42 protein-coding genes and 2 pseudogenes are annotated in these 50,578 nt (G+C 75.1%); 13 read left to right on the top strand and 31 right to left on the bottom strand.

From position 1 onward, the window contains the following. Positions 1-210: 210 nt before the first annotated feature. Together ACGFXC_RS36090 and ACGFXC_RS36085 are read right to left on the bottom strand one after the other, a co-directional pair. Entirely contained in the window at positions 211-369 is a 159-nt protein-coding gene (locus ACGFXC_RS36090) for a hypothetical protein (protein WP_393719159.1), read from the bottom strand. A gap of 93 nt (positions 370-462) precedes the next feature. Then, positions 463-2,745 carry a TOMM precursor leader peptide-binding protein gene (locus ACGFXC_RS36085; RefSeq protein WP_393719158.1) on the bottom strand — a complete coding sequence of 761 codons (2,283 nt, stop codon included), beginning with the start codon at positions 2,743-2,745 and terminating at the stop codon, positions 463-465. 360 nt (positions 2,746-3,105) lie between these two features. Between ACGFXC_RS36085 and ACGFXC_RS36080 the strand changes: the two genes are divergently transcribed. Next, positions 3,106-5,829: a BTAD domain-containing putative transcriptional regulator gene (locus ACGFXC_RS36080; RefSeq protein ID WP_393719157.1), complete on the top strand. Its 2,724-nt coding sequence runs from the start codon at positions 3,106-3,108 to the stop codon at positions 5,827-5,829. 50 nt (positions 5,830-5,879) lie between these two features. Here the strand turns inward: ACGFXC_RS36080 and ACGFXC_RS36075 are convergent, their stop codons facing one another. After that, entirely contained in the window at positions 5,880-9,224 is a 3,345-nt protein-coding gene (locus ACGFXC_RS36075) for a PDZ domain-containing protein (protein WP_393719156.1), read from the bottom strand. Positions 9,225-9,756: 532 nt separating this feature from the next. Between ACGFXC_RS36075 and ACGFXC_RS36070 the strand changes: the two genes are divergently transcribed. Further along, positions 9,757-10,242: a DUF2975 domain-containing protein gene (locus tag ACGFXC_RS36070; protein WP_393719155.1), complete on the top strand. Its 486-nt coding sequence runs from the start codon at positions 9,757-9,759 to the stop codon at positions 10,240-10,242. Further along, positions 10,242-10,523: a helix-turn-helix domain-containing protein gene (locus ACGFXC_RS36065; protein ID WP_393719154.1), complete on the top strand. Its 282-nt coding sequence runs from the start codon at positions 10,242-10,244 to the stop codon at positions 10,521-10,523. The genes ACGFXC_RS36070 and ACGFXC_RS36065 overlap by 1 nt, the downstream gene beginning before the upstream one ends. 6 nt (positions 10,524-10,529) lie before the next feature. Here ACGFXC_RS36065 and ACGFXC_RS36060 read toward each other — a convergent pair whose 3' ends face one another. Next, a complete protein-coding gene (locus ACGFXC_RS36060) occupies positions 10,530-11,528 on the bottom strand; it encodes a winged helix-turn-helix domain-containing protein (protein ID WP_393719153.1) in 999 nt (332 codons plus the stop codon). Between the two features lie 327 nt (positions 11,529-11,855). Between ACGFXC_RS36060 and ACGFXC_RS36055 the strand changes: the two genes are divergently transcribed. The 4 genes from ACGFXC_RS36055 (at position 11,856) to ACGFXC_RS36040 (ending at position 16,295) form a co-directional block, all read left to right on the top strand. Beyond that, the gene (locus tag ACGFXC_RS36055; RefSeq protein ID WP_393719152.1) at positions 11,856-12,368 is read left to right on the top strand and encodes an RICIN domain-containing protein; all 513 of its coding nucleotides are present in this window, start codon (positions 11,856-11,858) and stop codon (positions 12,366-12,368) included. Positions 12,369-12,778: 410 nt separating this feature from the next. Continuing rightward, positions 12,779-14,107 (top strand): uracil-xanthine permease family protein, encoded by a 1,329-nt coding sequence (locus tag ACGFXC_RS36050; protein ID WP_393719151.1) that lies wholly within the window; start codon positions 12,779-12,781, stop codon positions 14,105-14,107. After that, positions 14,104-15,588 (top strand): amidohydrolase family protein, encoded by a 1,485-nt coding sequence (locus ACGFXC_RS36045; RefSeq protein ID WP_393719150.1) that lies wholly within the window; start codon positions 14,104-14,106, stop codon positions 15,586-15,588. Before ACGFXC_RS36050 ends, ACGFXC_RS36045 begins: the two co-directional genes overlap by 4 nt. Next, positions 15,585-16,295, top strand: a complete 711-nt coding sequence (locus ACGFXC_RS36040; RefSeq protein ID WP_393719149.1) for a TSUP family transporter — start codon at positions 15,585-15,587, stop codon at positions 16,293-16,295. The genes ACGFXC_RS36045 and ACGFXC_RS36040 overlap by 4 nt, the downstream gene beginning before the upstream one ends. Here ACGFXC_RS36040 and ACGFXC_RS36035 read toward each other — a convergent pair. From ACGFXC_RS36035 to ACGFXC_RS36020, 4 genes and pseudogenes are all read right to left on the bottom strand, one after another. Further along, positions 16,279-17,355 carry a substrate-binding domain-containing protein gene (locus tag ACGFXC_RS36035; RefSeq protein WP_393719148.1) on the bottom strand — a complete coding sequence of 359 codons (1,077 nt, stop codon included), beginning with the start codon at positions 17,353-17,355 and terminating at the stop codon, positions 16,279-16,281. The two genes, ACGFXC_RS36040 and ACGFXC_RS36035, sit on opposite strands and share 17 nt — an antisense overlap. Positions 17,356-17,443: 88 nt before the next feature. After that, a pseudogene (locus ACGFXC_RS36030) lies at positions 17,444-17,983 on the bottom strand (FadR/GntR family transcriptional regulator); the annotation flags it as partial. A gap of 203 nt (positions 17,984-18,186) precedes the next feature. Further along, positions 18,187-19,050, bottom strand: coding sequence for a hypothetical protein (locus ACGFXC_RS36025; protein WP_393719147.1), 864 nt, complete (start codon positions 19,048-19,050; stop codon positions 18,187-18,189). Continuing rightward, a complete protein-coding gene (locus ACGFXC_RS36020) occupies positions 19,047-19,385 on the bottom strand; it encodes a PadR family transcriptional regulator (protein WP_393719146.1) in 339 nt (112 codons plus the stop codon). The genes ACGFXC_RS36025 and ACGFXC_RS36020 overlap by 4 nt, the downstream gene beginning before the upstream one ends. Positions 19,386-19,508: 123 nt before the next feature. On the opposite strand from ACGFXC_RS36020, the gene ACGFXC_RS36015 reads away from it, so the two are divergent. Further along, entirely contained in the window at positions 19,509-20,237 is a 729-nt protein-coding gene (locus tag ACGFXC_RS36015; protein ID WP_393719145.1) for a class I SAM-dependent methyltransferase, read from the top strand. On the opposite strand, the gene ACGFXC_RS36010 is transcribed toward ACGFXC_RS36015, so the two are convergent. Then, complete coding sequence (locus tag ACGFXC_RS36010) at positions 20,184-20,855, bottom strand: helix-turn-helix domain-containing protein (RefSeq protein ID WP_393719144.1); 672 nt, start codon at positions 20,853-20,855, stop codon at positions 20,184-20,186. The genes ACGFXC_RS36015 and ACGFXC_RS36010 overlap by 54 nt on opposite strands. Before the next feature lie 459 nt (positions 20,856-21,314). Here ACGFXC_RS36010 and ACGFXC_RS36005 point away from each other — a divergent pair, with 459 nt between their 5' ends. Further along, on the top strand, positions 21,315-21,539 hold the full coding sequence (locus tag ACGFXC_RS36005) for a hypothetical protein (protein ID WP_393719143.1): 225 nt from the start codon (positions 21,315-21,317) through the stop codon (positions 21,537-21,539). A 32-nt stretch (positions 21,540-21,571) separates the two neighbouring features. On the opposite strand, the gene ACGFXC_RS36000 is transcribed toward ACGFXC_RS36005, so the two are convergent. Beyond that, positions 21,572-22,663, bottom strand: a complete 1,092-nt coding sequence (locus ACGFXC_RS36000; protein ID WP_393719142.1) for a PP2C family protein-serine/threonine phosphatase — start codon at positions 22,661-22,663, stop codon at positions 21,572-21,574. A gap of 65 nt (positions 22,664-22,728) precedes the next feature. Then, positions 22,729-23,130 (bottom strand): VOC family protein, encoded by a 402-nt coding sequence (locus ACGFXC_RS35995; RefSeq protein ID WP_393719141.1) that lies wholly within the window; start codon positions 23,128-23,130, stop codon positions 22,729-22,731. Between the two features lie 114 nt (positions 23,131-23,244). Between ACGFXC_RS35995 and ACGFXC_RS35990 the strand changes: the two genes are divergently transcribed. Next, positions 23,245-24,234, top strand: coding sequence for a helix-turn-helix transcriptional regulator (locus ACGFXC_RS35990; RefSeq protein WP_393719140.1), 990 nt, complete (start codon positions 23,245-23,247; stop codon positions 24,232-24,234). 350 nt (positions 24,235-24,584) lie between these two features. Here the strand turns inward: ACGFXC_RS35990 and ACGFXC_RS35985 are convergent. Both ACGFXC_RS35985 and ACGFXC_RS35980 read right to left on the bottom strand, forming a co-directional pair. Then, positions 24,585-24,758 (bottom strand): annotated as a pseudogene (locus ACGFXC_RS35985) (LysR family transcriptional regulator); the annotation flags it as partial. Between the two features lie 272 nt (positions 24,759-25,030). After that, positions 25,031-26,923 carry a trypsin-like serine peptidase gene (locus ACGFXC_RS35980; protein ID WP_393719139.1) on the bottom strand — a complete coding sequence of 631 codons (1,893 nt, stop codon included), beginning with the start codon at positions 26,921-26,923 and terminating at the stop codon, positions 25,031-25,033. Positions 26,924-27,057: 134 nt separating this feature from the next. On the opposite strand from ACGFXC_RS35980, the gene ACGFXC_RS35975 reads away from it, so the two are divergent. Then, on the top strand, positions 27,058-27,762 hold the full coding sequence (locus ACGFXC_RS35975) for a 2-phosphosulfolactate phosphatase (protein WP_393719138.1): 705 nt from the start codon (positions 27,058-27,060) through the stop codon (positions 27,760-27,762). A gap of 38 nt (positions 27,763-27,800) precedes the next feature. On the opposite strand, the gene ACGFXC_RS35970 is transcribed toward ACGFXC_RS35975, so the two are convergent. The 13 genes from ACGFXC_RS35970 to ACGFXC_RS35910 all read right to left on the bottom strand — a co-directional run bounded on the left by ACGFXC_RS35970 (position 27,801) and on the right by ACGFXC_RS35910 (position 42,566). Next, positions 27,801-28,442: an SRPBCC family protein gene (locus ACGFXC_RS35970; protein WP_393719137.1), complete on the bottom strand. Its 642-nt coding sequence runs from the start codon at positions 28,440-28,442 to the stop codon at positions 27,801-27,803. Between the two features lie 181 nt (positions 28,443-28,623). Then, complete coding sequence (locus tag ACGFXC_RS35965) at positions 28,624-29,433, bottom strand: DeoR/GlpR family DNA-binding transcription regulator (RefSeq protein WP_393719136.1); 810 nt, start codon at positions 29,431-29,433, stop codon at positions 28,624-28,626. A 222-nt stretch (positions 29,434-29,655) separates the two neighbouring features. Further along, positions 29,656-30,762 carry an o-succinylbenzoate synthase gene (menC, locus tag ACGFXC_RS35960; protein WP_393719135.1) on the bottom strand — a complete coding sequence of 369 codons (1,107 nt, stop codon included), beginning with the start codon at positions 30,760-30,762 and terminating at the stop codon, positions 29,656-29,658. After that, entirely contained in the window at positions 30,759-31,556 is a 798-nt protein-coding gene (locus ACGFXC_RS35955) for a GNAT family N-acetyltransferase (RefSeq protein ID WP_393719134.1), read from the bottom strand. Before ACGFXC_RS35955 ends, menC begins: the two co-directional genes overlap by 4 nt. Further along, positions 31,553-32,635: a M20/M25/M40 family metallo-hydrolase gene (locus ACGFXC_RS35950; protein ID WP_393719160.1), complete on the bottom strand. Its 1,083-nt coding sequence runs from the start codon at positions 32,633-32,635 to the stop codon at positions 31,553-31,555. The genes ACGFXC_RS35955 and ACGFXC_RS35950 overlap by 4 nt, the downstream gene beginning before the upstream one ends. A gap of 225 nt (positions 32,636-32,860) precedes the next feature. After that, complete coding sequence (locus ACGFXC_RS35945; RefSeq protein WP_393719133.1) at positions 32,861-33,922, bottom strand: dipeptidase; 1,062 nt, start codon at positions 33,920-33,922, stop codon at positions 32,861-32,863. Between the two features lie 46 nt (positions 33,923-33,968). After that, positions 33,969-34,661: an ABC transporter ATP-binding protein gene (locus ACGFXC_RS35940; protein ID WP_393719132.1), complete on the bottom strand. Its 693-nt coding sequence runs from the start codon at positions 34,659-34,661 to the stop codon at positions 33,969-33,971. Then, complete coding sequence (locus tag ACGFXC_RS35935) at positions 34,661-36,478, bottom strand: dipeptide/oligopeptide/nickel ABC transporter permease/ATP-binding protein (protein ID WP_393719131.1); 1,818 nt, start codon at positions 36,476-36,478, stop codon at positions 34,661-34,663. The genes ACGFXC_RS35940 and ACGFXC_RS35935 overlap by 1 nt, the downstream gene beginning before the upstream one ends. After that, positions 36,478-37,491: an ABC transporter permease gene (locus tag ACGFXC_RS35930; RefSeq protein WP_393719130.1), complete on the bottom strand. Its 1,014-nt coding sequence runs from the start codon at positions 37,489-37,491 to the stop codon at positions 36,478-36,480. Before ACGFXC_RS35930 ends, ACGFXC_RS35935 begins: the two co-directional genes overlap by 1 nt. Continuing rightward, positions 37,488-39,065, bottom strand: coding sequence for an ABC transporter substrate-binding protein (locus ACGFXC_RS35925; protein ID WP_393719129.1), 1,578 nt, complete (start codon positions 39,063-39,065; stop codon positions 37,488-37,490). Before ACGFXC_RS35925 ends, ACGFXC_RS35930 begins: the two co-directional genes overlap by 4 nt. 268 nt (positions 39,066-39,333) lie before the next feature. After that, the gene (locus ACGFXC_RS35920) at positions 39,334-40,239 is read right to left on the bottom strand and encodes a serine hydrolase (RefSeq protein ID WP_393719128.1); all 906 of its coding nucleotides are present in this window, start codon (positions 40,237-40,239) and stop codon (positions 39,334-39,336) included. After that, positions 40,236-41,177 carry a serine hydrolase gene (locus ACGFXC_RS35915; RefSeq protein WP_393719127.1) on the bottom strand — a complete coding sequence of 314 codons (942 nt, stop codon included), beginning with the start codon at positions 41,175-41,177 and terminating at the stop codon, positions 40,236-40,238. The genes ACGFXC_RS35920 and ACGFXC_RS35915 overlap by 4 nt, the downstream gene beginning before the upstream one ends. A gap of 24 nt (positions 41,178-41,201) precedes the next feature. Further along, a complete protein-coding gene (locus ACGFXC_RS35910; protein ID WP_393719126.1) occupies positions 41,202-42,566 on the bottom strand; it encodes a serine hydrolase domain-containing protein in 1,365 nt (454 codons plus the stop codon). Between the two features lie 175 nt (positions 42,567-42,741). Between ACGFXC_RS35910 and ACGFXC_RS35905 the strand changes: the two genes are divergently transcribed. Further along, complete coding sequence (locus ACGFXC_RS35905; protein ID WP_393719125.1) at positions 42,742-43,329, top strand: isochorismatase family protein; 588 nt, start codon at positions 42,742-42,744, stop codon at positions 43,327-43,329. 81 nt (positions 43,330-43,410) lie between these two features. Here the strand turns inward: ACGFXC_RS35905 and ACGFXC_RS35900 are convergent, their stop codons facing one another. Together ACGFXC_RS35900 and ACGFXC_RS35895 are read right to left on the bottom strand one after the other, a co-directional pair. Next, positions 43,411-45,081, bottom strand: coding sequence for a PucR family transcriptional regulator (locus ACGFXC_RS35900; RefSeq protein ID WP_393719124.1), 1,671 nt, complete (start codon positions 45,079-45,081; stop codon positions 43,411-43,413). Positions 45,082-45,145: 64 nt separating this feature from the next. Continuing rightward, positions 45,146-45,889, bottom strand: coding sequence for an aspartate/glutamate racemase family protein (locus tag ACGFXC_RS35895; protein WP_393719123.1), 744 nt, complete (start codon positions 45,887-45,889; stop codon positions 45,146-45,148). 270 nt (positions 45,890-46,159) lie between these two features. Between ACGFXC_RS35895 and ACGFXC_RS35890 the strand changes: the two genes are divergently transcribed. Then, complete coding sequence (locus ACGFXC_RS35890) at positions 46,160-47,506, top strand: pyridoxal phosphate-dependent decarboxylase family protein (RefSeq protein WP_393719122.1); 1,347 nt, start codon at positions 46,160-46,162, stop codon at positions 47,504-47,506. A gap of 34 nt (positions 47,507-47,540) precedes the next feature. Here ACGFXC_RS35890 and ACGFXC_RS35885 read toward each other — a convergent pair whose 3' ends face one another. The 3 genes from ACGFXC_RS35885 to ACGFXC_RS35875 all read right to left on the bottom strand — a co-directional run bounded on the left by ACGFXC_RS35885 (position 47,541) and on the right by ACGFXC_RS35875 (position 50,372). Then, the gene (locus ACGFXC_RS35885; RefSeq protein WP_393719121.1) at positions 47,541-49,043 is read right to left on the bottom strand and encodes a carotenoid oxygenase family protein; all 1,503 of its coding nucleotides are present in this window, start codon (positions 49,041-49,043) and stop codon (positions 47,541-47,543) included. A gap of 85 nt (positions 49,044-49,128) precedes the next feature. Then, positions 49,129-49,482 (bottom strand): hypothetical protein, encoded by a 354-nt coding sequence (locus tag ACGFXC_RS35880; RefSeq protein WP_393719120.1) that lies wholly within the window; start codon positions 49,480-49,482, stop codon positions 49,129-49,131. A 56-nt stretch (positions 49,483-49,538) separates the two neighbouring features. Further along, on the bottom strand, positions 49,539-50,372 hold the full coding sequence (locus ACGFXC_RS35875; protein WP_393719119.1) for a DUF1206 domain-containing protein: 834 nt from the start codon (positions 50,370-50,372) through the stop codon (positions 49,539-49,541). Between the last annotated feature and the right edge of the window lie 206 nt (positions 50,373-50,578).

Raw genomic sequence — 50,578 nt, 5'->3', positions numbered from 1 at the left:
GGTTTCTTGGGGGGGGGGGGGTGGGGGGGGGGGGGGGGGGGGGGGGGGGGGGGGGGGGGGGGGGGGGGGGGGCGGGGGGGGGGGGGGGGGGGGGGGGTCGGGGGGGGGGGGGGGGGGGGGGGGGGGGGGGGGGGGGGGGGGCCCCCCCCCCCACGGATCACACCGTTTCCAGGGTCACTGCCGCCGTCGTCCGGCGGCCGACGCGGAGGGTCAGGCGTCCTCGCCGACCGGGGTGCCGCTGGTGGAGCAGCAGCCGACGTTGCTGCTGCACGTGGCGGCCAGCATGGTCGGGTCGTTCTCCATGCGGACCTGCTCCAGCTGGAAGGTCTCGAGGGTCAGGTCGTCGTAGCTGCTGTTCTTGCCGGGCATGTGGTTCTCCTTCGAGGGATGTGCGGTGGAACGTCCGGGCGGCGGGGCCGCCCGGCACTCCCCGGCCGGTGGCCGGGGACATCTGGGGGCTGCTCAGGCCGGGCGCGGGGGCGCGCCGAGGAGCAGGACGCGGCCGGCGAGGACGACGGGGCCTCCGGCCGGGGTGCGGGGCAGGCCGGCCGGGGCCAGTTCCAGCAGGAGGGCGTCCCGGCCGGGGCCGAGGAGGGCGAGGAAGTCGTCCGGGCCGCTCTCGCCGGCCGGGGCCACGGGCGGCTCGGGGGTGGCGGGGTCTGCGGGGGTTCCCGTACCCGCGAGGTCCAGGAGGGCGGTGAGGTCGGTGAGGTTCAGGGCTTCGCCGGGCGGTGCGGGCCAGCCGGGCGGGCAGAGCACGTGGTGCGGACCGCCGGGCCCCCGGGCCGCGTCGGGGTGGGCCACCAGGCCGGCCAGCTCGCGCAGTGCCGTGGCGGCCGCCTCTCCCCGGGTGGGGGCGCCGCCCGCCAGTTGGAGCGGAAGTCCCCCGTCCGCGGGCTCATAGCGCCCGATGACGACCTCGAGGCCGCCTTCCGCCTCCGGCGCGAGGGCCGTCAGGGCCAGGCGCCCGGTTCGCAGCAGGGACAGGGCCGGCGGCAGGTGGGGCGCGTCCAGTGCGGCCGGGTCCACGGGGCCCGGCGTACAGCGGCCGTCCAGCCAGTCGCGGAGCCGCTCCTCCAGCAGCGCGGCGGTCAGGGCGGCCCCGACGACGTCGCGGACCGTGGCCCCGACGCCGACGCCCCCGTCCGTGAGCGCCCGTTCCAGGGGCACCCAGACCAGCGCGTCGTCGCGCAGCCGCAGGGCCGGGGTCCAGTCCCGGGCGGCCGCCGGGGCCGCCCCGGGGAGGGGCGCCGCCCACCGGGCCCCTTCGGCGTCCAGTTGCGCCGCCGTGGCGTGCCGGACCGGCAGGAGCGCCGGTGCGTGGGCCGCGGCGTGCCGCAGTGCGCGCTCCGCCGCCCGGGCGCGGGCCGCGTGCGAGGTCGTGACGCCGAACCCGTGGGCCGCGCCTCCGACCGCGGCCGCGGTGCGGATGCGCGCCGACCGTACGGGGGTCTGCCGGAGGTCGTCGTCGTCGAAGGCGCGCAGGATCGTGGTGGTCCGCCCGGACACCGAGCGGTACCGCGTCAGGCGGTCCTCGGGTGAGGCCGGGAGGTCGAGCAGGCCCTCGCGGAACTCCTTGAGGCGGCTTACGGGGCCGTCGTCCGGCGTCGGATGCCCGCCGCAGGAGGGGCAGTCCGCACGCCGGGGCACCGGTTCGCGCCAGGTCTCCAGGGTGTCCGCGTCCTGGAGGACCACCGCGCCGAGGAGGTCCGCTTCCACCGCGCCGCAGAGGTGTTTGAAGAGTTCCGTCGCGAGGTCGTTCGCGGTGACGGCCAGCAGCAGCGGGCTCACTGCCCCTCCCCCGGGACCCGCCCGGTGGCGGGTGCGGTCCGCCGTCATCGTGCCGTCGCGCAGGACGCGGGCGGCGAGGGCCTCGTCGGCGTGCTCGGCGAGCTGGAGTCCCAGACAGGCGGGGCAGGCGGTGGCGTCCTGACGGGGGGCGTCCGGCCGGGCGGCAGCGGTGAGCGGGCCCTTGACGACGAGGTCGCCGTGGACCCGGGCGGAGAGGAAGGCGGCGCCGGTGCGGCGGGCCAGGCCGGCCAACGGGCCGAGCAGTGCGCCGGGCACGCCGTCGGGGGTGGCGATGACCGCCGTCGGCCGCCAGGCCGTGAGCGCCTCCTGCCAGCCGTCCGTCCAGCTCGCCGGGAGCAGGTCGAGCCGGGCGGGCAGGCCGGCGGGCACGGGGCCGCCGGGCTCGGTGACGGACGCCGGGCCGCCGGGCTCGGTGGCGGGCGGCGTGCCGCCGAGCAGCGCCAGGTGTCCGACGCCATTGCGCGCCAGGGTCCGTACGGCGCTCCACGCTCCGCTTTCGGGGCCGTGGCCGCCCAGTACGGCCACCCGGGCGTCGCGGACCCGGCGCAGGGCGGTGCGGGGGGTGCGGGTGTGGTGGGCGAGGTAGGCGAGTTGCTCGGCGAATCGTTCCTGCTCGTCAGCTCCGAGCAGGTGGTCCGGTTCGTCGTCGAGGATCCTGACGAACTCCTTGTCGGCGAGGTGGCGCACCAGCCCCGACAGGACGCCCGCCCGCTCCTGCGGCAGCCCCTCGCAGAGCTCCCGCAGGGTCGTCCCTCCGGCCAGGTCCCCGGCGAGCCGGCTCAGCCAGGCGTAGGCCGACGCCCCCTTGATGTAGAAGTCCCCCGCACCGCTCCGCAGGAATACACCGTCCTCCGATTCCAGGAAAACAGAATCCTGCCTCAGAAATACCCGTGTATCCGGTCCCAGCTTCTCCCGGCTGTTTTCCGATGCCACGCAACCCTCCCCCACGTCCCGAATGGCCGTCACTCCGAGGAGGCTAACAAGTTACTCGCGAGTCCATTCCAGGGATGATCATCAGAGAGCCCGGGGCGTTTCTGTGGTAAAAACTAGAGGTTTACACATGCCCGGATCCCTACCGGATCGGGATATCCAAGAGGTGGGCGCGAGCGCGGTTCCGCGGGGTTTGAAGAGCGTGATTCCAAATTGCGTTAGCGGATATCATCCGGATTATGCTGCGGATATTAGCGCAGCATGAGCCGGGCGTTAGCGAGCGATAGCAGGACGCCCGGCTCCCGGCCGCCGCCGGCCGGGACGGCCGCGGCGCGCGAACGGATCGACAGAGGGGTTGTCCGCATGGAGTTCCGGGTTCTCGGTGAGGTCGCCGTGGCGACGAGGGACGGGGAGGACCTCCCGCTCGGCCCCGCCAAACGGCGCAGCGTGCTGGCCGTGCTCCTGGTGCACGCCAACCGCACCGTCACGGTCGACCGGCTCGCGCAAGCCCTGTGGGACAACGAACCGCCGCGGCACGCCAGTACGGTGCTGCACGGGCACATCTCCCAGTTGCGCGGGCTGTTCGCCACGCACCGGGCACAGGCCCACGGCGTCGAACTCGCCACCCGGGGACCGGCGTACCTGCTGCGCGTGCCCCCGGAGCGGCTCGACGCCCACCGCTTCGACGAGCTGCTCCAGCTCGCCCGGGCCCGGCGGGAGCCCGCGGAGACTGCGGCCCTGCTGGGCGACGCGCTCGCCCTGTGGCGCGGCAGCGCGCTGGAGGGGACGGTGGCGACGCGCGCGCTCAGCAGCGCCGCGCACGCCCTGGAGGAACTGCGGCTGACCGCCGTCCAGGAACTGGCGCAGGCCCGTGAGCGGCTCGGCGACCACGACGCCGCCGTATCCGTGCTGCGGACGGCGGCGACGGCGCACCCGCTGCGCGAGCAGCTGACGGCGGCCCTGATGCACGCCCTGGCCCGGGCCGGCCGGGCGGCGGAGGCGCGCGAGCTGTTCCTGCGTACGCGGACCCTGCTCGCGCAGCGGTCGGGAGCCGAGCCCGGCCCGGCCCTCGCCCATGCCTACGCCGCCCTGGCCGGCGACGGCCCGGCCGCCGCCCGGCTTCCCGGCGCCGCGCTCGCCCGCCCGGCGCCGGCCGGCTCCGCCCCGCGTCCGGCCGCCCCCGTCCCCCTCTCCGTCGCCGTCGCGGACCTGCTCCCGCGCCGGACCAGGGGGTTCGCCGGGCGGGCGGGCGAGCTGGCGGCGCTGGACCGGGCCACGGCCGGCCTCCCCGGTCCGCTCGCGATGATCACCGGCGGTGCCGGGATGGGGAAGACGGCGCTGGCCGTGCACTGGGCGCACCTGCGCCAGGGCGACTTCCCCGACGGGCGGCTCTTCGTGGACCTCTGCGGCTACAGCTCCGCCCCGGCCCGCGACACCACCTCCGTCCTGCGCGAGTTCCTGCTCGCCCTCGGCGTCCCGGCCGACGGCATACCGGAGACCCCGGACGCCATGGCCGCCCACTACCGCGCGCTGACCGCCGGGCGCCGCCTGCTGGTCGTCCTCGACAACGCGCGCGGTTCCGGGCAGGTCCGCCCGCTCCTGCCGGGCGGGGAACACTGCGTCACGCTCGTCACCAGCCGCGACCGGCTCGACGGCCTGGTCGTCTCGGACGCCGCCCGCCCGCTGCCGCTGGCCGCGCTGTCCGCCGACGAGTCGCTCGCCCTGCTCGCGGCGGTGCTGGGCGAGGAACCCGTCGGGGCCGAAGCCGCCTCGGCGGCGCGCCTCGTACGGCTCTGCGAGGGTCTGCCCCTGGCCCTGCGGGTCGCCGCGGCCCGCATCGCCACCCGCCCGCACAGCGGTCTGGGCCGCCTCGCCGACGAACTGGCGGACGAGCAGCGCAGACTGGAGCTGCTCGACCTGGAGGACACGGGGGTCGCCGCGGCGCTGGGGCTGACCGTCCAGCACCTGCCGGAACCGGCCCGGCGGATGTTCGGCTCCCTCGGTCTGCACACCGGGGCCACCCTCGACACCGGGGTGGCCGCCGCGCTCGCCGGGTGCTCGCCCCGGCAGGCGGCCGCGGCCCTGGACCGGCTGGCCGCCGCCCACCTGCTCGCCCCGACCGGGCCGCAGTCGTACGCGGTGCACGACCTCGTACGGCTCTTCGCCCGCACCGATGCCCCGGTGCGCGATCCGCGGGCGCCGGCCAGGCTCCTGGACCACTGGCTGCACACCCTGCTCGCCGCGGCGGAGGCGGCGGAACCCGGCAGCGAGCCATGCTGCGCGCTGCCCGCCGGGACCGGCGGTCCCGCCGCGGTGCGCCGCTTCACCGACCGCGCGGACGCGCTGGCCTGGTACGCGGCCGAACGGGACACCCTGCGCGGGGCGGTGGCCACCGCGGTCGGGGCGGGGCTGCACGCCCACGCCTGGCGGCTGGTCCTCCTCCAGTGGCCGCTCATCCTGTGGCAGTCCCACGACGGCTGGACGCCGCTGCTCGAACTGGGGCTGCGCGCGGCGGAGGAGGACGGCGAGCCCGGCGCCCAGTCCCGGGCCCGGGCGCTGCTCGGATGGATCCTGATGGAGGAGGGCAGGCCGGACGAGGCTCTGGCCCATCTGGAGCGCGCCCCGGCGCTCGCGGCGCTCGCGGGGGACACGGCCGGGGAGGCCGTCGCCCGGATCAACCTGGCCGCCGCCCTGGGCGGGCACGGCCGGCACGACCAGGCCCGGGAGCAGCTCGGACAGGCCCTGGTCCTCGCGGAACGGGGCGGCCCCGCCGAGACGGTCACCCTGGCCCACCTGCACCTCGCCCGGCACTTCGTCAGCACCGGCGCCTATCCCGAGGCCGCCGAGCACGCTTCCTGCGGCCTGGCCCTGGCCGCGCCCCCCGTCTCGGCTTCCCGGCGCGTGGTGCTGCGGACGCTGAGCGGCGAGGCGCTGGCCGGCATGGGGCGTACCGAGGACGCCGTGCGCCAGCTGACCGGCGCGGTCCGGGAGGCTGCGGCGCACGCCTACACCGAGGGGGAATCGGCGGCCCGGGCGGCGCTGACGGCCCTGGACGCCGCCGAGGGCCTGGTGAGCGCGAGCCACTGACCGGGAGCCGCGCGGGGCGGCGGCGGTCACCGGCGGGGCCCGCCCGCCCGTCAGCCCCGCCCGTCAGCCCCCGGCGCGGCCGCCGGGAGTCCGGGGGCGCGCAGCGGGGGCGTGCGGTCCATCGCCGCCAGCGCCACGGCGATCGCCGCGTCCAGTTGCGGATCGGTCCCGGCCGCACGGTCGTGCGGGGCGATGACCACCGCGACGTCGGGTTCGACCCCCCGGTTCTCCAGCTCCCAGCCGCCGTGGGCGAACCAGAAGGCGCCCCGGGGATGGACCAGGCGCGTGCCGTCGACCAGCCCGTGGGCGACCTCCATGCCCCGCACCCCGCCCCAGGTCCGCGCTCCCACCACGGGGCCCAGGCCCCGCGCGCGCACCGCGGCGACGACGTTGTCTCCGTCGGAGCCGGACAGTTCGTCGGCGAGGAAGACCAGGGGGCCGCGGGCGGCCAGCGGCGGGTAGGACTCCGGCGTGCTGCCGCGCCGCAGTTGCCAGCCCACCGGGCGGCGCGCGACGCGTTCGAGGACCATCGCGGAGAGGTGGCCGCCGCTGTTCCCGCGGAAGTCGACGAGCAGCCCGTCCGCCCCCGCCTCGGCCCTGAGGTCACGGTGCAGCTGGGCCCAGCCGGTCGCCATCATGTCGGGTACGTGGAGGTAGCCGAGCCGGCCCGCCCCGCCTTCCCGCACCCGGGCCCGGCGGGCGCGGACGAGGTCGTGGTAGCGCAGGGCCGTTTCGGAACCCAGGGGTACGACGGTGATCCGGCGCTCCGGTCCCCCCGCGGCCGGCCGCAGCGTCAGTCCGACCGGACGGCCGGCGCTCCCCCACAGCAGGGGCGCGGGTCCGGCGTCCGGGTCCACGGGACGCCCGTCCACGGCCAGCAGGGCGTCCCCGGCGCGCACCCCCGTCCCCGGGGCGGCCAGCGGTGACCGGGCGGCCGGGGCCGAGCTCTCGCCCGGCACGATGCGCGCGATCCGCCAGGTCCCCTCCGGATCGCGTACGAGGTCGGCGCCGAGCAGGCCGGGGCGGGCGGCCCCGGCCGCCCCGGCCGCCCCGGCGCGCGGCCAGACGTAGGCGTGCGAGCAGCCCAGGTCCCCGTGCACCTCCCAGAGCAGGTCCGCGAACTCGGTGGCGTCGCCGACGCGTTCGAGCAGCGGCCGGTAGCGGGCCCACGGGCCGCCGCCGTCGAGTGCGGGCAGGCCGGCGCACCAGACGTTGTCCCGCATCAGCCGTTCGTCCTCGGCGAAGGCCTGCGCCCATTCGGCCGCCGGGTCGACGCTGACCGTCACCCGCCCGAGCCGCAGCGGCCGCTCGCCGCGAGCGGGACCGGAGCCGCCGTCGGCGTCGTGGCCGAGGGCGCGGACGGCCAGGCCGGCGCCGTCCCGGAGCAGTACGTGGCCGCCCGCGCCGGTCACCTCGTACGCGTCGACTCCCTCGCGGACGGTGGTGAGGGACCGGGCCTCCAGGTCCCAGCGTTCGAGGCGGGGGCGGGGCGGCGGGGACGCCGCGCCCGTCCAGCGGTCTCCGAGGGTGCCGACGGCCGGTGTACGGATCCACAGGAGGGCTCCGCGCGCGGCGGCCAGCCGGCCGTACTCGCCGGCCGGCACCGGGAAGGCGACGATCCGGTCCCCCAGCCCCACGGGGTCGACCACGGTCGGTGCGGGGACGGCGTCCCCGCGCGGCGCGGGGGGCGGGACGGTGTCCAGCAGGGGGGAGGCGGTGTCGGCGCTCAGGGTCAGCAGATGGGGGCGCTTCGCGGAGACGAACGCCAGGTCCAGGACGTGCGTTTCGTACTCCGGGTCGAACACCCGGTCCGACACGAACGCCAGGTGGGCGCCGTCCGGGGTGAAGGCGGGCGACTCGTCGCGGTAGCGCCCGTCGGTGGCGTCCAGGACGGGCCCGCCGCCGACCGGGGCGAGCCTGATCCGGCGCAGGCCCTCGGGGCCGGGGTGGGACCAGGCGAGCCAGATCCCGTCCGGGGAGAAGGCCAGGCCGGAGACCTCTTCGTGCGCGCTGCGGTCCAGTTCGGCCACGCCGCCCGTGGCGGCGTCCACGACGAGGACGCGGCCGTCGTGGGCGGCGACGGCCAGGTACCTGCCCCCCGGACACGCCCGCCATTCCATCACCCGTCCCAGGAGCCCGGCCGCCAGGACCCGTGGCGGGCCGGGGGGCGCGGTCGGGCGCGGATCCAGCACTTCCAGGGCGTCGGGGCCCGCGACGTCCGACACCCAGGCCACCCGCCCCGTCGTTCCGAGCGGCCGCGGCATCCGGCACCGTATGCCGGGGCGCCGGGAGAGCGGGACGGACGCGGCGCCCCCGGCCCCGTCCCCGTCCGTGCCGTCGCCGTCGCCGTCGGGCTCGGCATCGGCATCGGCATCCGCCGGCAGGAGGTGGACGGTGCCGCGCACCTCCAGCAGGGCGCCCGCGCTCCCGTGGAGCGCCGCGAAGTCGCCGGCCCACTCCGAGGCCGGCACCCGGTGCCCGGCCCGCCCAGGGCGCGGCCCGGTCAGGCGTACGTCGACCCGGACCGGTGCGGTGCCGCACGCGGTGTCCGCCAGCAGCCACAGGTCGCCGCCGCTCTGGTAGACGACCCGGGTCCCGTCGGTGGCGGCGTTGCGCGCCGCGAATCCCGGGTGGGCCCCGTCGGGGGTGTGCGGGCGCGGGTCGGATCCGTCGGGCCGGCTCGACCACAGCCGGGCACGGCCTCCGGCGTCGCTCAGGTACCCGATGCGGCCCTCCGTCCCGGACGGCGCGGTGAGCCACATCGGGCATTCGAGGTCGGCATCCCGGTCGGTGTGCCCCTCGGGCACGACCGGCTCGAACCGGGGGCCCGCGCCGTCCACCGCGCCGTCCGCCCCGGGGCGGGCCAGCCACAACCGCCCGACGGCACCGCCCCGGTAGCGCTTCCAGTGGGCGGCCTGCGGGAACATCGTGACGCTGCGCAGCAGCACCTCCCCCGCCGGCCCGACGGCCAGGTCCCCGACCGGCCCGTACGGCAGCCGGCGCGGGGCGCCGCCGTCCGGGGAGACGGCCCAGGCCCACGTGGCGAGCGGGGAGTGGGTGTGCTGGGCGGTCAAGACCAGCACCTCGCCGTACGGGGTCCAGCCCGCGACCCGGGTGCGGGAGTGGCCGAAGTGGGTGAGCCTGCGCGGCGCTCCGCCGTCGAGGGGGGCGGCGTACGCCTCCGGTACGCCGTCGCGGTGCGAGGTCCAGGCCAGGAGGCTGCCGTCCGGCGAGACGCGGGGGTGGGCGGCGCGGGCCCCGTCGGAGGTGAGCCGTCTGCCGGGGCCGCCGGATGCGGGGGCTCCCCACACCTCGCCGTCGGCGGCGAAGACCAGCAGGTCGCCGTGGAGGTGGGGGTGGGCGGCGTAGGGCCGGGCGGACGGAAGGGACGTCACGGGAACTCCTGGAAAGTACGGTACGGGCCGTTCGGCCGGCCGCGGTCCCGTAACCGGCCGGGAACCCGTCCGCCCTCGCGCACGTTCCCCCGGCTCCCCGTCCTCCGGTGTTTTCCCGGGAATGCGCGGACCTCGTTCCGGGAGCTTCCCAACGGCCCTCGGCCGGTCAGAGCGACCGAATGCCGAATGCCCGAATGGGCGACGGCAGGAATGCCAATGCCAGGAATCTAGCAGCGCGCGGACGGATCCGATTCTCGGAAATCACCCAAGGTACGGAGGGGATACCGCGCGAAGATGAGACGATCACACACAGTTTCGCCGCCCCTCTTGCCATCCGGCGCCCCGCCCCCAGAACTTCCCGGCCCGTTCCCGCTTTCGCCCCGCCCGGAGGAGCCCCCGGCCCCGCTCCCCGGCGACCGCGGCTCGCCGCCCGCCCGCCGCCGCGGGCCGCCGCAGGCCACCGCGGCAGCCCCCTTGCCTCACCTATCGAGATTCGATAGATTCCCATCGTAACTCGATGGAGGGATGGGTCATGGGGAAGCTGGCAGTGCGTGCGTTGCGCGCCGTGCTCGGGGTGGTGTTCGTGGGCACCGTGTTCATTCAGGTATCGGTGCTGTGGGCGTTCGCCACCGATCCGGAGGACGGGTCGCTCCCGCTGACGCCGCTGCGCGTGATCGCGGTCCTCGGCATGGTGTCGGTCCAGACCGCCCTGGTCTGCGTATGGCGGCTGGTGACGATGGTGCGGCGCGGAACCGTGTTCTCCCACACCGCCTTCCGCTACGTGGACATCGTGATCGGCGCGATCACCTCGATCGCCCTCATGTGGTTCGCGGTCACGGCCATCAACGCCCCGGGGCAGCGGGAGGACCCGGGCGTCACCCTCATCATGGGCGGGATCGGCGTGGCCATCCTCGGGGTCGCGCTGATCGTGCTCGTGCTGCGGATGCTGCTCGCCCAGGCCGTCGCGCGCGATGTCGAAGCCTCGCGGATGCGGGCCGAGTTGGACGAGGTCATCTGATGCCGATCGCCGTCGACATCGACGTGATGCTGGCCCGGCGGAAGATGTCCGTGGGCGAGCTCGCGGACCGGGTGGGGATCACGCCCGCCAACCTGGCCGTGCTCAAGAACGGCCGCGCCAAGGCGGTGCGCTTCGCGACGCTCGCCGCGCTCTGCGAGGTCCTCGCGTGCCAGCCGGGCGACCTGCTGCGCTGGGAGCCCGAGGACCCCGCGGAAGCCGAGCGGGCCGGGGAAGCGGCGGCGGCCGAAGCCGCAGGAGCCTCCGGGGGTGCGGGCCCGTGACGGCCTTCAGCCGCCGAGCAGGGCGCGGCCCAGCGGTGTGAGGGCGTGGCGCACGGCGGGGCCGTCCCGACAGGTCGTCAGGAGGCCCGCGGCGCGCAGGACCGAGGCGTGGTGGCTGGCCGTGGCCGGTGAAGTGCCCGTACGGCGGGCCAGTTCGGTCGTACCGGCCGGGCTCCGGGCGGCTCGCAGGGTACGGGCCCGGGTCGTGCCGAGCAGAGCGGTGAGGCCCTCGCCCGTACCCGGCGGCCCCGGGGCCACCACGGACGCGCAGGCGGCCAGGGACCGGGCCATGGGGTAGCGCAGGACCGGCGGGCGGGCGGCGTCGGCGTTGTCGACCAGGACCAGCGGTCGCGGGCAGAAGAAGGTCGGGACGAGCAGGATGCCCCGGCCGGCCAGTTCGAGGTCCGCGTCCAGGTCGCAGGGGACCGTCAGGACGCTCGGCGACCAGGAGATCTGCGGATGCAGGGTGCCCAGGAGGCCCTCGACTCCGGAGTCGACCGCCGCCAGGGCCCTCTGGACGCGCTCGGCGTTCGCCGTCGCCAGGAGCTGGGGCCAGTACGGGGCGATGGCCAGGGCGTGGTACTCGTGCAGCCGGCGCCGCACGAGCTCGCGCCAGGTGCGGTCCCCGTGGTGCAGGGCGTGGATCCAGCGGGGGGCGGCGGGCCGCAGGATCCGGGTGGCGGACCAGTCCGTCGCCCACTGGACGGCCGGCAGGGACCAGGTGTGGTCCAGGCTGTCGGCGAGGCTCGCGGTGGCCGCGTGCGCGAACACCTCCGGTACGTACTCCCCGTGTCCCGCCGGGGCCAGTTCCAACAGCAGCCGCATCTCGGGCCGCAGGCCCCGGCGGGTGCGCTCGCGCCAGCCGCCGAGGGCGACGGGAGCGGGCCGTCCCGGCTCTCCGGTCTGGAGGAGGGGCAGGCTCAGGACCGTCTCGGCGAGGGGGTCGGGGGCGCCGGCGACGCGGACGCGGGTGAGGTCTTCGGCGGTGAAGTGGATGCGTAACACCGACGTGTCTCCAAGGGATCGGCGTGCGGGAGCGGCACACGGGGCCGGCCGCACGGCCTTCCGGTCCGCACCGACCTCCATGATCACGGTAGCGGCGGGTCCGCCGGGCGCCGGGCGGGTTGCGCGGATGTGGCCTGAACCCCGGGGGGAGACCGCGGAATGTCCGGATTCGATGCAGCTCGAAGAGCTTTGAGGCGGAGGCCGGGGGCCCGCGAAGCTGGCTCGCGAACGGGGGAGAGACCGTCCGCGCCGCCTCCGCGGGGCGTCGGACGGCCTTCCGGCCCAGGCGGCCGTTCCCCCACCACGGACCAGGGAGAAGACCGCACCATGAAGCTTCGTACCTCGCTCGCCGTCCGCACCGCCCTCGCCGTGGGCGCGGCGCTCGCGGCCACCGCCCTGCTCACCACACCGGCCCAGGCCGGGGTCAGCGGTCAGTACCAGTTCCGGAACGCGGCCACCGGCAAGTGTCTGGACGTACGCGCCGGTTCCAAGGACGACGGCACGCCCCTCCAGCAGTTCAGCTGCAACGGCAAGGGCAACCAGACGTTCATCGTGGAGTTCCGGGTCGACGATCCGACCTCGATGCTCTCCGCGCAGCATTCGTACAAGTGCATGCAGGCCGTCGGCGCCACGCCCGGATCTCAGGTGGTGCAGCGCGCCTGCGACAACCTGTCCAGCATGCGCTGGGAGTTCGTCGAGCTGGGCGGCGGCTCGGTGACGATCAAGAACATGGCCAGTGGGCTGTGCCTGGACGACGGCGGCCAGCCGTCGGGCAGCCGTCGCGAGGTCCGCCAGACCGTCTGCACGGGCGCCGCGACCCAGGTCTGGGGCCGCTCCTGACGGACCGTGGGCGGTGCGGGCGCCGTCGTGTCACGGCGCGCCCGCACCGCCCGCGGCCACCCCCGTCAGGCGGCCGCGCGCGGAACGCCGATCTCCGCTTTCGTCCGCCGCCCGGCCCCGCAGTCTTGAAATCGATCACCCGCGAGGGTGGTCACACCCCTTGACGGCACTCCGACGACCCTCACATACTGGCGGCCAAATCGATTTGGCCCCTTCGTTTTGGCTCTCCGTCCAGGGCCGGACCGTGGCTGAACCCCAGCGTGTCGAACGCCGATCGGAGCTCGAACGTGTCACGTCCCCGCCCCGCATTCCCCGGTACGCAGTCCCCTCCCCCTTCCGCGACGGAGCCGGGCGACCCGGCCGACCCGGCCGACCCCGGTGACGGCCCCGCCCGGCGGACCGTGCACCCCGTGGACGAGTCCCGCCCCCTGGCCCGGATCCTCCTCTTCGGCGTCCAGCACGTGCTCGTGATGGCCGCCACCCCCATCTCGGCGATCTTCCTCATGAGCGCCACCCTGCGCCTCGGCCCGGCCCTGACCGTCAACCTGCTGTCCGCCGCCTTCGTGCTCTCCGGGGTCGGCTCCCTGATCCAGTCGCTCGGACCCTGGAAGTTCGGCCCCCGCCTGCCCTTCGTGATGCTCCCGGGCGGCGCACCGCTCATCCTCTTCCTCGCCATCGCCGACCAGCACGGCCTGCGCACGGCCAGCGGCGCGGTCATCCTCACCGCCGTCTTCTCCTTCGTCGTGCTCCCCGTCTTCTCGCGGCTGCTGACCCTCTTCCCGGCCCTCGTCATCGGCACGATGATCGTGATCGTCGGCGTCAACCTGGTGAAGGTCGGCGCCGTGCTCGTCACCGGGCGGCCCGGCGAACCCGGCTTCGCCGATCCCGTGAACCTCGGGCTCGGCCTGGCCACCATCGGCTTCACCGTCGTCTTCTACCTGCTGTCCGCCGGCATCCTGCGCCAGCTCGCCGTGATGCTGGGGCTGCTCGCCGGCACCGCCCTCGCCGCCGCCGTGGGCGCCGTCGACTTCGGGGGCGCGGGCGGCGGCGGCCTCTTCACGGTGCCGCAGCCGCTGCCCTTCGGCTCACCGCGGTTCGACCTCGTCGCCGCGCTGCCCCTGATGCTCTACAGCCTCGCCTCCATGGCCGAGGCCACCGGCCAGACCGTCATCAATGCCGAAGCCGTCGGCAAGGACATCGACCGGCGCACGGCCGTGCCCAAGACCATCCGCGGCGACGCCCTCACCTCCGTCGTCGGCGGGTGCTTCGGCCTGCCGCTGATGGTGACGAGCGGCGAGAACATCGGGATCGTCCGGGTCACCGGCGTACGCAGCCGCTACGTCACCGCCGCCGCGGGCGTCGTGCTCATCGTCATCGGCTTCCTCGCGCCCGTCACCCACGCCATCAGCGTCATCCCGTCCGCCGTCATCGGCGGCACCGCCATGGTCGTCTTCGCCGTCATCACCGTGCTCGGCGTGCAGATGCTCGGCCGCTGCGACCTCGACCGGCACACCAACACCTTCGTGTGCGCCGTCGCCCTCGCGCTCGGCCTGCTGCCCATCCTCGTCCCCGGCGTGTACGCGGGGTTCCCCCCGAACCTGCGCATCCTCCTCGAAAGCGGCGTCGCCGTCGGCGCGTTCACGGCCGCCGTACTCAACCTCCTCTTCCACCACATCAGGCCCGGCATCGCCGCGCGCCTGACCGCCGCCCGGACCGAAAGCGACGACAGCAACCGATGAACCAGCCGAATCAGACGCACCAGATCGACCGGCTCAGCCGTGACCGGCTCGACGGGCCCGGCCCGTTGCTCCTCGTACCGGACGCCGTCCTGCTCCCCGAAGGCCCTGCCGCGGGCGTGGCGGTCGTGGTCCGCGACGGCAGCTTCCTCGCCGTCGGCGACGCGGCCCGGATCCTGCGCACCCACGCCCACCTCGACCCCGTACGGCTCCCCGGGCACCTGCTGATGCCCGGCTTCGTCGACGCCCACCACCACCTCGCCCAGACCTTCGGATCGGCGCTCGCCTACGGAGAGCCGTCGGAGATCTTCCGCCGGGTCTGGGTTCCGCTGGAAGGCTCCCTGGACGAGGAATCGGCGTACACGGCAGCCAAGCTGGCGGCGCTCGAAGCGCTGCGCGGCGGCTTCACCACCGTCACCGACGCGGGCAACCGCACCGGCGTGGACGTCGACGTCGTGGCCTCGGCGGCCCGCGACGCCGGCATCCGCTGCGTACTGGGCCTGATCTGCGACGACGCCGAGCCCGACGGGACCGCCTCCGCGGGCCCCCGGGGCGGGGCCGCGGCCCGCGCCGCGGAGCACCTGGCCCGCTACGACGGCGACCCGCTCGTCCACGCCTCCCTGGCCGTGTCCGTGCCCGAGGCCGCCACCACGGCCACGCTGCGGACGACGGCCCGGCTCGCCGCCGAGGCGGGGGCGACCGTACAGATCCACGTCAACGAACACCTGGCCGGCGTCGAACGTTCCCTCGTCCGGCACGGCCTGCGCCCCCTGGAGCACCTGCACGAGATCGGCGCCCTCGGCCCCCAGTTGCTCGCCGCGCACGCCACGCTGCTGACCCCCCGCGAGCTGACCCTGCTCGCCGACACCGGCACCGCCGTCAGCTACAACCCGGTGGCGAGCGCCTGGAAGGGCAACGCCGTCGCCCCGGCCACCACCCTGGCCGAACGCGGCATCCGCTTCGGCCTGGGCACCGACGGCACGCGCGGCGACGGCTTCCGGCTCACCGACGCTGCCGAGTTCGCCCAGCGGATCGCCTACGGTCTGGCCACCGGCGACTCCTCCTGCGGAGCGGGCTGGACCTGGCTCGAACACGCCACGCGGGGCGGCGCCGACGCGGTGGGGCTGGGCGCCCGTACCGGCACCGTCGCCGAGGGCCTGGCGGCCGACTTCCTCCTCGTCGACGTCACCAACCCCGAACTCGCGCTGTCCTGGGACCTGCCCTGGGAGCTCGTGCGGCGCGGGAACCGCGACCAGATCGGCGCGGTGTTCGTCGCGGGCCGCCTGCGCATGTGGCGGGGAGCGCCCACCGGCTGGGACGGCCCCGCGCTCGTCAGCCGGGCCGTCGGGCTGGCCCGCGCCGCGGTGGAACGGGCTCCGATCGTCCGGGCGCACCCCACGTCGACCGCCGCCCGTGCGCGAAGTACCGCGGGGAGCAGCGCGGGGGCCACCGTACGGGGTGGCGCGCGGGGCGGCGCGCGATGAGCTCCGCCGCCCTCGCCGTCCTCGTCCTGACGGTCGCCGTGGCCGCCTTCGTCCAGGGCAGCAGCGGCCTCGGCTTCGCCCTGATCGTGGCGCCCGTCGCCGGGATCCTCGACCCGGGCCTGCTCCCGGTGTTCGTCCTCGCGTCGATGATCCCGCTGAACCTGTACGTCGCCTGGCGCGAGCGGGCCGCCCTCGACCTGCGGGGCGCGGGCTGGATCACCGGTGCCAGACTCGCGGCCACCCCCGGTGGGCTCGCCCTGCTCTGGCTGATCCCGGACCGCAGCATCGGCCTGTTCGTCGGCGTCGCCACCGTCCTGGCGGCGGTGGTGAGCCTCGCCGCACCCGCCTTCACCCCCGGGCGGCTGGCCTACGTCGGCGCGGGGGCGGTGACCGGGCTGACGGAGACCGCGACCGGTGTCGGCGGGCCTCCGCTCGCCCTCGTGTACCAGCACCGGCCGCCCGCCGAACTCCGCGCGACCGTCGCGGTCTGCTTCCTCATCGGCGAAGTGGCCTCGCTCGTCCTGCTGTTCGCGACCGGGAAGGGACAGGCGGGGGACCTCGGACTCGCCCTCCTGCTGCTGCCCGCGATCGGCGCCGGAGCATGGCTGAGCCGTCTGGTCCACCACCGGCTCGACGCCCGCAGGACGCGGCTGTTCGTCCTGGTCTTCGCCCTGGTCTCCGGCCTCGTCCTCATGCTGGGGGTGTGACGGGGGCCGTCGGCGGCGGGCCCGCCCGCAGCGAAGAGGCCCGCACCACCAGCCGCGGCGCGGGCGGCGCGACCACCGGCACGGTGGCCCCCGCCCCGCCCCGCAGGCGCCCCAGCAGCAGCTCCACCGCGTCGGCCGCCACCCGGTCCAGGTGCAGGTCGACGGCGGTCAGCAGCGGATCGCAGGTCCGGGCGCGCAGGCCGTCGTACCGGGTGACGACCATGACGTCGCCCGGTACGGAGCGGCCGCTCTCCCGGATCGCCCGGACGGCCCCCACCGCGAACACGTCCACCAGCGCGCACACCGCGTCGGTACCGGGGTGCTCCGCCAGCAGCGCCGCGCACCGCTCGTATCCGGCCTGCTCCCCGCCCGTTTCGGGCGCGGTCGCCACCACGGGCGGCCACCCGTACCGGGCGGCCAGCCGCTCGTACGCCGTGCGCGCGTCGACGGAGGAGTGCCGCTCGCCGGACCCGATGAGCAGTGCGGGCCGCCGCGCGCCCTGCTCGCGCAGGTGGCCGAGCAGCATCTCGGCCACCAGCCCGCCCCGCAGGTCCACGTACGGGGCCTCCTCCGCCGCCGACACGGGCCGCCCGAGCGCCACGTACGGCAGTTGGCGCTCCCTCAGCAGCGCCACCGCCGGGTCGCCGACGTCCGGCTCGACGACGATGGCCCCGTCGATGTCGACGGAGTGCAGCCCGGACCCGGAGCGCACGGGCGGCACCAGGACGAGCGCGTAGTCGTGCAGCAGGGCGGTCTCGGCGGCCGCGGCGGCGATCTCCATGTAGAACCCGAGCCGCGAGGTGCCGCCCGCGACGGCGAACGGCATCGACGAGGCCAGCGCGATGGCCTTGGCCTCACCCCGGCGCAGGCGCTGCGCCCGCAGGTTGGGCCGGTACCCCAGCTCGGCGGCGACCTGCTTGATCCGCTCCCGGGTGCGCGGGTCGACCTTGCCGAGCCCGTTGAGCGCGTGCGAGACCGTCGTGCGCGACACTCCGGCGGCGCTCGCCACGTCGGCGATCGTCGGAGGCTTGGGCACAGGACCGGACGGCGACGGCGTCATCGACGCGCACACTCCCCACGTCTCGACAGCGGCTGACCCCGCCATCTTCCCCGACGCGCCCGCGCCGCGCCGCCCCTCCCCCGGGATCCGCCGTGCGGCGGGGTTCACAGGCGGCGGCGTTCACGAGCGCGGCGTGGCCGGCGTCGCCGTGCCCGGGATCGTCGGTGCGCAGGCCGAGCCGGTCGACGAGGTCGATCAGCGCCTGGCGCAGGGCGGGCGCGAACTCGGTGAACGGCGCGGTGAGGACGGGGTTGTGGGCCGCGGCCACGACGGCCGCGTGCAGGGCGATGTCCGCGTCGACGAACGCCTCCGTGCTGCCGGCGCCGGCTCGCCGGCGGTGGCCGAGGGCGGCGCCGATGAGGGCGAGGTCCTCGTCCGTGCGCCGCTGGGCGGCGAGTTGCGCCGCCTCCACCTCGATCAGCATCCGGACCTCGTAGACGTCGGTGATGGCCGCCCGGCACAGGCGCGCGGACCAGTCCTCCGCGGGCTCGGTGGCGATGACGAACACGCCCGCGCCCTGCCGGGCCCGCACCAGCCCGGCTCCCGCGAGGGCGCGCAGGGCCTCCCGCGCGGTGGAGCGGCCGATGCCGAGCGTCCGGGCGAGGGCGGTCTCGGCGGGCAGCCTGGTCCTCGCCGCCGTCAACCGCGCCGCGAGGGGTCCCGTGGGCTAGGTCGTCTCTTTCGGATCTTGCCTGACCCGCGCCGCCCGGCACCGCACCTCGCCGCGTTGTCGAGGCACCCGAGTACGTCCAGTACGCGGGAGCCTCTCCGCCTTGCGATGCACGGCACCGGACGACGCGGGCTTGACCGGCAAGATCCGAAAGAGACGACCTAGGCCGGCTCACGGCCGGTGCGGCGGCGGACGCCCACCACCGCCGCCGCGGCCGGCAGGAGGGCGAGCGCGGCGGTGAGGACGGGCGGGGGCGCGCCGCCGGGGGCGGCGGCGAAGAACAGTACGGGCAGGCCCGCCAGGAGGACGGCCGGTGCGGTGCGCAACCGCGCGAACGCCCGCCGCCCGGCCAGGACCGCCCCCAAGGTCAGGGGGACGGCGAACTTCACCCCCGGGGGCAGGTAGGACGGCGGCAGCGCCACCACCGCGCCGGCCACCACCCCCGCCCACACCAGGACCGCGACCGTCCCGGTCCGCGTACGGGTCCGGGGTGCCGGGCGCAGGTCGGGCGGGCACAGCAGGGCCGCCAGCGCCAGGGCCAGCAGCGGTCCGTCGAACAGGAGGACGGAGCCGGTCGCACCGCCGCCCGGCCGCGAAGCGTCGACCGCCACGGTCGCGAGGACGCCGGCCGCCGCGGTCCAGGTGCCCACGGACCAGCGCCCCGCCAGGGCGAGGAACGCGCCCAGCACCGTGACGAGCTGGGCCGCCGGCAGCTGGCGGAACGGGTCGCCGGTCGCGGCGTCGCCGCCGGGCTGGACCGCCCACCCCCGCATCCGCGCCCAGCTCACGGCGACCGCCGCGACCGTGACGACGGCGAACGGCGCCACCGCCGCCGCGAGTTTCCCGGCGCGCCCGGCGGAGCCCAGCCCGAGGCGCAGGCGCAGGGCGTGCCCGACGACACCGCCGGCCTCAAGGATCCGGTCCCGCGGGCCCGCTTCCCTGGTCGCCTCCCGGTAGGTGTGGGCGATCTCTTCACCGAACTCCCGCCGGAAGGCGGCGGGGTACAGCCTGATCAGCGCGCTCACGCGGTCGCCCCCCGGCCGCCGAGGGCCAGTCGGCGGGTGGCCTCCTGCGCGGTGCGCGCGATCCGGGCCGCCTCGGCGGCCAGCACCTCCCGTCCGCGCGGCGCGAGCGCGTAGCTGCGCCGCAGGCGGCCGTCGACGACCTCTTCTTCGTGGACGGCGATGAGCTGCTCCTCCAGGAGCCGTTCCAGGGCGCCGTAGAGCGTGCCCGTCCGCATCTTCGTACGGCCTTCCGAGATCTTGCCGACCTCCTGGGCGATCGCGTACCCGTGCCGGGGCGCGTCGGCGAGTGCGGTGAGGATGAGCAGGGTCGGTTCGCGCAGGGGTTTATCGGTCACACCCCGCACGATAGCCCGGCCAGCGGCATGTGTTGATGACCGAGGTATGGGTGCTTCCGGGGCGGTCCCGGGACGAGCGGTTCGTACAAGACCTGCGGCCGTAAGGCGCCGGACACTGCCGCCATGACTCCTCACCCCGAAACCTCCGCAACCCCCGAAACGCCTGTGCCCCCTGCGCCGTCCGGCGCGGCCCCCGGATCCCGGCCGTTCACGCCCGCCGCGGGCCGCTTCGCCCCCACCGGGCTCTACGACCCGGTGGCCGCCCTGCTGCGGGAGCGGCTCTGGCGCGGCGTGTTCGCCATGCACGTGGCTCCGCGGCCCGGCGAGGTGATCGTCGACGTCGGCTGCGGCACCGGCTCCCAGTCACTGCTCCTGCACCGCATCGAACCCGCCGCCCGCGTCATCGGCGTCGACCCGGACCCCCGCGTCCTGGCCGTCGCCCGCCGCAAGGCCCGGGCCGCGGGCGCGTCCGTCGAGTGGCGCCGGGGCATGGGGGACGAAGTGGCGGACCTGCTCGGTGCGGGCAGCGCGGACACCGCCGTCTCCAGCCTCGTCCTGCACCAGTGCCCGCTCGCGATGAAGCGGGCGGTGCTGGCCGACCTGCACACCCTGCTGCGGCCCGGCGGCCGCCTGGTCCTGGCCGACTACGGGCTCCAGCGCACCCGTCTGATGCGGGCCGCGTTCCGCGTCGTCCAGCTCGCGGACGGCCGGAGCGACACCCAGCCCAACGCCGACGGCATCCTGCCCTCCCTCATCACCGCAGCCGGATTCGACGGGGTCCGCAAAGCCGAGGTCGTGTCAACCGTGACCGGGTCCATCTCGGTGTACGTCGCCCGCCGCGCCGGCGGCTGAGGCGAGCAGCACCCGCAGCACGGCCGCCGGGGTCATGCCGGTCATCTCCCGCATGCGGCGGCTGAGGTGGGCCTGATCGGCGAAGCCCCCGGCGGCGGCCGCCTCGGCCGGGCTCCGCCCCTCGCCCAGGGCCCGGGCGCTGCGCCGCAGCTTCAGCCAGATGCGCCGGCGCACCAGCGGCACGCCCAGCTGCTGCCGCGCCAGGGCCCGCAGCCGCTGGGGCGACAGACCGACGCGGGCCGCGACCAGCTCCATCGGGACCGGCTCCCCCGGCTCCCCCTCCAGCCCGTCCAGCAGGACCGCCGCGGCCAGCAGGCGCGGGTCCAGCAGGGCCGAGGGCAGCGCCGCGGCGGGCCCGGGGCCGGTCGCGGCGAGCCCGTACAGCTCGGGCACCGCCACGATCCCCGCACCGCAGCCGCCGTGTGCGCGCAGCCGGTCGGCGAAGGCCGAATCCGGCTCCACGAAAAGGGTGAGCAGATCCTCCGCGGGCACCATCCGGTGGGCGGTCATGGGCGGGACGAGCAACGCGGGCGCCCGGACGACCCGGCCGTCCGCCCCGGCGAGCGCCGCCTCGCCCCGGGGTGCCAGGACGAGCTGGAATGCGGCGTGCCGGTGCACGGAACCTCCGGGCGCCGCTCCCCGGTACCACGCGTACCCGACCCCGACCCCGAAGCCCGCCCCCGGCTCCCGCCCCACGGCCCCTGCCCGCCCCGCGCCCGTCCCCATGGGCCCAGGCTGTCACAACCGCAGCTTCCCGGAAGTCCCCCGACCGGCCTACGCCCACGGCCCCCGGCCGAGCGGCGCGCGCCCGCGCGTGTCACGGTGACAGGGCGACGAGAGGTCCACCCACGCGGGGCCCGGCCGGCCGGCGAAGCCCCGGCCCGGCCCCGCGACGGACCGATTCCGCGCCCCGTCCCCGGACCGGAGACCGGCGCCGCTCCCCGCCCCCACCCGGCGGTGCGCGGACAGGTGGCCGTGGTCCGGGCCGTGCGCCCGCACCACCACCACCGCGGCCGGCCCGCGCGAACGCGAGGACGCCCGGGACCACCCCGATCACTTCCACAGCTGGAGAACACCGTGCTCGAACGCGAGCGGCTCACCGTCCGGACCCAGGCCGCCTTCCTCCCCCCGCCCGACGCTCCGGACGGGCCGCTCCGCCCGGCGGGACCGCTCGGGGACGCCGGCCGCGCGCACCCCGCCCACGGCACGCACGCCCTGCGCTACCTCGCCGCGGGCGACTACTGGTTCGACGGCGGCCACGGAGACCGGCACGACGCGGTACCCGGCCGCCCGCGCACCTGACCGCCCCGAACCGCCCCGCACCGCCCCTCGCCTCAGGGCGCGCGCAGGCGTACGGCGAGTGCGGCGATGTCGTCGTCGAGGCGTCCTCTGCTGTGGCGCAGGAGGTCGCGGTGCAGCGCCGTGAGCAGTTCGCGGGGCGGCGTCGGCGGCTGCCGGCGCATCCAGGCCGCCAGCGGGAAGAACTCGCCGTCGCGCGCGCGGGCCTCGGCGATCCCGTCCGTGTAGAGGAGCAGGAGGTCGTCGGGGCCGAAGGCGAAGGTGTCGACGGTGTAGTGATCGCCGATCAGCTCCGCGAGGCTGAGCAGGGGCGAGGGCGTGGCGGATTCGAGGACCCGCAGTTCCCTCGCGTGCAGCAGCAGTGGCGGCGGGTGTCCGCAGTTCAGGACGTCGATGTGGCGTCCCCCGTGCGGGATTTCGGCGAGGAGGGCCGTGGCGAAGCGCTCCAGCGGTCCGTCGGGGGCGAAGGCGGCGTTGTAACGGGTGCTGCTGGCATCAAGCCTGCGCGCGACCTCGACCATGTCGGTCTCGGCGTACGCGGCCTCCCGGAAGGCGTTGACGATCGCGGCCGCCGCCCCCACGGCCGGCAGGCCCTTGCCCCGTACGTCGCCGATGAGGAGCCTGATCCCGAAGGGCGTGTCCACCACCTCGTAGAAGTCCCCGCCGATGCGGGCCTCCGCCGCGGCCGCGAGGTACAGCGACTCGATCTCGAAGTTCCCGAGGCGGCGCGGCATGGGGCTCAGCACCACCTGCTGCGCCGCGTCGGCGACGAGCCGGACCTGGATGAGGGTGCGCTCCCGCTGGAGCCGGGCGTGGCTGCCGTACGCGGCGGCGACGGTGACCGCGATGATCCCCGCGGCCGTCCACCACGTGCCCAGATCCGGGAAGACGAGGCTGAGGCCGATCATCAGGAGGAGGCACACCGTCCCGAGCAGGACGGTGGGGAGGACCGGCCACATGGCGGCCGCCAGGGCCGGCGCCGCGGGCAGGAGGCGGCTGAAGGCCATCTCCGGCGGAGTGGCATAGGCGAGGCCGGCGATCACGGCGGTCAGGATGACCGGCGACAGCCGCACAAGCCTTCCGGGGCCGTAGCGCCGGCGGAGCCGCGGCCGTCCAGACTCGATCACACTGCCCAGAGTATCCGGACAAGAGGGGCATAGCGCCCTGACGAGCGGAGTCGGCCGCCCGCCCCTCAGGCCCGGGCGAATTTCGCGGCGGCGGCCGCGGTGACCGGGGTGAAGAAGTTCACGAGGTTGCCGTCGGGGTCGCGGAAGAGCAGCGACCGGTTGCCCCAGGGCATCGTGGTGGGCTCGGTGACGAAGTCCGACACGAGGCCGCGCAGGTTGCCGTGCACCCGGTCCACGTCGTCGACGAGGAACTCGATGATCACGCTGTGGTTGTCCGCGGGCCGGGCCGAGCCGGGCGCGAACAGGGGCACGGTGCGCGTGCTCGCGATGGCGAGCGTCGCGCCGGGGGTCCGCAGTTCTGCGAAGTCCTCGGTCGCCCAGGCCGCGGAGGCCCCCGTGGCCTGCTCGTAGAAGGCGACGAGGCGGGCGACGTCGCCGGTGATGATGCGGATCGAGACGAGGTTCATGGTGTTCTCCCAGGGGACGGAGGGGGGCCGCGGGCGGCCGCTCGGGTACGCACTCCGCAGGCTAGGAGGAATACTGGACAGAATCGGTCCACTAAAGAGAACGGGTTCACCACCATGTCCCGGCCCACCGGACGCGTCCTGATCCTCCTGGAGCTGCTGCAGTCCGGCGGTCTGCGCACGATGGCCGAGCTCGCCGAACGGCTCGGCGTCGACGGGCGCACCGTGCGCCGGTACGTCGACCAGCTGATCGAGCTCGACGTGCCGGTGGAGGCGGTGCGGGGCCGCCACGGCGGCTACCGGCTCGCCGCCGGCTACCGCCTGCCCCCGCTCATGCTCAGCGACGACGAGGCGCTCGCCGTGCTGCTCGCCCTGGCCGCCGGCCGTCGCGGGGGGCCGGTGACGACGGCGGACACGGCGGGCGAGACGGCGGCGGCCAAGATCCGCAGGGTGCTGCCCGGGCGGCTGGCCCGCAGGCTGGACGCGGTCCTGGAGTCCCTCTCCTCCACGGCCGCGCCCGGCCCTTCCCCCCGCCCCGACGCCGAGGTCCTGCTCACCCTCGCCGACGCGGTGCGCCACCGGCGGCCGCTCTCGATCAGGTACACCGGCCGCGACGGCCGGCCGGGCGAACGCCCGCTGCACGCGTACGGGATCGTCGCCCACGGGGACCGGTGGTACGTCACGGGCACGGACCCCCGGACCGGGGAGGACCGCACCTTCCGGCTCGACCGCGTCACGGCCGCCAGGGCCCTGCCCGGCTCGTTCGAGGTACCGGCCGGAGTCGATGCCGCCGAGCGTGTGGTCTCGGGCTTCGCCACGGCCGGATACCGGCACGCGGTGACCTTGCGGATCCACGGGACGCCCGATCAGGTCCGGACCCGCCTGCCGGCTTCCGTGGCGGGCCTGGCGGAGACCGGGCCCACGGCGCCGGCGGATCCGGGGGAGGAACGCTGGCTGCGGGCCGAGATCCGGGCGGAGTCCCTCGACTGGCTGCCGCCGGTACTCGCCTCGCTCGACCGGCCGTTCGTCATCGAGCGCCCGGATGAACTGCGCGACCTCGTCGCGGCCCTCGCCGCCCGTCTCGCGGCCTGTGCCCGGCAGGTCTGACGGGCCACCCGGGCGCGCGCCCCGCTCCGGTTCCGGTTCCGGTTCCGCGCCGCGCAGGGCCGCCGGCAGCTGGCGCACCGAGGGGACCGACGGGCCGGGGCGCACGGCCAGGGAGGTGGTACGGCGTCCAGCTCCCCGGCGCGCACGGCCGCCAGGCGTTCGGAGGCGGGCAGCCGGCGCAGTCTCACCTGGAGGCGCGGCGCCCGGTCGGCCAGCTGGGCCAGGACCCGGTGGAGCCGGTCGCCGGGACCGTGCACGATGCCCAGGCGCAGCATCCCGTCCTCGCCCGTCCCGATGTCGGCGGCCGCCGGGACGTTGCGCGCCTCGGGCAGCATCCGCTCCCCCGCGAAGGAGAGCCGTACGCGCCCGGTGGTGCGCTCGAAGAGTTCGACGCCCCAGGCCCGTTCGAGCCGGGCCATCTGCCGGCTGACGGCCGAGGGGACGATGCCCAGCCGTTCGGCGGCCCCTCCGAAGCCGCCCTCTTCCGCCGCGGCCACGAAGTACCGCAGCTGCCTGAGTTCCACGCGGCCCCCTTCCGGATTCGTTCCTCACGATCGCCGATCTCCGGCTTCTCCAACCGCCTGTGGTTCACCGCTTCTTCCCGGGATCGGCCGGGAGGGCGGACGACACAGGCCCCCGGGCGCCACCGGCGCCCGGCCGCACTGCCACGCGCGGTCGACCGGCTGTTCCACGTCGTGGCCGGGAGCACGTGGTTCAGGCTGGACGGGCACACCACGACCGTGAGCACAACGACGTCCACTTCCTGGTGGAGAAGGCGGGGCCCGGCCCCTCCTGATCAGGGCGCCGGGGGTGCGACCAGGGTGCGTTCGCGGCCGAAGCGGGTGCCGGTGGCCTGGTAGAGACCGGTTTCCCCGTCGCGCCAGCGGACGAGCAGGTCGTCCGGGTACCCGTTGCCGTCGAGGCTGCCGGCGGTCATGACCGTCGCGGCGGTCCACGGGCCGTGGCGGGGTGCCATCCGGGTCTCCCGGCCGAGTCCGGCGGGTGAGGTGTCGCGGTACTGGGTGACCTCGCCGTCGCTCCAGCGCACGAGGGTGTCCCACGCGTCGTCGCCGGTGAAGTCGCCGGTGGTGACGAGGGACGCGTTCTTCCAGAGGGCGTTGGGGGCCCGGAGCCTGTGCTCGGTACCGAAGCCCGTGGCGCCGACCCCGGTGTGGTCGGTGACCTCTCCGTCGTGCCAGCGGACCAGGAGGTCGGTGACGTGGCCGGTGGTGCCGAAGCTGCCGCCCGCCACCTGCTCCGCCTTCCGCCAGACCGAGTGGCGCGGTGCCAGGGTGATCTCCCGGCCGAGGCCCGTCCGGCGGGTGACGTCGGGGTACAGGGACACTTCCCCGTCGCCCCACACGACCAGGAGGTCGGATCCGTCGCCGCCCGCGAAGTCGCCGCCGGTGACGGTCTTCGCGTGCGTCCAGGTGGTGTTCCTCGGTCTCAGCCGGTGCTCGGCGGTGAAGCCGCCCCTTCCGTCGCCGCTGTAGAGGGTGGTCTCGCCGTCGCCCCAGACGGTGATCACGTCCCCCTTGCCGTCACCGGTGTAGTCGCCGGAGGCGAGGAGCCTGGCGTGCCGCCAGGTCCGGGCGGAGCCCAGGGAGAAGGACCGGGAGGGCGGCCGGTAGGGATCGGCCCGGTGGCCGTGCCGGTTGTTCTTCGCGTCCTGGTACAGGGCGAAGAAGGCGTCCTGGTGCACGGGGCTGTAGGTGATCCGGCCGTAGAGGGGTTTGCTCCCCGGGGTGTCCGGGCCGCCTCCGTTGTAGCCGCCGACGTTCCCGACGATCACGCCCCTGCCGGTCTTCTCGTCGATCCGTGAGAACCAGGGGCCGCCGGACACGCCGGCCCACATGCCGGCGCAGTCGACGCGCATCTGCTGGTAGCCGGGCAGGCGGCCGGTGCGCACCGTGCACCGTACGGCCCGGTCCTCGGGGTCGTTGCCCGTCGCGGGATAGCCGACGACGGTCACGGTCTGGGCGAAGGACCCCGTGCGAGCGAGCGCGTTCGCGCCCGTCACGTCCTGGAGCCGCCGGCCGCCGTTGGTGACGACGCGGCCGAAGGCGAAGTCCAGGTCCGAGGCGGCCTCCTTGGTGTTGGGGGTGTACGCGTCGTACGCGAACCACTCCCCTACCGGCCAGATCCCGTACGGCTGCCGCCCCGCGGAGGCGCCCGTCCGGTACTTCGGGACGAAGGCGGCCCGCCTGCCCGTGGCGCAGTGACCGGCGGTGAGGATCAGGCTGCCGCCCGGGCTGTCGACCACGCTCGCCGAGCACATGTGCCGGCGCAGGTCGCCGCCCTGGACGAACAGGATCCCCACCGTCACCAGCCCGCCGAAGTGCCGTGCGCGCGGGCCCGGTTGCGGTCCCGGAACCAGGGTCCGGGGCAGGTCTTCCGGGGTCCGGCCGTCGGTCCGGCCGTCGGTCCGGCCGGGGCCGCCACGGGCCATCGGGGTCGCCGCCGCCATGGCCTCCGACGTCCAGAACGCCTCCGCCCGGGCCACGGCGAGGTCGTCCGCGGCGGCGGATGCCGGGGTGGGCGGCGGCGACCCGGCGGGGGCCGCGGCCGGCGGGTCCGCGGTGGCGCTCGCGGTGGCGACGGACGGGAGCAGAACCAGGATCAGGACCAGGAGGGTGCGCAGGACCTGACGGGGCGGAGGAGGACTCCCCCGGTGCTCGTGGCCGTGCATGCGTGGCTCCTCGCCTGGACCTCTGCCGTCGACGTCCACCACAAAAGCCGCAAATCTTCCGCAATGCAACGAACGAAACCCGTCAGTCGAGGGCTGTCCTCGTACGTGCGGCGGACATGCGTGATCATGACCGGATGGACGCTCGTTTCCTCGGCATCGCCGAGCTGGCCCAACCCCCGTCCGTCGCGGTCGTGGTGGACGTCATGCGCGCCTACACGGTGGCCGCCTGGGCCTTCGCCCGGGGGGCGGAGAAGATCGTACTGGCCGAGTCGCTGGAGGAGGCCCTGGCGCTCAAGGCGCGCCATCCGGACTGGGTGGCGCTCAAGGACGGTGCGCGGGCGCCCGGGTTCGACGCGGTCAATTCACCGGGTCTGCTGCGGTCCGCCTGCCTGAGCGGGCGGACGGTGGTGCAGAAGACGACCGCCGGGACGGTCGGCGCCCTCGCGGTCAAGGAGGCGTCACTGGTGCTGTGCGCCGGCTTCGTGGTGGCTGAGGCCACGGCCCTGCTCCTGCGGGCGCGCGGGTGTGACGAGGTCACGTTCGTCGTCACCGGCGAGGACGGGCGGGCCGAAGAGGACCTGGCGTGCGCCCAGTACATCGCCCGGCGGACCGGCGAACCCGCGACGGACGCGGCCGGGTTCCTCCGCCGCGCCGGCGCGTCGCGTGCCGCCGCCGAACTGGCGCAGGGCCTGCGCGACGGAGCCCACCCCGACGACGTCGCGCTCTGCCTCGAACTCGACCGCTTCCCCTTCGCCATGGTGGCGGCCCAGGAGGACTCGCTGATGGTCCTGCGCCGCGTCGACCCGCCCGCGCCGCCCGGACCCGCCCCTTCGGCCTGACCGGACCCCCAGGGCCGACGCCGGGCCCCGCGCGGCCGTCAGCGCGGGCCGTGCGGGGCGCGGGCTTCGGCCGTGGTCTTCAGATCGCCCAGCCAGGCGTCGAGGCCCTGACGGAGGATCGCGGTCGCGGTGGGGACGTCGGCGTCGACCTGGGGCCCCGTGTGGGTCTCCTCGGTGCTCACCCGGACGCCGTCGCGGGTCTCGGTGAAGTTCCACACGTGGACGCCGTCGATGCGCAGCCCCTCCCCGGTCGCGGGGCCCGTCCAGCGGATGCAGGAGTACCGGGCGAGCCGGTCCACGGTCGAGGTGATCTCCAGACTGGTGGCCGGAGTCGGGTTGGGGGGCACGGGGGTCGCCCACCGGAAGACCGAACCCGGCCGGAGCGGGCCCTCGTCCAGACGCTTCGCGGCGGTCACGGGCCCTTGCCAGGAGGGCCAGCCCTCGACGTCGCTCTGGAGCTTCCAGACCGTGCGCAGCGGCGCGTGGATGAGGATCTCGGCCCGGTGGCGGACGCGGGCGTCGGGGTCGACACCGGCTCCGCGGCAGGTGAGGGGGCGGGCGGTGCGGTCCCCCGGGGAGGCGGCCGCCCCGGCCGGGGCCGTGGCGGTGCCGAGCAGGCCGACGGCCAGCGGGAGGCTCAACAGGGCGACGCGGAATGCGGTGCGGCGGTTGCCGGACATGGGGTTCCCCTTCGACGTGCGACGGGCGGACGGCCCGGGTGTTTCAGGCCGGATCGACCGTTAGAGGCTATAACCCAGAGTCAGTGATAATCAATAGGTCGCGTAATACCTTCTAACGTCCGACCGGTGGTGGTCCGCGGGCTCGGGGACGGGCGCCCGCAGCAGCCGGGCGGCGGGGGCCTCAGGCCGCCGGGACCTCGGCCAGGATCAGCCGGCCCACCGCGTCGCCCAGGACGGCACGCGCCTGGGCGTCCAGTTCGCTGTCGGAGACGAAGTAGTCGATGTCCGGCAGGGCGATGAACTGGCTGAGGCCGACCACGCCCCACTTCGTGTGGTCGGCGACGACGGCCACCTGCGCGGCGGAGGCGATCAGCGCGCGGTTGGTCTGCGCCTCCGCCAGGTTCGGGGTGGTCGCGCCCGCGCGTTCGGTGACGCCGTGCGCGCCGATGACGAGCAGGTCCACCCGGAGGGAGCGGATGGCCTGGTCCGCCAACGGGCCGACCAGGGAGGCCGACTTGGTCGGGCTGCCGCCCGTCAGCAGCACGGAGTGCCCCGCGGAGCCGTTCTCCGCGCCGGCCTTGCGCAGGAGTTCGGCGACGGGCAGGGAGTTGGTCACCACCGTGAGGCCCGCGACGTCCAGCAGCCGGGTCGCCACGGCGTAGGCCGTGGTTCCGCCCGAGATCGCGACGACGCTGCCCGGCTTCACGAGCGCGGCCGCGGCTTCCGCCACCGCCGCCTTGGCCCGTGATTCGAGGACGGCCTTGGTCTCGAAGGACGGTTCGTCGCCCGTCGTGCCGGTGGCCCTGATGGCACCGCCGTGCACCTTGGCGAGGGATCCGCCCCTGGCGAGCACGTCCAGATCACGGCGTACGGTCATGTCGGAGACGCCCAGGCGTTCCACGAGCTCGGCCACCCGCACGGCTCCGTCGCGGCGGACGATGTCGAGGATCAGGGCCCTGCGCTGGGGGGCCAGGCGTGCTGCTTCCGTCATGCTTCTCGTCCCCGCTCCTGCGCCCGTCGGCCGTGCGCGCGGTCGGGGACGCACGGTCCGGGACACACGGCACCTCTCACAAACGAACAGTCTACTGTTCGATCATCCGACGCGGTGGGCCCCTGCCGCACCCCTGCCGCAAGGGAGAAGGCCATCGGGTGCGGCTCGCGGTCGAGCCGCACCCGGGAGACCGAACAAGAACCAACGAAAGTCCGCAAGCTGCTAGCGGGTGATCCATTCGTTGGAGACGGTGACCTCGTCCAGGACGTCCTTGAGCGGTTCGACGCCGAGGCCGGGGCCCGTCGGGACGTCGAGGTGTCCGTCGGCGTCGAGGACGAAGGGCTCGGTCAGGTCGGTGGCGAAGTAGCGGCCCGAGCCGGAGGTGTCGCCGGGGAGGGTGAAGCCGGGCAGGGCGGCGAGGGCGACGTTCGCGGCGCGGCCGATGCCGGTTTCGAGCATGCCGCCGCACCAGACGGGGATGCCGTGGGCGCGGGCGAGGTCGTGGATGCGCCGGGCTTCGAGGTAGCCGCCGACGCGGGCCGGCTTGACGTTGATGATCGAGCAGGCGCCCAGGGAGATCGCGGCGGCCGCGTCGGCGGCGGACTCGATCGACTCGTCCAGGCAGACGGGCGTGCGCAGCCGCTTGGCGAGCTGGGCGTGCTGGACCATGTCGTCGTTGGCCAGGGGCTGTTCGATCAGGAGGAGGCCGAAGGCGTCCAGCTCGGCGAGGTGCTGGGCGTCGACGAGGGTGTACGCGGCATTGGCGTCGACCTGGAGGAGGAGGTCGTCGCCGAAGCGTTCGCGGACGGCGCGGACGGGGGCCACGTCCCAGCCGGGCTCGATCTTGAGCTTGATCCGGACGTAGCCCTCCTCCACGTAGCCTTCGACGGCGTCGAGGAGTTCGGGCAGGGAGTCCATGATCCCGACGGAGACTCCGCAGGGGACCCGGTCGCGGGAGGCGCCGAGGTGGGCGGCGAAGGACTGGCCCGTAGAGCGCAGCTGGGCGTCGAGGACGGCCGTCTCCAGCGCGGACTTGGCCATCTGGTGGCCGGTGAAGGGGTGCAGGACCCGGCCGACGGTTTCGGCGTCGACCCCGTCCTCGGGGAGCGCGGGGATCAGGAACCGGCGCAGGACGTCCTGGGCGCCGTCGACGTACTCCGAGCAGTAGCGCGGCTCGGACATGGCCGCGCACTCGGCCCAGCCCTCGCCGTCCTCGGTGACGACCCGGACCAGCAGCACGTCGCGGGCCGTCTCGGTGCCGAAGGAGGTGCGGAAGGGCGCGACGAGCGGCATCCGGACGCGGCGGAGTTCGATTCCGGAGATCTTCACGACTGGTGGCTCCTGAGGGGTGCGGGGGCGGCGGGCAGGGGGGTGCGGGTGAGGACGTAGGAGGTCCGGTTGTGGAAGCCGGTGACCCGGGCGCCCTCGGCGAGGAGGCCGCCGAGGGTGTCGCGCACGGCGACGCGCCAGGCCCGGGCCGCCGCCGGGTCCTTCCGCCGGAGCGCTTCGATGTCCTCGGGGACGTCGATGAGCACGGTGTCCGAGTCGGCCGGGCCGCCGCGGGGGTGGCCGTCGACGTCCCGTAGCCCGTGGGCGGCTCCCGCGGCAAGGGCGCCGGGCGGTGGTGCGCCGCCCGCGCTGAGGTCCCAGGCGGCCAGGACGCGGTCGGTGTCGTCGCCGCCGTTGATGGCGTCGTGCATCGGGCCGTAGAAGGACGGGAGGTACTCCTCGGGGCGTGCGCCGAGCTTGCTGAGGTTGAAGTGGGCGTTGCGCCGGACGAGGGGGTCGTAGGTCCAGGTGATGCGGGAAAGGCCCCGGTCCAGGGCCCATTGGCGCTGGTGCAGTTTGAGGGCGAGGCCGATGCCGCGGCCCATGGCCGTACCGGTGATGTGGGAGTGCAGGGTGGTGCCCACGGGTGCGGCGAGGAACGCGAGGGACGCGCCGACGAGGCGGCCGTTCTCGTAGGCTCCGGCCACGTAGTTCCCGCCGTGGGACAGGGCGCGCATCATCTCCACCGGGACGGGGGCGCTGCCGGTGCCGGTGTGCCAGATGTCCGCGTAGAGGCGGTGGATGTCTTCGAAGTCCTCGATGGCGTGGAGTTCGCGCAGTTCGAGTGCGGTCATTGGACGGCTCCGACGAGGTGGGCCAGGAGCGCGGCGCGCTCCGGCATCGTGGCGGTGACGACGTGTTCGTGGTCGGCGTGGGCCCCGTCGCCGACGGCGCCGAGGCCGTCGAGGGTGGGGCAGCCCACGCCCGCGGTGTAGTTGCCGTCCGACGCGCCCCCGACGGAGGCCTGCCGCAGGGGGGCGAGGCCGAGGCCGGCGGCCCGTGCGGCGGCGACGTCGAACAGGTGGGCGGAGGCGGTGTGGTCCAGGGGCGGACGGTTGGGTCCGCCGCCGATGTCCAGGCGGGCGCCGGGCAGCCGGGGGCGCAGGCCGCGCAGGAGTCGGTCGACGACGGCCTGCGCGTCGGGGGTGGGGACCCGGACGTCGATGTTGAGGGTGGCGAGGGCCGGGACGGTGTTGTTGGCCGTGCCGGCGGCCATCAGGGTGGGGGTGAGGGTGGTCCCCGGGCCGGTGCGCGTGGTGGCGGCCGCGGCGACGTCCTCGATGGCGAGGACCTGGTGGGCGAGTTCGACGGCGGCGTTGATCCCCTTCTCGGGATCGAGGCCGGAGTGGGCGGCGCGGCCGTGGACGGTGATGTCGTAGATCGACACGCCCTTGCGGCCGGTCTTGAGCGCGCCGCCCGGGGCGGAGGGTTCGGTGACCAGGGTCGCGGCGCAGCGCCGGGCGAGGTCTTCGATGAGGGGCCGGGAGGTGCCGGAGCCGACTTCCTCGTCGCCGGTGATCAGGACGCAGACGCCGTCGAGGGACGGCAGCGAGGCCAGGGCGTGGAAGGTCTGGACGAGGCCGGCCTTCATGTCGAAGACGCCCGGTCCGCGGGCGATCCCGTCCCGCACGCAGAAGGGGTGGGTGGCCAGGGTGCCGATGGGCCAGACGGTGTCGTGGTGGCCGAGCAGCAGGACGCGGGGGGTGCCGAACGTCCACAGCAGGTGGCTGACGCCGCCGGTGACGAGGAGTTCGGCGGGGGCCCCGAGCAGGCGTCGGCCCTGGTCGGCGACGACGCGGGCGCTGCGTGCGACCGCCTCGTGGTCGGCCGAGTAGGACTCGCAGGTCACGAGTTCTTCCAGGTCGGCGAGCATGGCGTCGAGGTGCGTCGCGCCTCCTGCTCGTGGGAGGGGGGTTCCGGGGTCTGCCGGCACGGGTTCGTCCTTCGGGGGTGGGTGGGTTGGTGGCCACGGTAGGCAGGGGCGCGCGGGCGTGGTTCGTCGCCGGGTCACCGGTCCGGGGGCCCGGTTCGTGGCGGGGACCCAAGTCGGGTGGACGGTGGTGCGCGGCACCGGCCGTGGGCCGGTGCCCGGCTCCGGTCAGCCCATGTGGTCGGTCATCAGGCGGCGCAGGTTCGTCCCGAGGACTCCGAGGACGTCCGCTTCGGGCATGCCCCGGCGGACGAGGGCGTCGGTGAGCAGCGGCATCCCGGCGGGCCCTTCGAGGCCGGGGAAGGTGAACTGGGGGTCCTCGTCGTCGAGGCTCTCGCAGCAGGGCGGCGTGACGTCGTGGATGATCTCGCGGACGAAGTCGGATCCGAGGCCGACGTGGCCGGGCCCGGTGAGGGACACGACGTGTTCGATGTGGTCGACGATGCGGTCCACGTCGACCTTGGCCTGGTCGTCGGTGAGGAAGTCGGGCACGAAGTTCACGCAGACGACGCCGCCGGTCGCCGCGACGCCGCGGATCTGGTCGTCGGTGAGGTTGCGGTGGTGGTCGCGCAGGGCGCGGGCGCAGGAGTGGGTGGCGATCAGCGGACGGGTGGCGATCTCCAGGACGTGGGCGACTCCGGTGGCGGAGAGGTGGGAGATGTCGAAGAGCATGCCGAGGCGCTCCATTTCCTGGAGGGCCCGGACGCCGGGGGCGGTGAGGCGGCTTCCGGTGGCGTCCTCGCGGCTGCCGTCGGCGAGGGGGGTGCGGCCCCAGTGGGCGATGGAGGCGATCCGTACGCCGAGCCGGTGGAGGGTGGGCAGGAGTTCGACGGAGGTGTCGATGCCGGGTGCGCTCTCCAGGGCGAGGACGAGGGCGATCCGGCCGGTGGCGAGGGCGGCGTCGATGTCGGAGCCGCTGAGGCACAGGGCGACCGCGTCGGCGTTGGCCTCGGCGAGGACGTGCGCGCATTCGATCATGCGGAGGGTCTGGCGGAGGGAGCCTTCGGGACGGTACTGGTCGTCGATGAAGACGGGCAGGACCTGGATGTCGATGCCGCCTTCGCGCAGTTGGGGGAGCCAGCGCTCGCGGAAGAAGCTCCCCCAGCGCTGCGGGGGGCGTGCGCAGACGGCCATGAGGAGGTCGTTGTGCGCATCGGCGACGACGGCGCGCCGGTGCAGGTCGCGGGAGTAGCGCGGGGCGGAGCGGTCGTGGGGGTCTCGGGGTGCCACGGTGCGGCCTTTCGTTCGGAGTGCGGAGCTCACGGGGGGGGTGCGGTCAGTTCCGGACCAGGCGCGGGACCGCGTCGAGGAGGGTGCGGGTGTAGGGCGCCCGGGGCCGGGTGATCACGTCGTCGACGGGGCCGGTTTCCACGAGGCGGCCGTGGCGCATGACGGCGACGGCGTCGCAGACGTACCGGACCACGGCGAGGTTGTGGGAGATGAAGAGCATGGTCAGGCCGAGTTCGGCGCGCAGGTCGCGGATGAGGTTGAGGACGGCTCCCTGGACGGACACGTCCAGGGCCGAGGTGATCTCGTCGGCGATGAGCACGTCGGGCCGGGCGGCCAGCGCGCGGGCGATGGCGACGCGCTGGCGCTGGCCGCCGGAGAGCTCGCGCGGACGGCGGCCGGCGCAGGAGGCGGGCAGGGAGACGAGGTCCAGGAGGCGTTCGGTCTCGGCGCCGCGCCGGGCCCGCGGCACGCGCAGGCCTTCCGCGATGGCGTCGCCGACGGTCATGCGCGGGTTGAGGGAGGAGTACGGGTCCTGGAAGACCATCTGGACGCGGCCGCGGTCGACGCCGGTGACGGTGCCGCGGTGGGGCACGAGACCGGCGACGGCGCGGGCCAGGGTGGACTTCCCCGATCCGGATTCGCCGACCAGGCCGGTGACCGTTCCCTCGGGGACGGTCAGGCTGAGGCGGTCGACGGCGGTGACGTCCCCGAAGCGGACGGTGAGCTCGTTGATGATCATCAGGCCTCCCAGCAGGCGACCGCGTGCCCGTCGGCGCGGTCGGCGAGTTCGGGTCGGGTGGCGCAGCGCGCACTGACCTGCGCGCAGCGGTCGGCGAAGGCGCAGCCGGGGCCGACGTCGGCGGGTGCGGGCTGGCGGCCGGGGATGGTGGTCAGGGGGCGGCCGCGGTCGGTGTCCATGTCGGGCAGGGATCCGATCAGTGCCCGGGTGTAGGGGTGCCGGGCCCGGTGGAGGGCGTCGGCCGGGAGTTCTTCGACGACCCGGCCCGCGTACATGACCACGACGCGGTCGCACAGTTCGCTGACCACGGCGATGTCGTGGGAGATGAAGAGGGCGCCGGCCCGGGTGTCGTCGACGGCCTCGCGCAGGACGCGCAGGACTTCGCGCTGGACGGTCACGTCGAGGGCGGTGGTGGGTTCGTCGGCGATGATCAGGCGGGGGGTGCCCATGAGGCCCATGGCGATGACGGCGCGCTGGCGCATCCCGCCGGACAGTTCGTGGGGGTACTGGCGCACCACGTGCGCGGGGTCCTTGATGTGGACGGCCGCCAGGCGTTCGACGGCGCGCCGCTCGGCTCGGGCGCGGGTCGCGCCGTCGTGGAGGGTGGCGACCTCGGCGAGCTGGCCGCCGACCTTGAGGGCGGGGTTGAGGGAGGAAGTGGGGTCCTGGAAGACCATCGCGAGGCTGGAGCCGAGCGTCCTGCGGCGTTCGGCCGGGCCCAGGGTGTCGGGGTCGGTGCCGCAGAGCAGGGTGCGGGCGGCGGTGACGGTCCCCGGGTGGGGGACGATCCGTCCGACCGCGGCGGCGGTCATGCTCTTGCCGCTGCCGGACTCGCCGACCAGCCCGACGATCTCTCCCTGTCCCACGGTCAGCGACAGTCCGCGGACGGGGGTGATGCCGCCGGGGAAGGTGACCGTGAGGTCGCGGACCTCCAGGACCGCTCCGGGCACCGGCGGACCGGCCGCCGGGGGGACGGCGGCGACGGCCGGACCGCGGGCGGGGGCGGGGGCGGTGCGGGCCGCGGCCTTGGCGGCGGCGTCTCCGAGGAGGGTGAAGCCCAGCCCCGCCAGGGTGACGGCGAGGGCGGGGGCGATGACCACCGAGGGGGTGACGTAGACGTGGCCGAACGCCTCGTTCAGCAGGCGGCCCCAGTCGTAGTCGGGGGCCTGGACGCCCATCCCGAGGAACGACATCGCCGACAGGCCGAGGAGGGCGGCGCCCGTCGACTGGGCGACGTTGAGGATGAGGGGTTCGGCGATGTTGGGCAGGACGTGCCGGGTCAGGATGCGGTGGCGGGGCACCTTGAGCATGCGGGCGGCGGCGATGTAGTCGGAGCCGGTGACGGTCGTGGCCAGGTTGCCGGTGAGGCGGGCGAAGGACGGGGCGAGCGCCACGCCGATGCCCAGGACGGCGCCCCTGGCGCCGAGTCCGGCGACGACGGCGGTGAACATCGCCAGCAGCAGCGCGGGGAAGGCCACCAGCAGGTCGACCACCGCGATGACCGCCCGCCCGGCCCGGTAGGGAAGGACCGCGGGGAGCGTGCCGAGGAGGATTCCGGCGAGGGTTCCGATCAGCGTGGCGATCAGGGCGAGGCCCAGGGTCAGCCGCGTCGCGGCCAGGGTGCGGGCGAGGAGGTCGCGGCCGAGTGCGTCGGTGCCCAGCCAGTGCGCGGCGGAGGCCCCTTGGCTGATGTCGGCGGGCTCGATGCGGGCCGCGGCCGCGCCCCACAGCGGCGGGCCGGCGATCGCCAGGGCCACGACGAGGAGGACGAGGGCGGAGCCGGTGAGTGCGGCGGGGGTCTTCCACGGGCGGCGCATCAGACCTCCCGGCGGGCGCCGGCCGGGGCGGACGTGGGGTCGAGGACGGCGAGGAGGAGGTCCACGAGGAAGTTGACGAGGAGGACGAGCGCCCCGTAGACGAGGATCATTGCCTGGGCGACCGGATAGTCCTTCTGCGTCACGGCCTCGACGGTGCGCAGGCCCAGGCCCGGCCAGGCGAAGACGCTCTCGACCAGGACGCTGCCGGTGATCAGGCCGCTCAGCAGGAGGCCGCCCATGGTGAGCGTGGCGGTGAGCGTGTTGGGCAGCAGGTGCACGGCGTACAGGCGCCGGGACGGCAGCCGTTTGGCGTGGGCCAGGCGCATGTAGTCGGTGTCCAGTTCACGGAGGGTTTCCACGCGGGCCAGCCGGGCGATCATCGCGGCCGGGGCGATGGCGAGGGCGGTGACGGGCAGCACGTAGGAGGCGGGTCCGGTGAGCCCGGCCGGGGGCAGCAGGTCCAGGCCGAGGCCGAAGACGAGCAGCAGGGCCAGGCCGTAGAGGTACTCGGGGATGGCGACGGCGGCGCCGGTGGCCGTGGTGAAGGCGGTTTCCGTCCGGGGGGCGCGCCCGTTGTGGGTGCGTACGGCGCCCCAGAGGCCGAGCGGAATCGCGACGGCGAGGGCGAGCAGGGTGGCCAGGACGGCGAGTGCGAGGGTGTGGGGCAGGCCCTGGCCGATGATGTCGGCGACGGGCTGGCTGGAGAAGAACGAGGTGCCCAGGTCGCCGGTGAACAGGTGCTGGACGTAGTGCGCGAACTGGGTGGGGAGGGGGTCGTCGAGGCCGAGGTCCGCCCGGCGGGCGTCGATGAGTTCCCGGGGGGCGGTCGGGCCGAGCATCTGCCGCAGCGGGTCGCCGGGGATCAGGTGGATCATCGCGAAGGACGCGACGACGAGGACGGCCAGGGACAGCAGCAGCCGCAGGAACTGCCGGGCCAGCAGGGCCGGATGCAGTCTGCGGGCCCGCCGCGCCGGGGTGGGTCCGGGGTCGGGCGCCGTGGTGGCGGCGGTCACTTGGTGGCTCCCGTCATGCGGATCGACGTCGCGTCGAAGAGGCCGTTGGTGATGCGGAACGTGGCGTCGTGGGCGGCGACGGTGAGGGTCTTGTCGACGACCGGGACCAGGTCGGCGCTGTCGAACAGGGCGCTCTCCGACCCGGCCCACTGCGCGCAGCCCGCGCTGCCGGGCAGGGCGCTCGCGGCCGCGGTGAGTTCCTCGTACCGGATGTTGGTGAGGTGGGCGAAGTTCTCGCCGCCGGGCGTGACGGGGCCGGACAGCATCCCGGTGAGCTGGGTGGGCAGGGCGACCCCGAGCGGCGCCCAGTCGACGTCCCAGTCCTGGGTGTCCAGTTCGATCTCGGCGTACGCGGCGTCGGAGACGGCCCGCAGCTTCACCTCGGCTCCGGCTCTGGTCCAGGCGTCGGCGAGGTACTCGGCGGCGGCCGCCATGGTCTCGCCGGAGGAGGCGGAGTAGATCATGCGCAGGGTGAGCTTCCCGCCGTCCTTGGTACGGACGCCGCCGCCCGCGCGGTGCCAGCCCGCCGCGTCGAGGGCGGCCGCGGCCGCACCGGGGTCGAAGGCGGGCAGGTGGCCGGTGACGGTGTCGCCCGGGCAGGGCCGGGGCGCGGTGACCAGGCCGGTGGGCGCGGCGCCGGTGCCGCCGGTGGCGATCGCGCCGAGCGCTTCCAGGTCGACGGCGCGCAGCAGGGCCTTGCGTACGGCCGGGTCCTGGCCGGGGTGGCCGGCGCCCTGGTGGAAGAAGAACTCCTGGGTGCCGTTGGGCTGGACGGTGGTGCTCACGCCGGGGAGTCGGCTGACGCGGGCCCGGTCGGGTCCGCCGAGCTGGGCGCCGTTGAGCTGGTGGGAGGCGAGCATGTTGGCGACGGTGGCCTCGCTGCCGAGGACCTTCAGGACGACGCGGCCCGGCATGGCCGGATCGGCGGTGGTGGCCCCGCCCGGGCCCCAGGCGTAGTCCTCCCGCCGGGTGAAGGTGTAGCTCTGTCCGGCTTTCGCCCCGGTGAGCCGGAACGGCCCCGAGCCGGAGGTTCCGTCCGCCAGGAGCGTGCGGTCCGTCAGGCCCTTGCCGCAGACCACGAACAGGTAGCGGGTGGATTCCAGGATGAAGGCGAAGGGGCTGGGGGTGGACAGGGTCACCGTGCCGGCGGCGTCGTCGGCCCGCGCGCTCAGCCCCTCGGGCACCAGGACGCCGTAGGCGGGCGATCTGGTGGCCGGATCGGTGAGGTGGGCGACGTTGCGCGCGACCGTGGACGCGGTGACGGGGCTCCCGTCGGAGCAGGTGACCCCCCGGCGGAGGGTGAAGGTCACCTGGGTGGGGGTGACCTTCCAGCTGTCGGCGAGACCGGAGACGATCCGGCCGTCGGCGCCGGTGTTGACGAGGGTGTCGTAGGCGAGGGACAACGCCGTGTAGGTGGTCGTCTTCTGCACCTGCGCCGGGTCGAGCAGGCCCGGATCGCTCTTGATGGCGAAACTGAAGGCGTCGCCGCCGGACGATCCGGCGGGCGTGGCGCCGCAGCCGGCCACCAGCAGCGACGCCGCGATACACGCGGCGGCCGCTTGCGCTCTTTTCATGGGGGGCTCCTTGGGGCGGGAGAGTTGCCCCACAGTCGCGGCTGGTGGCCGGAAATGATTCGGCCGGGAGGACAAAGACCGCTCACCTGGTTCGGACCGGGGTCCCAATGGGGGGCCGGACCGCCGTGCCGGACCGCGCATGAGGGCACCCCGGACCGCGGGAGCGGTCCGGGGTGCGGACGTACGTGTGTCGGGGCGGTGCCGGCGGTCGGGGTGCTGCCGGGGCCGGGGTGGTGCCGGGGCCGGGCTGGTTCAGGGGTTGGCTGGTTCAGGGGCGGGAGCGCAGGTGGTCGACGGCGATCCGGGCCGCCCGGCCGATCGCGCGGTCCACGCGCGGCTGTCGGGTGGCCGCGGACGACGTCCGCAGGAACACGCCCACGGCGTACCGGGTGCCGTCCGCGAACTCGACGACACCGGCCTCGTTGCGGACGGCGAACTCGGTGCCGGTCTTCCCCGCGACCGCCCCGCCGTCAGGGAAGCCGGAGGCCAGGCGGTGCTGCCACACCTGGCGGCGCATGATGTCCCGCACCTCCGCGCACGCCGGCGCGGGGCCCGCCGCGTCGTGCCAGATCGCGGCCAGCAGCGCGGTGACCCGGCGCGGGGTGCTGGACGGGCTGCGGGCCGGGTCGTTGGCGCCGAGGGCGAGCAGCCGCTCCTGTGGGATGCCGGCCAGCTGGTCGTCGAGGGACCGGGCCGGGTCGAGGCCGAGCTCGCGCCGGATGTCGTCGTCCAGCCCGGCGCAGGAGGACACCCCGAAGTCCTCGAAGCCGAGGCCGTCCAGCGTCCGGCGGACCCGGTCGAGGCCCACGACGTCCAGGAGGAGGTCGGTGGCCGCGTTGTCGCTGATCGTCATCATCATGAAGGCCAGGTCGCGGGCGCTCATCTCGACGTCGTGGAGGCAGCCGTCGGTACCGGACCCGCCGGCCCGGTGGGCGGCGGTGACGGTGTGCCGTGCGGCCGGGTCCAGTTCGCCCGCCGCGCTCTGGCGCGCGTACTCCAGGGCGATGGGGATCTTGAACACGGAGGCGAGGACGACCCGCTCGTCCGGCGCGAAGCCGAACTCCGCGTCGGTGTCGAGGTCGCGGACGTGGACGAAGCCCTCCGACCCGGCCTGCGCGAAGGTGTGGGCGAGGGCGGTGGCGACCTGGGCGGGATGTGCCGTGCGCGCGCTCATGGGCAGGCTCCTTCCTGGGGTGTGGCCGCGCCGGGGAGGCGGCGCAGGTGGTCCACGGCGGCCCGCGCGGCGGCGCCGATCGCGGTGTCGGCGGCCGGATCGCGGCCGCCGAGGGCGCGGGTGCGCAGGAACACGGCGACGGCGTAGCGTCCGCCGTCGGGGTACTCGACGACGGCGGCCTCGTTGAGGATTCCCCACAGGGAACCGTTCTTGGCGGCGACCTTGACGTCGTCGTCGAAGCCCGCGGCCAGCCGGTGCGTGGACAGCTGCCGGCTCATGAGGGCGCGTACCTCCGCGCAGGCCCGCGCGGGACCCGCTTCGTCCCGCCAGATCGCGGTGAGCAGGGAGGTGATCTCCCGGGGCGTGCTGGAGGCGGTGCGGGTGGGGTCGAGCATCGTGAGGGCGCGCAGGCGCGGTTCCGCGATCCCGTCGAGCTGGGCGTCGATGTCGCCTTCCGGGTCGATGCCGAGTTCGTGCCAGACGGGGTCCCAGAGGTCGCGGTAGCGGCCGACGGGCATGCGCGGGCAGCCGAGTTCGGTGACGAGCGCGCGGACCCGGTCGGTGCCGAGGAGCTCCATGAGTTTGTCGGTGGCGGCGTTGTCGCTCATGGAGAGCATGAAGAACGCCAGGTCGCGGGTGCTCAGGGTGACGTCGTGGAGGCAGCTGTCGGTGCCGATGCCGCCGCCCTCGCGGTTGTCTTCGGTGATCGTGTGCCGGGCGGCCGGATCCAGTTCGCCGGCGGCCACGGCCCGGGCGTAGGCGAGGGCGACGGGGATCTTCCTGAGGGAGGCGACGATGACGGGGGCGTCCGCGCGAAAGCCCGCCTCGGCGCCGGTGCCGAGGTCGCGGGCGTGCGCGAACCCTTCGGCGCCGGCGGCGTCGAAGATCGCTTGCAGGGTGGTGGCGGCCTCGGCGGCCGCCGGGTGGAGCGGGGTCATGAGGGGGTCCGATCTGCCGGGGGGTCAGGCGCGCTTGGGGGTGGCACGGCCGCCGTAGTGCAGGTAGCGGGTGCCGTCGGGGCGGTCCTCGAAGACGACCGCGTCCCGGGCGGCGCCGTCGTCGGCTTCGACGTCCTGCGGGGTGTCGCCGCCGCCCGCGGTGGCGCGGGCGAGGAAGGTGCGGCGGTCGACGGCGGTGAGGTCGAGCTCGCGCGGCCGGGCCAGCCCCGCGAGGATGCCGGTGGGCTCGGTGCGCATCCGCAGTCCGCCTTCGCGCCGGGTGACCCGGATGCGGCTGCCGGCCCGTTCGTAGACGCCGGTCAGAAGGCCGGTGTCCACCTCGGCCGGCCGGACGGGCGCGGACAACGGGGGCGGCACGCGAAGGCCGTGCAGGCTGCCGAGGAGTTCGCCGATCAGGCGCTGCTGGAACGCGGCCGCGTGGCCGCCGTTGACGAGCAGGGTGACGACCGTGCCCAGGTCGGGCAGCATCCACAGCATGGCGTGCTGGCCGATGGTGTCCCCGCCGTGCGAGGCGACCCGGTGGCCGTCCCAGGTGTCCAGGGCCCAACCGATGCCCCACTGGCTGCCGCCCTCGTACGGGTTGGGCAGGTCCGCCTGTGCCACCAGCATCGCGGCGGGGTCGGCGAGCAGCGCGCCGGGGGTGAGGTGGGCGCGGGCGAAGGCGACGACGTCGGCGGCCCGGGCGCAGATCAGGCCCGCCGGGCCGACCGAGCGGGGCAGGCCCCAGGCGGGTGCCGGTGTTCCGTCGTCTTCGTGGCCCATGGCCGCGCCGAACCGCAGGACGTCCTCGGGCAGGGTCGCGGTGTGGGTGAGGCCGAGCGGTCGGCAGATCTGCTCGCGCAGGGCCTGGTCCCAGACCTTCCCGGTGAGCCGCTCGACGATCCGCCCCGCGATCACGAACCCGGAGTTGCAGTAGGAGTGGGAGTCGCCGACGGGAAAGGTCTGCTCCAGACCGGCGCACGCGTCCACGTAGCGGGCGAGGCAGTCGTCGCCGCGGCCGGTGTCGAGGAACAGGTCTCCGTCGATGCCGGACGTGTGCGTCAGCAGGTGCCGTACGGTGATCGTCCGGCCCGCCCGCTCGTCCCCGACCCGAAAGCCGGGCAGGAGGTCGGCGACCGGCGTGTCCAGGTGGAGCAGGCCCTGTTCGGCCAGCAGCATCAGCTGGGTGGCGGTCCACACCTTGGTGACCGATCCGATCTGGAACAGCGAGTCGGTGCGCACCGGCGCCCCGGTCGACGTGTTCAGCACCCCCGTCGCCGCTTCGTGGAGGGCGCCGTCGTACCAGAACGCCAGGCTCGCGCCCGGCACCCGCAGCCGGGCCGCGAGGACGGCGAGACGGTTCGCCCAGTGGTCGATGTCGGGCTTCACGCGGACCCTCCGGCTGGTGTGGTGGTGGACAGGCCGGAAGCGTAGGCACGGCCGCGCGTCCGCTGTTCGTCCGCGCGGACGAACCGGCGGGGCCCGGCTAGGCCGCGCGCACGACTCGGCGGGCGTGCGGCGTTCCTAGGGTGGGCCCGAGTCCGAAGAGCCCGAGGAGACGACGATGCCGCTGATCGACCGTGATGACTGCGCCCTGGTAGTCATCGACGTCCAGACCGACTTCTACCCGGCCCGGCGCCTGGACGTGGACCGGCAGCGCTTCCACGAGATGGTGCTGCGGACCGCGTGGATCACCGCCGTCGCCGACCGGCTGGACGTCCCCGTCGTGGTGACCGAGGAGGATCCCGGGCACAACGGGCACACCGAACCGGAGATCGTCGGCGTGTTGCCGAAGACCGCGGTGACCCTGCCCAAGAACGCCTTCGCCGTGTGGGACAACCCCGCCATCGCGGCGGCGATCGAGGCGACGGAGCGGACCACCATGGTCCTCGTCGGCATCGAGACCGACATCTGCGTCGCCCACTCCGCGCTCCGGCTGCACCAGGCCGGCAAGCGCGTCGTGGTCGTCGAGGACGCCGTCTACTCCCCCGGCGCCGCCCACGAGCGGGGGCTGCGGCGCCTTGCCGGAGCCGGGGTGGAGCTGCTCTCCGCGAAGGAACTCTTCTACGACTGGATCCGCACCAACGAGCGCGCCGACGCGTTCCACGACGCCCACCGCGAGCTGGCCGTCCCGCCGGGCGTGCGCCTCTGACCGGGACGGCGGACGGGAAGCCGCCCGGCCCTCACGGGCCGGGCGGCTTCCCGCGTTCCGGCCGGTGCCGGCGCCGGGACTTCAGGGGGCCGGCGGCTCTTCCCCGGCGTCGGCGCCGCGGCCCGGGGTGTCCATCAGGCGCAGCTGGAGCATCGCGGCGAACCGTGCGGAGGGGTCCTGGAGATCGAGCTGTCCCACCTCGGCGACCCGCCGGATGCGGTAGCGGAAGGTATTGGGGTGGACGAAGACGCTCGCGGAGGCGGCGATGACGTCCCCGAAGGCGTCCAGCCAGGCCCGCAGGGTCTCCACCAGGTGGGCGTTGTGCCGGGCGTCGTAGGCGGCGAGGCGGGCCAGCGGATCGGACAGCTCGTCCCGGTGGGCCGCGGCGAGGTCGCGCATCTCCAGGAGCAGTGCGTCGGTGTACACGTCGGCGATGGAGGCGACCTTCCTCCCGGCGGGGGTGTTGAACAGCACCCGCAGCGCCCGGTCGGCGTTCGCCCGTGAGCGCGCCAGGGCCGCGGGTTCCCCGGCGATGGAGCCGACCCCGATGACGGCGCCCGGGCGTTCGCCGGTGCGCTGGAGGAAGTTCGACGCCATCCGCACCGCGCGTTCGCGCCCGGACAGGGGGTCCCCCGGCGCCGGGACGATCGCGTACGCCACCTCGCCGAGCAGGGCGACGGCGGCGCGCGGCTGCACGGCGGTGATGTGCACGGCCAGCGCACTGGTCAGGCGCTGGCGTTCGGCCGCCAGGTGGGCGTGGTCCTCCTCGGGCCGTGGCCCCACTCCGAGGGCCATGACCAGGGCCGGCTCGTCACGCAGTCCGAGGCGGCCGAGCGCGTCCCCGGCGCCCGGTCCGCCCTCCAGGACGGTGGCGACGAGATCGGTGCGCAGTCGGTTCCCGGCGTCGGCGCCCGCCCGGAAGCGGAGCATGTGCAGGGCCACCAGTTTGGCCGCGTCCTTGAACGCGTTCTCCCGTGCGGCGGTGAGCGGTTGCCTGACGGCGGCCCACATGGAGCCGAGGACCTCTTCGCCCGCCCGGACGGCGATGGCCACCCGGGGGATGGCGGTCTCGCCCTCGCTGATCGTCGCGGGTTCGATGTGGACCGGTTCGTGACTGCGGTAGATCTCCTTGAACACCCCGCGGCCCTCCAGGATCCGTACGTATCCGTCGGGTACCTGCCGGGCCAGGATGGTGGCGACGCGCGAGGAGTCGGCTTCGTCCTGGCGGCCGGAGAAGGCGAGGATGCGCTGGCGCCGGTCCTCGATGGTGATCGGGGCGTCGAGCAGCGTGGACACCGCGTTCGCCAGGGCGAACAGGTCACCGGAGGGGACGCCGCCGAGCATCTGTCCGTCCTGCTCGCCGACGTCGCCCTCCGCGAGGAGGGTGCGGAGCATCGCGGCGAGCTGTGCCCAGGACGCACCGCGGGTCAGGGCCAGCAGCGCGATCCCGGAGGCCGCGACGGCCTCGGACAGTTCCCGGGCGTCCTCGTCCTCGACGGGCCCCCGGACCACCAGGGCGGCGGCCCGGTGGTCGGCCAGTGCGCGCAGCCGGGCGGCGATCTCGTGGGTGCCGCGGACGCCGGGGTCCAGGACGATGGCGTGCGGCGGGTACTGCTGGTCGTCGTGCGGGTCGTGGATCGCGACGCCGCCGATCTCCGGTGCGCCGGTGACGTCGCCGTGCAGGAGGTCGAGGAGGGTCGGGCCGAAGTCGTCGAGGACCCGGCTCAGGCTCCTCGGGGGATGAGTCGACACGTGCCTGATCATCTCCGCAGGTTAGAGGCGCTCAGGCCGTCCCGGTTGGTTCCCGCCGACGACATTACCCCGCCGTAACCGTCCCCTGCCACGAAGTACGGGGGGCCTGCCACAGCCTCGCCAGGGCGAGGTCGACCAGGGCGTCGGTGGAATCTGTCAGCGGCAGGACGCGTGCTGCGGGCCCGCTGACCAGGGGGATCTCGGTGCAGGCGGCGATGACCGCCTGCGCGCCCCGGTCCGCGAGGCTGTGGACGGCCCGTTCGATGCACCGCTCCGCCGCGTCGCCGGCGGAGCCGGCCTTGACCGCGCGGATCGCCGGGTCCACGCACTCGCGCTGGACGCGGTCGCAGACCTGGAGCACCTCCAGGCCGAGCCGGTGCCCGGCGCGTTCGTACAGGGCCGCCGTGCGGGTCCCGCGCGTCGCCAGGACGCCGATCCTGCGCGTTCCCGGCGCCCGGCCCGCGGCTGCCGCGAGGGCGGCCCCGACCATGTCGAGCACTTCGACGCCCGCGGCGCGGGACACCTGCCCGAGGAAGGCGTGCGCGGTGTTGCAGGGCACGGCGAGGCAGGTGGCGCCCGCCCGGCTCAGCCAGCGCGCGCCCTCGACCATCGCCGGGACGGGGGACGGGCCCCGGCCCAGCAGGGCCGCCGTCCGGTCCGGGACGCCCGGGTCGGCCCACATCAGCACCGGCAGGTGCTCCTGGTCCCGGCCCGCCGGGGTGCCGCGCACCAGCCGCCGGTAGAACTCCGCCGTGGCGAGCGGGCCCATTCCGCCGAGGATGCCCAGCGTCGTGCGGCCGTGCCTCATGCCGTCACCCCCGGAGCTGCGACTTCGTGGGGGGAGGGGTGATCGTGAGCGCACACTGCGGGTCCGCCTTCCGGGACGCGTACGGGACATCCGATGCTCCCCGCGGCCGCCCCGTCCGCGCTCGTGGGCAGCTCCGAATCCGGGCCCCCGGTGTGGGAGCCCGGTCCCAACACGGCGGCCGTCCGCGCGGCTTCACTGACCGCCGGAAGCGAATCCCCGCCGCCCACCACCCGCACCCGCACCCGCACCCCGCGAAGTGAAGGCCCCCGCATGCACACGCACGACCCCGCCCTGACGGACCTCGTCCTGGACCACCTGCGCACCCTCCTGCGCGACGGGCCCCGGCTGAACCAGCCCGGTCAGGGCGACAAACTCGACCGCGCCCTGGCGGGAGCCATCACCGCCGACGGCAGTGATCCGGCGGACGTCCTGCGCCTCTACGGCGAGCACCTCGCCCCCACCGCCATCGGCGTGGACAGCCCCCGCTTCCTGTCGTTCGTCCCCTCCGCCCCCACCGAGGCGGCCCGGCTCTTCGACATGATCGTCTCGGCCTCCTCCGTCCAGGGCGTCTCCTGGCTGCTCGCCGCCGGGCCCATCGCCGCCGAGAACCAGGTCCTGCGCCTGCTGGCGGATCTCGCCGGACTCCCGGAACAGGCGGGTGGCTGCTTCGTCTCCGGCGGATCCGCCGGGAACCTCTCCGCCCTCGTCACCGCCCGGGAGACCGCCCGCCGCACCCGCGGCACGGACCCCGGCGGACCGGTCCGGATCGCCGTCTGCGACCAGGCCCACTCCTCCATCGCCAACACCCTGCGCATCATCGGAGCCGAACCCCTCCTCGTCCCCGCCCACGACGACCGGCTGACCGGCCCACGGCTGCGCGCCGCGCTCGAAGCCGACCCCCACCCCGAGAACGTCATCGCGGTCGTCGCCACCGCCGGCACCACCAACACCGGCATCGTCGACGACCTCGACACCGTCGCCGGCACCGCACGGGCCCTCGGGCTGTGGCTCCACGTCGACGGCGCCTACGGCGGCGCCGGGCTCCTGGCCCCCAGCGTCCGCGCCCGCTACCGGGGCATCGAGCACGCCGACTCCGTCGTCATCGACCCCCACAAGTGGCTGTACGCGCCGCTGGACTGCGCGGCCCTGCTCTACCGGGAACCCGCGCTGGCGAAGGCCGCGCACAGCCAGCACGCCTCCTACCTCGACGTCCTCCAGGACGACGGCCCGGACGTGTGGAACCCCTCCGACTACGCCCACCACCTCAGCCGCCGCGCCCGTGGCCTGCCCCTGTGGTTCTCCCTCGCCGTGCACGGCACCCGCGCCTACACGGCCGCCGTCGAGAGCGCCCTCTCCCTCGCCCGGGCGACGGCCGGCCTCGTCCGGGACGCCCCGCACCTGCAGTTGCTGCGCGAACCCGACCTGTCCGTCGTCCTGTTCCGCCGCACCGGCTGGACGGCGCAGGACTACCACCGCTGGTCGGACCGGCTCCTGGCGGGGCAGACCGCCTTCGTCGCCCCGACGCGCCACCGGGGCGAGACCGTCGCCCGGCTCGCCTTCCTCAACCCGGCCACCACCCTCGACACCGTCCGGGAGGTCCTCGACACCACCGCCTGAGCGCCCGGGCCGCGGGCCGCCGCGGCGGCGTGCGTCACCGCCGCTGACCGGCGGCCGGTTCCCCGGAGGGCAGCCAGGTCCCGTGCAGGCCCAGGGGGACCCGTACCGGGATGCGGATCCGGGCGAGCGGGCCGGAGGCCGGGGCGTCGGCCGGGATGACGAGGAACCAGCTGGCGCCGTCCGTACGGTCGGTGGCGAAGGTCAGCCAGTGGCCCTCGCCATCGGCGCCGCCCGGTGTCGGCGCGAACACCGGCTCCCCGACGGACAGGTCACCGGCCGGCCACAGTTCGCTGCCGCCGCCCTGGACGTCGTACCAGCGCAGGGCGTCGTGTTCCCCGGGGAGGAGGTCCCGGGTGCCCGAGCCCGCGGCGGCGGCCAGGCGCCGGTGGCGGCGCCCGACGAGGCGGTCGTCGATCCTCGGCAGTTCGATCGCGCTGTCGTCGAGCCGGGTCCGTCGCATCGTGCCCGCCTCCGGGTCGATCACCGCGCGCACCAGGCCCCCCGGGTTGGGGCCGCCGGACACCGGGCCCAGTGCCAGGTGGTCCCACTGCACGTAGTCGAGCACCACGTTCCCGGCGCCGGACCGCCCGCCGCGCCCCGTGCCCCCGTCGCCCGCCGCTCTCTCGTCCTCGCTTTCGTCCTCGCCCAGGTCGTACGCGTTCACCGTGTGCCACATCCAGTAGGCCTCGTCGGAGGCCTGGCGCACCGGGCCGCCGTCGCGCGGGACCAGCAGGATCCGGGTCCCGCGTTCGGGCCGCCACGTCACGAACGAGCCGGTGCCGGCCATCGCCCCTTCGATGTCGAAGAAGGCGGGTGCCAGGACCAGGACGACGAACCGCGCCGTCAGCGCCATGTCATGGATCATCATCGGCTCGTCGACGGTCTCGATGACCGTCGGACCGCGCCGCACCTCACCGCCCGGACCGATCACCGACCAGGTCAGGAAGGGCGGTTCGATGCCGTAGCAGAAAACCACCATCTCCCCCGTGCGCGGGTCGGTCTTCGGGTGGGCGGTGATGCCGGCGGGCAGCGCCCCGCCGAACGTCTCGCGGCCCAGGGTGTCGAGGTCCGGCGACAGCCGGAACGGACAGCCCGATTCCGCGAGGGCCAGCAGGCGGCCCGCGTGCCGCACCACGTTGATGTCGGGCAGGTCCTTGAAGGTGTCCGCGAGGTCGGCGGGCACGTCGGGCTCACGCGGCATGACCAGCGATTCGAGCCCGCCCCAGAGCGCCCGCCCGGCCCGCTCCTCCGCCAGGACGGCGGGGGTGCGCACGAAGCGGTTGCGGTAGCGGACGGTGCCCTCCCGGATCCACACCCCGTGCAGCATCCCGTCGCCGTCGAGGGGGTACAGGTACGAGCCGATCGGGCTGAACCGGGGGTTCGGGCCGTTGCGCAGGTAGGTGCCGTCCAGGCCGTCGGGGAGCCGGCCCTCCACGCGCAGGCCCACCTCGTCGACCTCCTCCGTCACCGGGGCGAACGCTCCGCTGAGGTGGGCGACCCGGGTGGGGTCGAAGGGGCGGGTCGGGTGCGTTCCCATGTGTCGCCTCCGGGGATCTCCTCGGCGTCTCCCCCGCGCCACATTCAGTCAAGCCCTCCTGCGGGGGCGGGGCAACCAGGGGCCCTCAGCGCTCGCCGCCGGCCGGGGGCCCGTCCCGCAGGACGAGTCCGGCGACGGCGGTCGCCGTGAGGAGCCCCGCCGCCATGAATCCGCCGCGCGAGCGCCAGGACAGCACCGCCCAGCGGGACCGGGCGGACAACAGCGACCCGGTGCTGAGCCAGGAGGCGGCCGACAGGAGGGAGAGGGAGGAGCCGATGGAGGCGGCGGACAGCGCGGAGCCCACCGAGCCGATGGACAGCACCGAGCCCACGGACCCGATGGAGAGCACCGAGCCGACCGAGCCGATCGACAGCACCGAGTCCTGGGACCACAGGGAGAGGCGGGACCGGTCGGCCCGGAGCACGTACGGTTCGGTCATGGGCCCATCCTGGCACGCGCGGCCCGGGCTCTCCCACCCCCCGGCGGTGCGCTCCGTCAGACCCGGCGCCAGCGGGCCATGGCCCAGGAGAACAGACCGAACAGCACGAATCCGGCGGCCACCGCCACCAGCAGCCAAGGACCCGCCGGGGTCTCGGTGAACGTGCGCAGGGTGTCGTCGACGCCCTTCGCCTTCGCCGGGTCGTAGCTCATCGCGGAGTGCACGACGAAGCCGCCGGCCACGGCGAAGACGGCGCCGCGCGCCAGACCGCCGCCCACCCCGAGGACCTCGACGGCCTTGCGGACCCCATCGGGCTGCCGGGCCATCGCCAAGTGCTTGCGGAAGGTGCGCCGGACCGCCTGCACGGCGATCACGACGCCGCCGATGGCTATGCCCACCCCGGCCGCCCCCACCCACCACGGGCCGCCGGGCAGTTCGAGGGCCCGGGCGGTCACGTCCCGCGACTGTTCGTCGCCGGACTGCCCGCCGCCGGAGCCCGCGGCGAACGACAGCACCGAGTAGGCGACGGTCCCGTAGAAGACGGCCCGCGCCGCCGAGGCCAGCCGCTTGCCGGCCTTGTCCCCGTCGGGGCCCGCCGCACCCAGCACGGCCTCCGACAGGCGCCACAGCGTCATGCAGACCAGGCCGATGCCCACGGCCCACACCAGGACGCCGCCGAAGGGCTTGTCCGCCAGTTCCTGCAACGCGCCCGTACGGTCGGCTTCCTCACCGCCGTCGCTCTCGCCGAACGCCACGCGCACCGCGATCACGCCGATGAGCACGTACAGCAAACCCCGTGCCACCAGCCCGCAGCGGGCCATCACCCCACGGGCCGTACCTCCCTTGGAGGCCGCCCTCACACCCTCACGTGCCGCTTCGCCAGCTGTCATGCACCCGCGACTACCCCCCGCACCCCGCTCCATTCCCGGCCGGACGGGAACGCGAAAGCGCCCGGCCGGGGGTCCGGTCGGGCGTTCGGGTGCGGCCGCGTGCCGCTGCTGGGGGGGGTGTCCGCTGGTGGCTCAGTACCAGTGGTGGGACTGCCAGAAGTTCCAGGCGCCGACGGGGCTGCCGTAGCGGGAGTTCATGTAGTCCA

The sequence above is a fragment of the Streptomyces sp. NPDC048507 genome (genome assembly GCF_043199995.1).
Classification (GTDB): domain Bacteria; phylum Actinomycetota; class Actinomycetes; order Streptomycetales; family Streptomycetaceae; genus Streptomyces.
This window is presented reverse-complemented; position numbering and strand designations above follow the sequence as displayed.

What these genes read in the sequence shown, in the direction of transcription:
- ACGFXC_RS36090 (WP_393719159.1), bottom strand. Translation starts at nt 369, where the DNA reads ATGCCCGGCAAGAACAGCAGCTACGACGACCTGACCCTCGAGACCTTC.
- ACGFXC_RS36080 (WP_393719157.1), top strand. Translation starts at nt 3,106, where the DNA reads ATGGAGTTCCGGGTTCTCGGTGAGGTCGCCGTGGCGACGAGGGACGGG.
- ACGFXC_RS36070 (WP_393719155.1), top strand. Translation starts at nt 9,757, where the DNA reads ATGGGGAAGCTGGCAGTGCGTGCGTTGCGCGCCGTGCTCGGGGTGGTG.
- ACGFXC_RS36065 (WP_393719154.1), top strand. Translation starts at nt 10,242, where the DNA reads ATGCCGATCGCCGTCGACATCGACGTGATGCTGGCCCGGCGGAAGATG.
- ACGFXC_RS36055 (WP_393719152.1), top strand. Translation starts at nt 11,856, where the DNA reads ATGAAGCTTCGTACCTCGCTCGCCGTCCGCACCGCCCTCGCCGTGGGC.
- ACGFXC_RS36045 (WP_393719150.1), top strand. Translation starts at nt 14,104, where the DNA reads ATGAACCAGCCGAATCAGACGCACCAGATCGACCGGCTCAGCCGTGAC.
- ACGFXC_RS36040 (WP_393719149.1), top strand. Translation starts at nt 15,585, where the DNA reads ATGAGCTCCGCCGCCCTCGCCGTCCTCGTCCTGACGGTCGCCGTGGCC.
- ACGFXC_RS36035 (WP_393719148.1), bottom strand. Translation starts at nt 17,355, where the DNA reads ATGACGCCGTCGCCGTCCGGTCCTGTGCCCAAGCCTCCGACGATCGCC.
- ACGFXC_RS36015 (WP_393719145.1), top strand. Translation starts at nt 19,509, where the DNA reads ATGACTCCTCACCCCGAAACCTCCGCAACCCCCGAAACGCCTGTGCCC.
- ACGFXC_RS35995 (WP_393719141.1), bottom strand. Translation starts at nt 23,130, where the DNA reads ATGAACCTCGTCTCGATCCGCATCATCACCGGCGACGTCGCCCGCCTC.
- ACGFXC_RS35990 (WP_393719140.1), top strand. Translation starts at nt 23,245, where the DNA reads ATGTCCCGGCCCACCGGACGCGTCCTGATCCTCCTGGAGCTGCTGCAG.
- ACGFXC_RS35980 (WP_393719139.1), bottom strand. Translation starts at nt 26,923, where the DNA reads ATGCACGGCCACGAGCACCGGGGGAGTCCTCCTCCGCCCCGTCAGGTC.
- ACGFXC_RS35975 (WP_393719138.1), top strand. Translation starts at nt 27,058, where the DNA reads ATGGACGCTCGTTTCCTCGGCATCGCCGAGCTGGCCCAACCCCCGTCC.
- ACGFXC_RS35970 (WP_393719137.1), bottom strand. Translation starts at nt 28,442, where the DNA reads ATGTCCGGCAACCGCCGCACCGCATTCCGCGTCGCCCTGTTGAGCCTC.
- ACGFXC_RS35965 (WP_393719136.1), bottom strand. Translation starts at nt 29,433, where the DNA reads ATGACGGAAGCAGCACGCCTGGCCCCCCAGCGCAGGGCCCTGATCCTC.
- ACGFXC_RS35955 (WP_393719134.1), bottom strand. Translation starts at nt 31,556, where the DNA reads ATGACCGCACTCGAACTGCGCGAACTCCACGCCATCGAGGACTTCGAA.
- ACGFXC_RS35950 (WP_393719160.1), bottom strand. Translation starts at nt 32,635, where the DNA reads ATGCTCGCCGACCTGGAAGAACTCGTGACCTGCGAGTCCTACTCGGCC.
- ACGFXC_RS35940 (WP_393719132.1), bottom strand. Translation starts at nt 34,661, where the DNA reads ATGATCATCAACGAGCTCACCGTCCGCTTCGGGGACGTCACCGCCGTC.
- ACGFXC_RS35935 (WP_393719131.1), bottom strand. Translation starts at nt 36,478, where the DNA reads ATGCGCCGCCCGTGGAAGACCCCCGCCGCACTCACCGGCTCCGCCCTC.
- ACGFXC_RS35925 (WP_393719129.1), bottom strand. Translation starts at nt 39,065, where the DNA reads ATGAAAAGAGCGCAAGCGGCCGCCGCGTGTATCGCGGCGTCGCTGCTG.
- ACGFXC_RS35920 (WP_393719128.1), bottom strand. Translation starts at nt 40,239, where the DNA reads ATGAGCGCGCGCACGGCACATCCCGCCCAGGTCGCCACCGCCCTCGCC.
- ACGFXC_RS35915 (WP_393719127.1), bottom strand. Translation starts at nt 41,177, where the DNA reads ATGACCCCGCTCCACCCGGCGGCCGCCGAGGCCGCCACCACCCTGCAA.
- ACGFXC_RS35905 (WP_393719125.1), top strand. Translation starts at nt 42,742, where the DNA reads ATGCCGCTGATCGACCGTGATGACTGCGCCCTGGTAGTCATCGACGTC.
- ACGFXC_RS35895 (WP_393719123.1), bottom strand. Translation starts at nt 45,889, where the DNA reads ATGAGGCACGGCCGCACGACGCTGGGCATCCTCGGCGGAATGGGCCCG.
- ACGFXC_RS35890 (WP_393719122.1), top strand. Translation starts at nt 46,160, where the DNA reads ATGCACACGCACGACCCCGCCCTGACGGACCTCGTCCTGGACCACCTG.
- ACGFXC_RS35885 (WP_393719121.1), bottom strand. Translation starts at nt 49,043, where the DNA reads ATGGGAACGCACCCGACCCGCCCCTTCGACCCCACCCGGGTCGCCCAC.
- ACGFXC_RS35880 (WP_393719120.1), bottom strand. Translation starts at nt 49,482, where the DNA reads ATGACCGAACCGTACGTGCTCCGGGCCGACCGGTCCCGCCTCTCCCTG.
- ACGFXC_RS35875 (WP_393719119.1), bottom strand. Translation starts at nt 50,372, where the DNA reads ATGACAGCTGGCGAAGCGGCACGTGAGGGTGTGAGGGCGGCCTCCAAG.